The organism is Leclercia adecarboxylata, from assembly GCF_023639785.1.
Classification (GTDB): Bacteria; Pseudomonadota; Gammaproteobacteria; order Enterobacterales; family Enterobacteriaceae; genus Enterobacter; species Enterobacter adecarboxylatus_D.
The window spans coordinates 1944195-2001193 of record NZ_CP098325.1; the positions used below are offsets into that span (position 1 = coordinate 1944195).

General features: G+C 57.9%; 54 protein-coding genes, 2 tRNA genes and 1 other RNA gene (2 of these 57 cut by a window edge). 31 read left to right on the top strand and 26 right to left on the bottom strand.

The window, feature by feature from the left end; all coding sequences use genetic code 11:
• Positions 1–810, top strand: the 3' portion of a protein-coding gene (gene selO / locus NB069_RS09285) for a protein adenylyltransferase SelO (protein WP_250589072.1). 633 nt of this gene lie to the left of the window's left edge; only the last 810 of its 1443 coding nucleotides appear in the window; its start codon lies beyond the left edge, outside the window; it ends in the stop codon at positions 808–810.
• On the opposite strand, the gene NB069_RS09290 is transcribed toward selO, so the two are convergent.
• From NB069_RS09290 to ppsR, 8 genes are all read right to left on the bottom strand, one after another.
• On the bottom strand, positions 807–1586 hold the full coding sequence (locus tag NB069_RS09290; RefSeq protein ID WP_250589073.1) for a heme ABC transporter ATP-binding protein: 780 nt from the start codon (positions 1584–1586) through the stop codon (positions 807–809). The genes selO and NB069_RS09290 overlap by 4 nt on opposite strands.
• Positions 1579–2571 (bottom strand): FecCD family ABC transporter permease, encoded by a 993-nt coding sequence (locus NB069_RS09295; protein ID WP_250589074.1) that lies wholly within the window; start codon positions 2569–2571, stop codon positions 1579–1581. The genes NB069_RS09290 and NB069_RS09295 overlap by 8 nt, the downstream gene beginning before the upstream one ends.
• Complete coding sequence (locus tag NB069_RS09300; RefSeq protein ID WP_250589075.1) at positions 2571–3392, bottom strand: heme/hemin ABC transporter substrate-binding protein; 822 nt, start codon at positions 3390–3392, stop codon at positions 2571–2573. Before NB069_RS09300 ends, NB069_RS09295 begins: the two co-directional genes overlap by 1 nt.
• A complete protein-coding gene (gene chuS, locus NB069_RS09305; RefSeq protein WP_250589076.1) occupies positions 3389–4417 on the bottom strand; it encodes a hematinate-forming heme oxygenase ChuS in 1029 nt (342 codons plus the stop codon). The genes NB069_RS09300 and chuS overlap by 4 nt, the downstream gene beginning before the upstream one ends.
• A 45-nt stretch (positions 4418–4462) precedes the next feature.
• On the bottom strand, positions 4463–6448 hold the full coding sequence (locus NB069_RS09310; RefSeq protein ID WP_250589077.1) for a TonB-dependent hemoglobin/transferrin/lactoferrin family receptor: 1986 nt from the start codon (positions 6446–6448) through the stop codon (positions 4463–4465).
• A gap of 70 nt (positions 6449–6518) precedes the next feature.
• Positions 6519–6752, bottom strand: coding sequence for a hemin uptake protein HemP (gene hemP / locus NB069_RS09315; protein ID WP_250589078.1), 234 nt, complete (start codon positions 6750–6752; stop codon positions 6519–6521).
• Positions 6753–6926: 174 nt separating this feature from the next.
• On the bottom strand, positions 6927–7973 hold the full coding sequence (gene aroH / locus NB069_RS09320; protein ID WP_250589079.1) for a 3-deoxy-7-phosphoheptulonate synthase AroH: 1047 nt from the start codon (positions 7971–7973) through the stop codon (positions 6927–6929).
• A gap of 152 nt (positions 7974–8125) precedes the next feature.
• A complete protein-coding gene (ppsR, locus tag NB069_RS09325; RefSeq protein WP_250589080.1) occupies positions 8126–8959 on the bottom strand; it encodes a posphoenolpyruvate synthetase regulatory kinase/phosphorylase PpsR in 834 nt (277 codons plus the stop codon).
• Between the two features lie 337 nt (positions 8960–9296).
• Here ppsR and ppsA point away from each other — a divergent pair, with 337 nt between their 5' ends.
• A complete protein-coding gene (gene ppsA, locus NB069_RS09330; protein ID WP_250589081.1) occupies positions 9297–11675 on the top strand; it encodes a phosphoenolpyruvate synthase in 2379 nt (792 codons plus the stop codon).
• 111 nt (positions 11676–11786) lie between these two features.
• Here ppsA and rprA read toward each other — a convergent pair.
• Together rprA and ydiK are read right to left on the bottom strand one after the other, a co-directional pair.
• Positions 11787–11897: antisense sRNA RprA (rprA, locus tag NB069_RS09335), an RNA gene on the bottom strand.
• A gap of 188 nt (positions 11898–12085) precedes the next feature.
• The gene (gene ydiK / locus NB069_RS09340; RefSeq protein ID WP_250589082.1) at positions 12086–13198 is read right to left on the bottom strand and encodes an AI-2E family transporter YdiK; all 1113 of its coding nucleotides are present in this window, start codon (positions 13196–13198) and stop codon (positions 12086–12088) included.
• A 205-nt stretch (positions 13199–13403) separates the two neighbouring features.
• Here ydiK and ydiJ point away from each other — a divergent pair, with 205 nt between their 5' ends.
• Together ydiJ and menI are read left to right on the top strand one after the other, a co-directional pair.
• The gene (gene ydiJ, locus NB069_RS09345; RefSeq protein ID WP_250589083.1) at positions 13404–16460 is read left to right on the top strand and encodes a D-2-hydroxyglutarate dehydrogenase YdiJ; all 3057 of its coding nucleotides are present in this window, start codon (positions 13404–13406) and stop codon (positions 16458–16460) included.
• Entirely contained in the window at positions 16457–16867 is a 411-nt protein-coding gene (gene menI, locus NB069_RS09350; protein ID WP_250589084.1) for a 1,4-dihydroxy-2-naphthoyl-CoA hydrolase, read from the top strand. The genes ydiJ and menI overlap by 4 nt, the downstream gene beginning before the upstream one ends.
• 431 nt (positions 16868–17298) lie before the next feature.
• On the opposite strand, the gene NB069_RS09355 is transcribed toward menI, so the two are convergent.
• Positions 17299–17940, bottom strand: coding sequence for a winged helix-turn-helix transcriptional regulator (locus tag NB069_RS09355; protein ID WP_250589085.1), 642 nt, complete (start codon positions 17938–17940; stop codon positions 17299–17301).
• An 85-nt stretch (positions 17941–18025) separates the two neighbouring features.
• Positions 18026–18685: a helix-turn-helix domain-containing protein gene (locus NB069_RS09360; RefSeq protein WP_250589086.1), complete on the bottom strand. Its 660-nt coding sequence runs from the start codon at positions 18683–18685 to the stop codon at positions 18026–18028.
• A gap of 500 nt (positions 18686–19185) precedes the next feature.
• Between NB069_RS09360 and NB069_RS09365 the strand changes: the two genes are divergently transcribed.
• The 13 genes from NB069_RS09365 to ldtE all read left to right on the top strand — a co-directional run bounded on the left by NB069_RS09365 (position 19186) and on the right by ldtE (position 32241).
• Positions 19186–19716, top strand: coding sequence for a fimbrial protein (locus tag NB069_RS09365; protein WP_250589087.1), 531 nt, complete (start codon positions 19186–19188; stop codon positions 19714–19716).
• Positions 19717–19775: 59 nt separating this feature from the next.
• Positions 19776–20453 carry a fimbrial biogenesis chaperone gene (locus NB069_RS09370; RefSeq protein WP_250589088.1) on the top strand — a complete coding sequence of 226 codons (678 nt, stop codon included), beginning with the start codon at positions 19776–19778 and terminating at the stop codon, positions 20451–20453.
• A gap of 43 nt (positions 20454–20496) precedes the next feature.
• A complete protein-coding gene (locus NB069_RS09375; RefSeq protein ID WP_250589089.1) occupies positions 20497–23004 on the top strand; it encodes a fimbria/pilus outer membrane usher protein in 2508 nt (835 codons plus the stop codon).
• 24 nt (positions 23005–23028) lie between these two features.
• Complete coding sequence (locus tag NB069_RS09380) at positions 23029–24036, top strand: fimbrial protein (RefSeq protein ID WP_250589090.1); 1008 nt, start codon at positions 23029–23031, stop codon at positions 24034–24036.
• Between the two features lie 12 nt (positions 24037–24048).
• The gene (locus NB069_RS09385) at positions 24049–24561 is read left to right on the top strand and encodes a fimbrial protein (RefSeq protein WP_250589091.1); all 513 of its coding nucleotides are present in this window, start codon (positions 24049–24051) and stop codon (positions 24559–24561) included.
• Between the two features lie 44 nt (positions 24562–24605).
• Complete coding sequence (locus NB069_RS09390; RefSeq protein WP_250589092.1) at positions 24606–25244, top strand: LuxR C-terminal-related transcriptional regulator; 639 nt, start codon at positions 24606–24608, stop codon at positions 25242–25244.
• Positions 25245–25608: 364 nt separating this feature from the next.
• On the top strand, positions 25609–25977 hold the full coding sequence (gene sufA / locus NB069_RS09395; protein ID WP_250589093.1) for a Fe-S cluster assembly scaffold SufA: 369 nt from the start codon (positions 25609–25611) through the stop codon (positions 25975–25977).
• A gap of 8 nt (positions 25978–25985) precedes the next feature.
• Entirely contained in the window at positions 25986–27473 is a 1488-nt protein-coding gene (gene sufB, locus NB069_RS09400; RefSeq protein WP_250589094.1) for a Fe-S cluster assembly protein SufB, read from the top strand.
• Between the two features lie 16 nt (positions 27474–27489).
• Entirely contained in the window at positions 27490–28236 is a 747-nt protein-coding gene (sufC, locus tag NB069_RS09405) for a Fe-S cluster assembly ATPase SufC (protein ID WP_250589095.1), read from the top strand.
• Positions 28211–29482, top strand: coding sequence for a Fe-S cluster assembly protein SufD (gene sufD, locus NB069_RS09410; protein WP_250589096.1), 1272 nt, complete (start codon positions 28211–28213; stop codon positions 29480–29482). Before sufC ends, sufD begins: the two co-directional genes overlap by 26 nt.
• Entirely contained in the window at positions 29479–30699 is a 1221-nt protein-coding gene (gene sufS / locus NB069_RS09415) for a cysteine desulfurase SufS (protein WP_250589097.1), read from the top strand. Before sufD ends, sufS begins: the two co-directional genes overlap by 4 nt.
• Before the next feature lie 14 nt (positions 30700–30713).
• Positions 30714–31130: a cysteine desulfuration protein SufE gene (gene sufE, locus NB069_RS09420; RefSeq protein WP_250589098.1), complete on the top strand. Its 417-nt coding sequence runs from the start codon at positions 30714–30716 to the stop codon at positions 31128–31130.
• A gap of 97 nt (positions 31131–31227) precedes the next feature.
• The gene (gene ldtE, locus NB069_RS09425) at positions 31228–32241 is read left to right on the top strand and encodes a L,D-transpeptidase LdtE (protein WP_250589099.1); all 1014 of its coding nucleotides are present in this window, start codon (positions 31228–31230) and stop codon (positions 32239–32241) included.
• Positions 32242–32304: 63 nt separating this feature from the next.
• On the opposite strand, the gene lpp is transcribed toward ldtE, so the two are convergent.
• The 3 genes from lpp to ynhH all read right to left on the bottom strand — a co-directional run bounded on the left by lpp (position 32305) and on the right by ynhH (position 34577).
• On the bottom strand, positions 32305–32541 hold the full coding sequence (gene lpp, locus NB069_RS09430) for a murein lipoprotein Lpp (protein WP_001082307.1): 237 nt from the start codon (positions 32539–32541) through the stop codon (positions 32305–32307).
• A 310-nt stretch (positions 32542–32851) separates the two neighbouring features.
• Positions 32852–34273 carry a pyruvate kinase PykF gene (pykF, locus tag NB069_RS09435; RefSeq protein ID WP_250589100.1) on the bottom strand — a complete coding sequence of 474 codons (1422 nt, stop codon included), beginning with the start codon at positions 34271–34273 and terminating at the stop codon, positions 32852–32854.
• Positions 34274–34280: 7 nt separating this feature from the next.
• Complete coding sequence (ynhH, locus tag NB069_RS22605; RefSeq protein ID WP_434543610.1) at positions 34281–34577, bottom strand: protein YnhH; 297 nt, start codon at positions 34575–34577, stop codon at positions 34281–34283.
• Positions 34578–34856: 279 nt separating this feature from the next.
• Between ynhH and NB069_RS09440 the strand changes: the two genes are divergently transcribed.
• The 7 genes from NB069_RS09440 (at position 34857) to NB069_RS09470 (ending at position 40220) form a co-directional block, all read left to right on the top strand.
• Positions 34857–35879, top strand: coding sequence for a methionine ABC transporter ATP-binding protein (locus tag NB069_RS09440; protein ID WP_250589101.1), 1023 nt, complete (start codon positions 34857–34859; stop codon positions 35877–35879).
• Positions 35872–36540, top strand: coding sequence for a methionine ABC transporter permease (locus NB069_RS09445; RefSeq protein ID WP_250589102.1), 669 nt, complete (start codon positions 35872–35874; stop codon positions 36538–36540). The genes NB069_RS09440 and NB069_RS09445 overlap by 8 nt, the downstream gene beginning before the upstream one ends.
• A gap of 28 nt (positions 36541–36568) precedes the next feature.
• The gene (locus NB069_RS09450; RefSeq protein ID WP_039029111.1) at positions 36569–37381 is read left to right on the top strand and encodes a MetQ/NlpA family ABC transporter substrate-binding protein; all 813 of its coding nucleotides are present in this window, start codon (positions 36569–36571) and stop codon (positions 37379–37381) included.
• Between the two features lie 105 nt (positions 37382–37486).
• The gene (gene fumD, locus NB069_RS09455; protein WP_250589103.1) at positions 37487–37696 is read left to right on the top strand and encodes a fumarate hydratase FumD; all 210 of its coding nucleotides are present in this window, start codon (positions 37487–37489) and stop codon (positions 37694–37696) included.
• A 22-nt stretch (positions 37697–37718) separates the two neighbouring features.
• Positions 37719–39047 (top strand): sensor histidine kinase, encoded by a 1329-nt coding sequence (locus tag NB069_RS09460; protein ID WP_250589104.1) that lies wholly within the window; start codon positions 37719–37721, stop codon positions 39045–39047.
• Positions 39040–39651: a response regulator transcription factor gene (locus NB069_RS09465; protein ID WP_250589105.1), complete on the top strand. Its 612-nt coding sequence runs from the start codon at positions 39040–39042 to the stop codon at positions 39649–39651. Before NB069_RS09460 ends, NB069_RS09465 begins: the two co-directional genes overlap by 8 nt.
• An 89-nt stretch (positions 39652–39740) precedes the next feature.
• Positions 39741–40220, top strand: coding sequence for a GlcG/HbpS family heme-binding protein (locus NB069_RS09470; protein ID WP_250589106.1), 480 nt, complete (start codon positions 39741–39743; stop codon positions 40218–40220).
• Between the two features lie 82 nt (positions 40221–40302).
• Here the strand turns inward: NB069_RS09470 and NB069_RS09475 are convergent, their stop codons facing one another.
• Positions 40303–40443 (bottom strand): hypothetical protein, encoded by a 141-nt coding sequence (locus tag NB069_RS09475; protein ID WP_250589481.1) that lies wholly within the window; start codon positions 40441–40443, stop codon positions 40303–40305.
• Positions 40444–40571: 128 nt separating this feature from the next.
• Here NB069_RS09475 and NB069_RS09480 point away from each other — a divergent pair, with 128 nt between their 5' ends.
• Positions 40572–41390 (top strand): MBL fold metallo-hydrolase, encoded by an 819-nt coding sequence (locus NB069_RS09480; RefSeq protein WP_250589107.1) that lies wholly within the window; start codon positions 40572–40574, stop codon positions 41388–41390.
• A gap of 44 nt (positions 41391–41434) precedes the next feature.
• Positions 41435–42070 carry a carbonic anhydrase gene (locus NB069_RS09485; protein ID WP_250589108.1) on the top strand — a complete coding sequence of 212 codons (636 nt, stop codon included), beginning with the start codon at positions 41435–41437 and terminating at the stop codon, positions 42068–42070.
• Positions 42071–42110: 40 nt separating this feature from the next.
• On the opposite strand, the gene NB069_RS09490 is transcribed toward NB069_RS09485, so the two are convergent.
• The 6 genes from NB069_RS09490 to NB069_RS09515 all read right to left on the bottom strand — a co-directional run bounded on the left by NB069_RS09490 (position 42111) and on the right by NB069_RS09515 (position 48197).
• Entirely contained in the window at positions 42111–43277 is a 1167-nt protein-coding gene (locus NB069_RS09490; RefSeq protein ID WP_250589109.1) for a cupin, read from the bottom strand.
• 11 nt (positions 43278–43288) lie between these two features.
• Complete coding sequence (locus NB069_RS09495; RefSeq protein WP_250589110.1) at positions 43289–44077, bottom strand: HpcH/HpaI aldolase family protein; 789 nt, start codon at positions 44075–44077, stop codon at positions 43289–43291.
• Positions 44070–44786 carry an alpha/beta fold hydrolase gene (locus tag NB069_RS09500; protein ID WP_250589111.1) on the bottom strand — a complete coding sequence of 239 codons (717 nt, stop codon included), beginning with the start codon at positions 44784–44786 and terminating at the stop codon, positions 44070–44072. Before NB069_RS09500 ends, NB069_RS09495 begins: the two co-directional genes overlap by 8 nt.
• Before the next feature lie 8 nt (positions 44787–44794).
• A complete protein-coding gene (locus NB069_RS09505) occupies positions 44795–45559 on the bottom strand; it encodes an SDR family NAD(P)-dependent oxidoreductase (RefSeq protein WP_250589112.1) in 765 nt (254 codons plus the stop codon).
• A 3-nt stretch (positions 45560–45562) separates the two neighbouring features.
• Positions 45563–46885 (bottom strand): histidinol dehydrogenase, encoded by a 1323-nt coding sequence (hisD, locus tag NB069_RS09510; protein ID WP_350223411.1) that lies wholly within the window; start codon positions 46883–46885, stop codon positions 45563–45565.
• Between the two features lie 73 nt (positions 46886–46958).
• A complete protein-coding gene (locus tag NB069_RS09515; RefSeq protein ID WP_250589113.1) occupies positions 46959–48197 on the bottom strand; it encodes an MFS transporter in 1239 nt (412 codons plus the stop codon).
• Positions 48198–48526: 329 nt separating this feature from the next.
• On the opposite strand from NB069_RS09515, the gene NB069_RS09520 reads away from it, so the two are divergent.
• The 5 genes from NB069_RS09520 to NB069_RS09540 all read left to right on the top strand — a co-directional run bounded on the left by NB069_RS09520 (position 48527) and on the right by NB069_RS09540 (position 54516).
• Entirely contained in the window at positions 48527–49597 is a 1071-nt protein-coding gene (locus tag NB069_RS09520; RefSeq protein WP_250589114.1) for a LacI family DNA-binding transcriptional regulator, read from the top strand.
• The gene (locus tag NB069_RS09525; RefSeq protein ID WP_250589115.1) at positions 49594–50565 is read left to right on the top strand and encodes a nuclear transport factor 2 family protein; all 972 of its coding nucleotides are present in this window, start codon (positions 49594–49596) and stop codon (positions 50563–50565) included. The genes NB069_RS09520 and NB069_RS09525 overlap by 4 nt, the downstream gene beginning before the upstream one ends.
• 130 nt (positions 50566–50695) lie before the next feature.
• Entirely contained in the window at positions 50696–51835 is a 1140-nt protein-coding gene (locus tag NB069_RS09530; protein ID WP_250589116.1) for an ester cyclase, read from the top strand.
• Complete coding sequence (gene hisD, locus NB069_RS09535; protein WP_250589117.1) at positions 51835–53145, top strand: histidinol dehydrogenase; 1311 nt, start codon at positions 51835–51837, stop codon at positions 53143–53145. The genes NB069_RS09530 and hisD (NB069_RS09535) overlap by 1 nt, the downstream gene beginning before the upstream one ends.
• A 57-nt stretch (positions 53146–53202) precedes the next feature.
• Positions 53203–54516, top strand: coding sequence for an amidase family protein (locus NB069_RS09540; protein WP_250589118.1), 1314 nt, complete (start codon positions 53203–53205; stop codon positions 54514–54516).
• On the opposite strand, the gene NB069_RS09545 is transcribed toward NB069_RS09540, so the two are convergent.
• The 4 genes from NB069_RS09545 to mdtK form a co-directional block, all read right to left on the bottom strand.
• The gene (locus NB069_RS09545; RefSeq protein ID WP_250589119.1) at positions 54503–56113 is read right to left on the bottom strand and encodes an FAD-NAD(P)-binding protein; all 1611 of its coding nucleotides are present in this window, start codon (positions 56111–56113) and stop codon (positions 54503–54505) included. The genes NB069_RS09540 and NB069_RS09545 overlap by 14 nt on opposite strands.
• A 148-nt stretch (positions 56114–56261) precedes the next feature.
• Positions 56262–56338, bottom strand: a tRNA-Val gene (locus tag NB069_RS09550).
• A 4-nt stretch (positions 56339–56342) separates the two neighbouring features.
• Positions 56343–56419: transfer RNA gene (locus tag NB069_RS09555), tRNA-Val, on the bottom strand.
• A gap of 151 nt (positions 56420–56570) precedes the next feature.
• Positions 56571–56999 carry the end of an MdtK family multidrug efflux MATE transporter gene (mdtK, locus tag NB069_RS09560; RefSeq protein ID WP_250589120.1) on the bottom strand. 945 nt of this gene lie beyond the right edge of the window, so only the last 429 of its 1374 coding nucleotides appear in the window; its start codon lies off the right edge, out of view; the stop codon is at positions 56571–56573.

The following is a 56999-nucleotide window of genomic DNA, read 5'->3' on the forward strand; positions in this document are numbered from 1 at the left end:
GACGAGGCCGATAAGTACATCCTCTGGTTCCGCGACGTGGTAGCACGTACCGCATCGCTCATTGCCTGCTGGCAGACGGTGGGCTTTGCGCATGGCGTGATGAATACCGATAACATGTCGATCCTCGGCCTGACCATCGATTACGGCCCGTACGGTTTCCTTGATGACTATCAGCCGGGCTATATTTGCAACCACTCCGACTATCAGGGGCGTTACAGCTTTGATAACCAGCCTGCGGTGGGCCTGTGGAACCTGCAGCGCCTGGCGCAAGCGCTGTCACCCTTTATTGACGTGGATGCGCTGAACGACGCGCTGGACAGCTATCAGGAAGTATTGCTCCAGCAGTACGGTAAACTGATGCGCCGCAAGCTGGGGCTGATGACCCAGGAGAAGGGCGATAACGAGCTGCTGAACAACCTGTTTGCGCTGATGGCACGGGAAGGCAGCGACTACACCCGCACCATGCGCATGCTGGGACAAACCGAACAGCACAGCGCCGCCTCGCCGCTGCGGGACGAGTTTATCGATCGCCAGGCGTTTGATGACTGGTTTGCGACCTACCGCGCGCGTCTGCAGCAGGAGAACGTGGCGGACGAGGTGCGCCAGGCGGAGATGAACGCCGTCAATCCGGCAATGGTGTTGCGTAACTGGCTGGCGCAGCGGGCGATCGAGCAGGCTGAAAAAGGCGATTACGCCGAGCTTCACCGCTTACACGAGGCGCTGCGGACGCCGTTTGCCGACCGCAGCGATGACTATATCAGCCGTCCGCCGGACTGGGGCAAACGGCTGGAGGTGAGTTGTTCAAGCTAGGGGTTAAGAAAAACCTGCGGGCTGGTGTTAAGCGGATGCTGGCCCACATGAACCTCAGCGCGATACCAGCGGGAGAGGTTATCAGCGTGTAACACCTTCTTCGGTGTTCCCTGTGAGACAATCCTTCCCTCATGCAGGAGCACGATCCGGTCTGCCCATAAGGCGGCCAGATTGAGATCGTGCAGCACCACGCAGACGTGCAGTTTTCCCCCCTGAACGAGAACCTTCAGCAGACGCAGCAGATGCTGCTGGTGATAGAGATCCAGCGCCGATGTCGGTTCATCAAGAAATAACCACCCCCGGGGCGCACCCTCGCACCACAGCTGGGCCAGCGCCCGGGCCAGCTGAACGCGCTGTTGCTCTCCCCCCGACAGAGCTGCATACCGGCGGCCGGCCAGGGTCTGGCAGCCGGTAAGCTGCATCACCTCGCTGACGATCTGCGGCTCGGGCTGTTGCGTCCACGGCGAGCGGCCCATACCGATCACCCCCTCAACCGGCCAGTCAAAACCGAGCTGGGTTTGCTGGCGCATCACCGCCCGCAACCGGGATAAACGCTGCGTACTCCAGCCGTCCAGCGCTTTACCGGCCAGCAGGCAGCGCCCTGAATCCGGCTTGAGATAGCCGGTTAACAGGCGCAGCAGGGTGGATTTCCCTGCGCCGTTAGGGCCGATCAGCGCCACCAGTTCTCCCTGCGAAAGGGACAGGGAGACATCGTTTAGCACCGCCCGGCCTGCCAGGCTGTAGGTTAAGCCTTGGGCGATAAAAGAGTCAGCCATGCTGGCCTCCACGACGAAAAATAAGCCACAGGAACCAGGGGGCGCCAAGAATACTGGTCAGCAACCCCACCGGCATCTCCGCCGGGGCCACCAGCGTGCGCGCAGCGGTATCGGCGATCAGCAGCAAAAAGGCCCCCGCCAGCACCGAGCCGGGGATCACCGCCCGGTGATCTGACCCCAGCCACATGCGTACCAGGTGCGGTACCACCAGGCCAATAAAGCCGATTACGCCGCTGACGGCCACCGCGGCGGCCACCAGTAGGGCGCTGCATAACAGCAGAAGGCGCTGGACGATCCGCACATCGACACCCAGATAATGCGCCTCTTCCTCACCAAGCTGCAGCAGATTCAGAGCCGCCGCCAGCCGCCAGATAATCAGCACCGTCGGGATCATCAGCGAGGTGACCGCCAGCAGGGTGGACCACTGGGCCTGGCCGAGGCTGCCCATTCCCCACAGGGACAGCTGGCGCAACTGGGCGTCATTACTCACCCACGAGAGCACCCCCACCGCCGCGCCGCACAGGGCGTTAATGGCGATGCCCACCAGCAGCAGGCGCGAGAGCGAACTCTCCCGCTGCTGGCTGAGCAGGAAAATGACGACTGTTGCAGCCAGGGCGCCGAGAAAGGCCGCCAGCATCGGGGCATAGAGCATCAGCAGGGCGGGCAGGGTAACGGGCAGCACCACCCATAGCGCAACGGCGCAGGCGGCACCGCTGCTGATCCCCAGCAGGCCGGGGTCGGCGAGGGGGTTACGAAACAGTCCCTGCATCACGCAGCCCGCCAGCGCCAGGGCACCGCCAATTACCAGCGCCAGCAGCACGCGCGGCAGGCGAATGGTGAGCCAGATCTGGCGCAGCGCCTCGTCGGTGCCGCTCCAGAGCAGGCTCACCGGCAGACGCAACGCGCCAAACCCGGTGGCCAGCAGCGTCATCAGGGCCAGCATCAGCGCCAGTCCCCACAGCGAACAGTGTATACGGCGAGGCATCAGGGCAGTTGCTCGGCTTTATTGCGTAGCTGTCTAATCGCCTGCGGGGTACGCACGCTGAACCCCAACAGCGCCATGTCGTCAATCTGTAACACCTGCTTATTACGCCCGGCAGGGGTGTGCGCCAGACCTGGCAGCGTCCACAGATTCTCTTCTCCGCCCATCGCTTTCACGCCGTCCTGCGAAATCACCACCAGATCCGGCTGGCTGGCGATCACACCCTCCTGAGAGAGCGGCTGGTAACGGGAGAAGCCCTGCATGGCGTTGCGCAGACCCGCCGCGCGGATCGCCGCATCGGCCCCGGTATCCTGCCCGGCGGCCATGGCGGTCATCCCGCCGTGATTAAGAATGAACAGCACCCGCTTGTTAAGCGGGGAGGAGGGCATAGCGGCCAGCTCCTGCTTCAGACGCTGGCGCAGGGTTTCGCCTTCGGAGACGCGGTGCGTCGCCTGCGCCACCACGCGCACTTTCTCGTCGATAACGCTGAGCGCATTGCTGCCCGGCACCGTCACCACGTTGATGTTGCTTTGCCCGACCTGTTTGAGCGCCAGCGAAGGCTGCGCCTGGGCGCTGGCCAGCACCAGCGTCGGACGCATCGCCAGAATCCCCTCGGCATTAAGCTGGCGCAGATAGCCCACATCCGGCAGGGAGGTGGCCTGCGCCGGCCACTGGCTGGTGCTGTCGCGCGCCACCAGTGAATCTCCGGCACCCAGGGCGTAGACAATCTCCGTGACGTCCCCGCCAAGGGCCACGATCTTCTCCTGCGGCGCGGCAAAGGCGGCCAGCGGCAGCGCGGCAATCAGGGCAAGCAGTCTTCTCATGCGGCCAGCCCTTTCACCGTCAGGGCGTCAATCTGTGCACGCCACTGGCGCTGCTCAGGTTCGCCTTCCGTGCGTTGACCGTACAGCTGGGCGATCTGGGTCCCGTCGGCGGCAAACAGCTCAAGGCTGGTCACGTGGCCGTCGGCGGTCGGTTTACGCGTCACCCAGGTTTCGGCGATGGACTCTTCCAGCAGGTGCAGGGTAAAAGCCGGGTTAAAGATGTTGAGCCAGCCTTTCATCGGCACCACTTTCTCCACCACACCGGTGAATATCTGCACGCAGCCGCGGTTGCCGACGAAGATCATGATCTCGTTAGCGTCCTGACGGGCGGTATCCAGCAGCTGCGCCAGGGCACGGTTATCCACCTGACAGGCCAGATCGTCACCCACCAGACGGAACGCCTGCTGACGGGTCAGGCCGTGGCGCTTCAGCAGCCCAAAGAACTGGTGCACATCGGTCATGGCGCGCCACTCGCTGTCCACCGTCGCGGCGTCGGCGTTAGCCACCTCTGCGCTCACATTGGCAGCCTTCAGCGCCAGCGGCGGGTTATCGGCAAAGATAAAGCGGGTCAGCAGGTCGCCCCAGGCGGAGATATCGGTGTTGTCGGTGGTGTAGACCTTCAGCAGCGCATCCCCCTGATGGTCAAAAAACTGGATGCTCTGGCGCTCGCCGCGGGCGGTGGTTTCGCTGATATGAAACACGCTCGCCCACTGGTTGAGGAACAGGCGCAGATCCAGCGCGCGCGGGTTAAGCACCAGCCCGGCATGGCCGTTCAGGTGCTGATTCGTAAAGGTCCCCACCTGCTCATGCACCGCATATTCGTTGCGGCAGATGCATTTGGTTTCGCCCACGGCTTCCAGCGCGCCGAGGATCTCGCGGATGTCGCCATGCAGACGCCACGCATCGTAGCCCACCCGGGCATACGTCAGTTCAGCTTCACTGATGGCCATCAGCGCAGCGATATCACGCGCATATTTCCCCGGATTTTCTTCTTTTAATTCAAGCCAGCGTGTGTAGTGATTCATTGTCTCTTCCTTCCGGATAAATGCCCCGCAACCGGGGCAGGGGTATTACCACTGATAACTCACGAAAATCTTGCCGTTGCGGCCATCCTGAGGGATGCCCTGTGGAGACCAGTACTCTTTGTCGAAGGCGTTACCCAGCACCAGAGTGGTGGTCACACCCTTCAGCGCCTGCTGGCCCTGATAGCTGATATAGAAATCGTTCACCGCGTAGCCCGGCTGTTGGCTGTAGCTGCTGCTCACGTGGGTGGAACGATCGGCGAAGGTGCCAATCCAGCCCACGTTGAAGCCGCTCTGCGCCAGGGGGATGTCCAGCTTGCTGGAGACGGTATCCGGACTGATGCTGGAGATGTACTCCCCGGTATCGGTGTCTTTGCCCCGGGTACGGTTATAGGCCACGTCCAGGCTGAACAGGCTGGCGGAGTATTTCGCCATCATGTCCCAGCCCCAGATTTTGGCGTTCGGCACGTTGTACGACATGGTGGTCGCGGCGGCGAAGTCCACAGTGGTGGAGATGTAATCTTTGGCGTTGGTATCAAAGTAGCTGGCTTTGAACTCCAGTGCATCACTGGCAAGCATCAGATCGTCAAAGCGCAGGCCAACACCGTACTCCTGGGTTTCGTTGGTTTCCGGACGCAGATTTGGGTTCGGCACCCAGTAGTTGGTGTAGAACCGGCCAATGGAGAAGTGCTTCGCATCGTTGTACATCTCGCCCATCGTCGGGGCGCGGAAGGCCTGGGCATACGAGCCGAACATCATCAGCCAGTCGGTCGGGGAGACCGTGATCCCGGCGCGGGATGACCATTTATCGGCGTCTACGTCCTCGTAGCCGTCGCTGCTGCCGCTGTAGTTATCGTAGCGGGTGCCGCCCAGCAGGGTGACGGGCAGATCGCGCAGGGTGATCTCATCCTGCAGCCAGCCGGAGCTGAAGTCGATGCTCGCATCCGGGAAGCCGGTGGTGGCGCCAGAGGGGGACTGCTCCTGACGGTAATACTCGCCGCCGTAGGTCAGCAGGTGCGAGGCGAAAGAGTCGGCGAACAGGCGGGTGCGGTTTTCCACTTTGCCGCCTTTGGTTGTCTGCTCGCGATATTCCCCGGTGCCATCAATGTTTTGGGCGTTAATACGCGCTTCGGACCAGTAGATCCGGGCATCGGCGTTCAGCCAGTCATTACCCTCCGGGGCGATGTGATACCCCAGCTGCACGTCACGCTGGATGGTGGAGCGGTCGGTCATCGGGTTACTGCTGTCGTCCGCCTCGATGGTCTGCGGATTTTTGGGCTCCTGCGCCGCGTTGTTGTAGTAGCGCAACGACCCGCTCAGGGACTGGGCCTGATCCATCTGCCAGCTGCCTTTCGCCAGCATATTGTTGATTGATTCGTCATTCGGTGCGGTCTCACCGCCGCCCTGACGAATATCCCCGCGATCCCGGCTCGACCAGGCCACCAGGCCGTCGAGGGTATCGGTTCGGCCAAAGGCGCTGGCTCCCATACCAAGGCTGTGATCGCCGGTGGCGGCGGTGCCAAACACGCGGAAACCGCTGGTCTGGCCGGCCTGAAGCAGGTCTTTCGCATCGGCGGTGTCATAGGCGATTACCCCGCCCATTGCGCCGCTGCCGTACAGCAGGGCGGAGGGGCCGCGCACGATCTCAATACGTTTGATCAGCGCCGGGTCGAGAAAGGTGCTGTTCAGGTGGCCGGTATCGGTGCCCTGACGGACGCCGTCCACCAGTACCAGCACGCCGCGACGATCGTAGCCGCGCAGATTCACGTCCTGACCGTTGGTGCGTCCGGTGCCGTCAAGGGTCAGACCGGGAACATGGCGCAACAGGTCAGCGGCAGAGCTGGCGGTTTGATTCTCCGGGGCGGTGGCGTCAATGACGCTCACCATCATTGGCGCTTCAAAGGCGCTGCGGGAGTTTCCGGTGGCGGTTACCGTGATGTCGTCGGTGGCGGCAACGGCCATTCCCGGCAGAGCGGTGGTAATGGCCAGCGCCAGCAGCGACGGGCGTAAAGACGCGGTGTTCAGGTATGGCATGAGCCACTCTCCATTTAAAAGTGAAAAGCGCTGGCTGCCTGGGGGGAACCTGGGTGGCTGGCGAAGGTGCTTATTTTGTGAGGATTAATTTTCCGGCATGGGTCTGGCGCAACAGGTAGTGCTGGCCGTCATGCTCGATAATGACGCGTCCCTCTTCGCCCAACAGCTGTTTGCTGTCGATGCGGCGATCGGTTGCGCCCGGAGGCTGTGTTTTGTCTTCAGGACGAGTGAGCGTTGCTGCGGTGTTATCCATACGTGACATAATGTTTTTCAAAATAGCAATCAATGTAACAATGATAATCATTATCAACAAACTGCAAATCACGGCAAGTGTTTTGTGAAAAAAAGGTGACGGGAGTGGGGGTTAGGGGTTTGTGCGGCATGAAAAAAAGCCCGGTGGCGCTTCGCTTACCGGGCCTGCATATCGCGCTGTAGTTTGGCAGGCCGGGTAAAGCGTAGCAGCCACCCGGCGCAGAATTTAAAAACGGCTATCCACCGCCGCCGCCAGTTTATCCAGCAGCAGTTCGGTATCTTCCCAGCTCAGGCAGGGGTCGGTAATGGACTGACCGTAGGTTATCGGCTGGCCAACCACCACTTTTTGGGTGCCTTCGCGCAGGAAACTTTCGGCCATGATCCCGGCGATGGCGCTGGAGCCGTTGCGGATCTGCTGGCACACCTCATCGCAGACGTCCAGCTGGCGGCGGTGCTGCTTCTGGCAGTTGCCGTGGCTAAAATCGATCACCAGCTGCTCCGGCAGGTCGAACTCGCGCAGGGTGTCGCAGGCTTCGGCGATGTCCTGCGGATGATAGTTCGGCTGTTTACCGCCACGCATAATGATGTGGCCGTATGGGTTGCCGCTGGTTTGGTAGATGGTCATCTGGCCATTCTTGTCCGGGGACAGGAACATGTGGCTGGCGCGGGCCGCGCGGATGGCGTCCACCGCGATGCGGGTATTACCGTCAGTGCCATTTTTGAAGCCCACCGGGCAGGAGAGCGCCGAGGCCATTTCACGGTGGATCTGGCTTTCGGTGGTGCGCGCACCAATCGCCCCCCAGCTGATGAGGTCGGCGATAAACTGTCCGGTCACCATATCCAGGAATTCGGTGGCGGTGGGCACGCCAAGCTCGTTAACCTGCAGCAGCAGCTTGCGGGCCAGCTGAATGCCGTGATTGACCCGGTAACTGCCGTTCAAATCGGGATCGGAGATAAGCCCCTTCCAGCCGACCACGGTACGCGGCTTCTCGAAGTAGGTGCGCATCACGATCTCGAGGCGCGACTGGTGCTTATCCCGCAGCCCTTTCAGGCGCTGGGCGTAGTCCATAGCGGCATCAGTATCGTGGATGGAGCAAGGGCCTACGATCACCAGCAGGCGGCGATCTTCCCCATTGAGGATTTTTTCAACGCGTTTTCGTGACGTTGTCACGTGTTCGGCCACTGCCGCAGAAACAGGGTATCGCTGGGCCAGCTCTGCTGGCGTCACCAGGCTGTCGATACGCGCTGTGCGGAGTTCATCGGTTTTGTTCATGGTATTTCTCAGAATGTAGTGCTTCATCGGTAACTTACCGGGAAGTGATGGGCATCACCTTAAACCAATCCCCGCTGATTTCAAGAGCAGGGCACAAACGTGCCCTGTTGTGGGGGCGAGTATAAAGGATAATGAACCAATGTACTAGCCTGTTAGTACATGCGGCGATTCAGGCCCATAATATCGAGAATTTTGGTGGCAATCTCTTCTACCGAATAGTTAGTACTGTTCAGCCACGGAATGTTGTTCTTGCGATACAGGGCCTCAACCTCAGCCACTTCCATCCGGCACTGGCGCATCGACGCATAGCGGCTGTTTTCCCGGCGCTCCTCGCGGATGGCCGCCAGTCGTTCGGGGTTAATGGTCAGACCAAACAGCTTATGCTGGAGCGGTTTGAGCGCGGCCGGGAGGACAAGGTTATCCATATCGTCGGCTATAAAGGGGTAGTTGGCAGCGCGGATGCCGAACTGCATAGCCAGATAGAGGCTGGTAGGAGTCTTACCGCAGCGCGACACCCCAAGCAGAATGACCTGAGCCTGATCGAGGTTTCGCAGCGAGATACCATCGTCGTGGGCGAGGGTGTAGTCAATGGCAGCTATGCGGGCGTCGTATTTGGTGATATTCGCCGGGTTAAGGCCGTGGGTGCGGTGCGCCACCGGGGTGGGATCCAGCTTCATCTCCTGCTGGAGCGGGGCCACCAGCGCCTGCACGATGTCCTGACAAAAACCTTCGCTCTGCAAAATGATCTGACGGATTTCCGGGATCACAATCGAGTAGAACACCAGCGGACGCACGCCGGTCTGCTGGTAAATGGCATCAATTTGATCTTTCACCGCTCTGGCGCGGCTCTCGTTTTCCACAAACGGCAGGGTGATGCTGTTAATGGAAACCGGGAATTGCGACATCACCGCATGGCCCAGCACCTCGGCGGTGATCGCCGTACCATCGGAAATATAAAAAACGTGGCGATCGACAGCATTATCCATTTTGCACACTCGGTATATCAGATGTAATTGACTGAAAGCATAAATTAAAAAAGTAAAATACAACAGTCAACGCGCGGAGGAAATTAAAAATGAAACGCTATTTTTATTTTTAATGAAAGGGGTGTTTCATTTTTCAAAATCACCCAAAAGTCTGAGTTTTTTTGTGGGAATCCATAGGAATCATCGGGTTAGCATTTAAGGGGGAAGAGTCTTAAAAGCTAAAAAATAAAATTGCTTACACGATTCACCGTTTTTTTAGCGCGAATAAATATGACAGTATAAATACGCAGTAGGAGTTTCTTAAAACCCGTTCATATATCATAAAAGGATTGTTTCGATGTCCAACAATGGCTCGTCACCGCTGGTGCTTTGGTATAACCAACTCGGCATGAATGATGTAGACAGAGTTGGAGGCAAAAATGCCTCCCTGGGTGAAATGATTACAAATCTGTCCAGTATGGGTGTCTCCGTACCGAATGGATTTGCTACCACCGCCGATGCTTTTAACTATTTTCTGGATCAAAGCGGCGTAAACCAGCGCATTTACGAACTACTGGATAACACGGACATTGATGATGTCTCTGAGCTTGCAAAAGCCGGGACGCAAATCCGCCAGTGGATCATCGACACACCTTTCCAGCCTGAGCTGGAAAAAGCCATTCACGACGCCTATAACCAGCTCTCCGCTGATGATGCTCAGGCCTCCTTTGCCGTGCGCTCCTCCGCCACCGCTGAAGATATGCCGGATGCCTCCTTTGCCGGTCAGCAGGAGACCTTCCTTAACGTACAGGGCTACGACGCCGTGCTGGTGGCGGTAAAACATGTGTTTGCTTCCCTGTTTAACGACCGCGCCATCTCTTACCGCGTGCATCAGGGTTACGACCACCGCGGCGTTGCGCTGTCAGCGGGCGTGCAGCGCATGGTGCGTTCGGATCTGGCTTCATCAGGCGTGATGTTCTCTATTGATACCGAATCGGGTTTTGATCAGGTGGTCTTTATCACCTCCGCCTGGGGTCTGGGCGAGATGGTGGTGCAGGGGGCGGTCAACCCTGACGAATTCTATGTTCACAAGCCAACCCTGGCAGCGGATCGCCCGGCTATCGTGCGTCGCACCATGGGCTCGAAAAAAATCCGTATGATTTACGCCCCGACGCAGGAGCACGGCAAGCAGGTGCGCATTGAAGATGTGCCGCAGGAGCAGTGCGACCGCTTCTCGCTCACCGATGCCGAAGTGCAGGAGCTGGCGAAGCAGGCGGTGCAGATTGAGAAACACTACGGCCGTCCGATGGATATCGAATGGGCTAAAGACGGCAACACCGGCAAGCTGTTCATCGTTCAGGCACGTCCGGAAACCGTCCGCTCCCGCGGCCAGGTGATGGAGCGTTATACCCTGCATGCTCAGGGCAAAATCATCGCTGAAGGGCGTGCCATCGGCCACCGCATCGGCGCAGGCCCGGTGAAAGTGATCCACGACATCAGCGAAATGAACCGTATCCAGCCCGGCGACGTGCTGGTTACCGACATGACCGACCCGGACTGGGAACCGATCATGAAAAAGGCGGCAGCGATTGTTACCAACCGTGGCGGACGTACCTGTCATGCGGCGATCATCGCCCGTGAGCTGGGTATTCCGGCAGTTGTAGGCTGCGGTGATGCTACCGAACGCATGAAAGACGATGAGAACGTCACCGTCTCCTGCGCCGAAGGTGACACCGGTTACGTCTACGCCGAACTGCTGGACTTCAGCGTGAAGAGTTCAAGCGTTGATACCATGCCGGACCTGCCGCTGAAGATCATGATGAACGTCGGCAACCCTGACCGTGCCTTTGACTTCGCCTGTCTGCCAAACGAAGGCGTTGGCCTGGCGCGTCTGGAGTTCATCATCAACCGTATGATTGGGGTCCACCCGCGTGCGCTGCTGGAGTTCGACGATCAGACTCCGCAGCTGCAAAAAGAAATTCGCGAGATGATGAAGGGCTACGACTCGCCGAAAGAGTTCTACGTCGGCCGTCTGACCGAAGGGATTGCGACCCTGGGCGCTGCCTTCTTCCCGAAACGCGTGATCGTGCGTCTCTCCGACTTCAAATCTAACGAGTACGCCAACCTGGTGGGCGGCGAGCGTTACGAGCCGGAAGAAGAGAACCCGATGCTGGGCTTCCGTGGCGCCGGTCGTTATGTCTCTGACAGCTTCCGCGACTGCTTTGCCCTGGAGTGCGAGGCGGTGAAACGCGTGCGTAACGAGATGGGCCTGACCAACGTCGAGATCATGGTGCCGTTCGTGCGTACCGTGGATCAGGCGAAAGCGGTGGTTGACGAGCTGGCGCGTCAGGGGCTGAAGCGCGGCGAGAATGGGCTCAAAATCATCATGATGTGTGAGATCCCATCCAACGCCCTGCTGGCAGAACAGTTCCTTGAGCACTTCGACGGCTTCTCTATCGGTTCGAACGATATGACACAGCTGGCGCTGGGTCTGGATCGCGACTCCGGCGTGGTCTCCGCGCTGTTTGATGAGCGTAACGAGGCGGTGAAAGCGCTGCTGTCGATGGCCATCCGTGCCGCGAAGAAACAGGGCAAGTACGTCGGCATCTGTGGCCAGGGTCCGTCCGACCATGAAGACTTTGCCGCATGGCTGATGGAAGAGGGGATCGACAGCCTGTCCCTGAACCCGGACACCGTGGTGCAAACCTGGCTGAGCCTGGCCGAACTGAAGAAGTAATCCTCCCGGGCCCCTTCCACGCGGAAGGGGCTTTTTCCTGCCATCCCCCGCCGTCTTTATTTCTTTTTCAAAATCATCGCTGTATTGCTTAACGATTGTGCCAAAAAATGGATAAAAAAAAGCCCATCGTGGGAGATGGGCAAAGACTACACACAGCAATTCGTTGTTTCACTCAGGGGATTTCCATGCTTATAAATCAAGGTGTTGTTGATTCATAACCGTGACCTAATAGTAGGCATAGCCAATTTTTGCGTCGATCAGATTCGTCTCAATAGTTTAAAAAGCATGAAGAATTTATGAAGTAGATTGAAGTAATTAGCGGCAGGAAAGGCTTTAGTACTGCTTAAGGTAAAACCAATTGATAAGTGATGCTTAACATTCTGGTGGGCGAACCCACCAGAACGGAAGCGCTACTGTTTCGGCTCGTTTGTCTCGTTAAGCGTGGCAAGCAGGACATCGGGATCGGTTGGCGGCAGCGGGACTTCATGCACCCACGCGGAGAAGAGTCGCCAGGAGACGGCCAGCAGCACCGGACCGATAAACAGACCGATCATCCCAAAGGCAATCAAGCCGCCAATAACGCCGGAGAGGATCAGAATCAGCGGCAGGTCGGCACCCATGCGGATCAGTATCGGACGAATCACGTTATCCATCGTCCCCACCACGCAGCTCCAGACCAGCAGGAAAGTGCCCCAGGTGGTATCGCCGCTCCAGTAGAGCCAGATAATCGCCGGAACCAGCACCAGCAACGGCCCCAGCTGCATCAGGCAGGTTAACAGCATCAGCACCGTAAAGAGAGTGGCATAAGGCACGCCAGCGATTGCCAGCCCAATACCGCCCAGCACCGATTGCACCAGCGCTGTCACCACCACCCCTAACGCCACAGCACGCACCGCCTGCGCCGCCAGCAGCATCGCCGCGTCGCCGCGCGCCGAGGCCAGCCGGGTGGCGAAATGACGCACCCCAAGGGCGACCTGCTCGCCGCGCCAGTAGAGCAGGGCGCTGAACAGCAGCATCAGCACGCAGTGCACAACAAAGCGGCCAAGATGGGCCGCGGTACCAACAAACCAGGTGGTGGTGGCGCCAATATAGGGGCGCACTTTCGCCATAATGGCGCTGCCGCCCATATCCAGCAGGTTGTGCCAGCCGGCATAGAGCTTATCGCCAATCAGCGGGATGTCGTTTAGCCAGCCCAGCTCCGGCAACGTCATATCGCCGCTGGTGATGCTGGTGATGAGCGGGCCACTGCCGTCCACCAGGCTGTTCACCAGTAACGCGACCGGGATGACAAACAGCAGCACCAGCAGCAGGGTCATCACCAGTACCGCCAGCGTGCGGCGACCAAACAGCAAACGCTCCAGGCGAATGAACAGCGGCCAGGTCGCGATCACTACGGTTCCCGCCCATGCGAAGCCAAGAATAAAGGGTTGAACAATCCACAGACACGCAATAATCATGATTGCAAGGAACAGCACCGACAGCAAAATTTGTGCAACGTCCCTGGGCTGATGTCGATTGACCATAAATGAATTTCACCTTTTAAGAACACCGGCAGACCGGCGAGAATATGAAACCGCATCACAATAATCATTAGTGATTTCAGCGATTTTTAACAGGCAGATTCTGCCTGTAATTCTGTCGGGCGGATACGTTTAAAATGTGATAAAAATGTGAGACACAACGCAAACGATTATCTACAACTATTCAGATTGGGCAGGGTCGACAGTAATGATCCCACAAATTTCTCAGGCACCCGGCGTCGTTCAGCTGGTGCTGAATTTTTTGCAGGCACTGGAGCAACAGGGTTTTACCGGCGATACCGCCACACGTTATGCCGACAGGCTGACGATGGCGACCGACAACAGTATCTACCAGCTACTTCCCGATGCAGTCGTTTTTCCCCGTTCTACCGCTGATGTGGCGCTTCTTGCCCGTCTGGCGTCCCAGGAGCGTTTCGCTTCATTAATCTTTACTCCTCGCGGCGGCGGTACCGGCACCAACGGCCAGGCGCTGAACACGGGGATCGTTGTCGACATGTCCCGCTACATGAACCGCATCATTGAGATCAACCCGGAAGAGGGCTGGGTGCGGGTGGAAGCCGGCGTGATCAAGGATCAGCTGAACCAGTACCTGAAGCCCTACGGCTATTTTTTTGCCCCGGAGCTGTCGACCAGTAACCGCGCCACCCTCGGCGGGATGATCAATACCGACGCCTCCGGCCAGGGATCGCTGGTGTACGGTAAAACCTCCGATCACGTCCTTGGCGTGCGTGCTGTGCTGCTGGGGGGCGATATCCTCGATACCCAGCCGATGCCGGTTCAGCTTGCCGAAACGCTGGGGAAAGACAACACCACCACCGGGCGCATCTACCGCACCGTGCTGGAGCGCTGCCGCGACAACCGTCAGCTGATTATCGATAAATTCCCGAAACTGAACCGCTTCCTGACCGGCTACGATCTGCGTCATGTCTTTAATGACGATCTCAGCCAGTTCGATTTAACCCGCATCCTTACCGGCTCTGAAGGAACGCTGGCCTTTATCACCGAGGCGCGTCTCGACATCACCCGCCTGCCGAAAGTGCGCCGCCTGGTGAATGTGAAGTACAACTCCTTCGACTCCGCGCTGCGTAATGCGCCCTTTATGGTGGATGCCCGCGCGCTGTCGGTAGAAACCGTCGACTCCAAAGTCCTCAACCTGGCCCGGGAAGATATCGTCTGGCACTCGGTCAGCGAGCTGATCGCCGACGTGCCTGACAAAGAGATGCTCGGTCTGAACATCGTCGAGTTTGCCGGCGATGACGCCGAGCTTATCGAAAGCCAGGTTGAAAACCTCTGCCAGCGCCTCGACGAGCTTATCGCCCGGGGCGAGGGCGGAGTGATTGGCTGGCAGCTGTGTAACGATCTCGCTGGCATCGAGCGTATCTATGCCATGCGTAAAAAAGCGGTGGGTCTGCTGGGGAACGCCAAAGGGGCGGCCAAGCCGATTCCCTTTGCCGAAGATACCTGCGTGCCGCCGGAAAACCTGGCGGACTATATCGTTGAGTTCCGCGCGCTGCTGGACGGCCACGGGCTGAGCTACGGCATGTTCGGCCATGTCGACGCCGGGGTGCTGCACGTGCGCCCGGCGCTGGATATGTGCGATCCGCAGCAGGAGATCCTGATGAAGCAGATCTCCGACGAGGTGGTGGCGCTCACCGCGAAGTACGGCGGCCTGTTGTGGGGCGAGCACGGGAAGGGGTTCCGCGCGGAGTACAGTCCGGCCTTCTTTGGCGAGCAGCTGTACGGCGAGCTGCGCAAAATCAAAGCCGCTTTTGACCCGGACAACCGCCTCAACCCCGGTAAAATCTGCCCGCCGGAAGGCCTTGATACGCCGATGATGCAGGTGGATGCGGTCAAGCGCGGCACCTTCGATCGTCAGATCCCTATCGCCGTGCGCGCCTCCTGGCGCGGCGCCATGGAGTGTAACGGCAACGGCCTGTGTTTTAACTTCGATGCGAAAAGCCCGATGTGTCCGTCGATGAAAATCACCAGCAACCGTATTCACTCCCCGAAAGGGCGTGCGACCCTGGTACGCGAGTGGCTGCGTCTGCTGGCTGACCGTGGCGTGGATCCGCTGGCGCTGGAAAAAGAGCTGCCGGAAAAACGCGCCAGCCTGCGTACCCTGGTCGAACGCACCCGCAACAGCTGGCATGCGCGCAAAGGGGAATATGATTTCTCCCACGAGGTGAAGGAGGCGATGTCGGGCTGTCTGGCCTGTAAGGCCTGCTCCACCCAGTGCCCGATTAAGATCGACGTGCCGGAGTTTCGCTCGCGCTTCCTGCAGCTCTATCACAGCCGCTATCTGCGCCCGATGCGCGATCATCTGGTGGCAACGGTAGAGAGTTATGCCCCGCTGATGGCCCGCGCGCCGCGCACCTTTAACTTCTTTATCAACCAGCCGCTGGTGCGCAAACTTTCTGAGAAGCATATCGGCATGATCGACCTGCCGCTGCTCTCCACGCCGTCCCTGCAGCGTCAGATGGTCGGACACCGCTCCGCCAATCTGACGCTCGAGCAGCTGGAAGCCCTGAGCGACGAACAAAAAGCGAAAACCGTGCTGGTGGTGCAGGATCCGTTTACCAGCTATTACGATGCGCAGGTGGTGGCCGATTTTATCCGTCTGGCCGAGCGGCTGGGGTATCAGCCGGTGCTGCTGCCGTTCTCGCCCAACGGCAAAGCGCAGCACATTAAAGGCTTCCTTAACCGCTTTGCGAAAACGGCGCAAAAGACCTCGGACTTCCTTAGCCGGGTGGCGGAGTTGGGTATGCCGATGGTGGGCGTCGATCCGGCGCTGGTGCTCTGCTATCGCGACGAGTACAAACAGACTCTCGGCGACAAGCGCGGCGACTTCCACGTGATGCTGGTGCATGAGTGGCTGCCCTCCGTTGTCAGCACGCAAACCGTGCCGGAGACCAGCGGCGAGCCGTGGTATCTGTTCGGCCACTGCACCGAAGTGACCGCGCTGCCGGGGGCACCTGCGCAGTGGGCCGCGATCTTCGCCCGCTTCGGCGCGAAGCTGGAGAGCGTCAGCGTCGGCTGTTGTGGCATGGCCGGGACCTACGGGCACGAGGTGGTGAACCATGCGAACTCGCTCGGGATCTACGAGCTCTCCTGGCATCAGGCGATGCAGCGTCTGCCGCGAAACCGCTGTCTGGCGACCGGCTACTCCTGCCGCAGCCAGGTTAAACGCGTTGAGGGCAGCGGCGTCCGCCATCCACTGCAGGCCTTACTGGAGATTATGGGATGATCTGGAAACGTGCGGTCACGTTGCAGGCGTTAAACGCCATGGGCGACGGGAATATGGTGGGACTGCTGGACATCCAGTTTACCCGCATCGGCGAAGAGGAACTTGAAGCCACGATGCCGGTGGATAGCCGCACCCATCAGCCGTTTGGCCTGCTGCACGGCGGTGCCTCCGTGGTGCTGGCCGAAACCCTGGGCTCGGTGGCGGGCTATCTCTGCACCGAAGGGGAGCAGAAGGTGGTGGGGCTGGAGGTGAATGCCAACCACATTCGTGCCGTGCGCAGCGGCCGGGTGCGTGGCGTCTGTCGCGCGCTGCATACCGGCGGGCGTCATCAGGTGTGGCAGATTGATATCTTCGATGAACAGCAGCGACTGTGCTGCTCGTCGCGGCTCACCACCGCTGTCGTCTGAAAAAAAGGCCGCGAATGCGGCCTTTTTGCTTTTCCATCCCGTTGAAATACCGCTGCTTACCGACCGGCCGCAAGAAATGTTAATTCGCGCCCTGAGATCTATGAGACGATTCCTATGCTCCTTCAAGAGCTAAGCCATATTGAGTGCCGGAGATAAGCGCCGGATGGAGCAAGAAGCCCTTAAGATTACCCCTGGTAGTCTTAAGGGCTTTCTTTTTTGTACTCAGTAATCGTTGTGTATGTCCTGCATGGCAGACAGGATAACCAGACCGGTGGTGACGACGGCAACGACGGTGATGGTCACAAGTGCAATGAGCATTTCCCCTCCGTATGCTGCCCTTTTGCAGAAGCATAGCGCACCGGGAGGCGATCGCCTCAGTCATCCGACTGAGATTCGGAAAACGCTTACAACGGGATTGCACGCGGGTTTACTCAATATTTGGTGGGGAGTTTGTTGATTTTAATCAGTCGTCCCTCTTCCATTTCCACGTAACCCCCAGCTTTCAGATCGGCCAGAATACGCATTACACCGCTACGCGAAAGCTGCGTTTTATCCCGGATATACCTCTCTGCGGTGATCCTTTTGCGAAAACTTTCATCCTCGTTCATCAGTTCCAGCAGATGTTTTCGGATCAGCTCATAGGCCGTGGGCGTGCCCTCGGGCATGATGTGGTGGTAGAGCCGGTTATAGACAAACATCAGATGGCGGGACACTAATCCCCACAGATCCTGTTCTTTGCAGATCTCATTGACCTTATCGGCCGGAATAATGCCAATTTTGCACGGCTTAAGGGTTTTGAAATAGTCGTCAAAATAGATATCCGTCAGGTTCGCCAGGCCGAAAACCGCAGGGCTGGTGGCGGTCGACAGCAGCATATTGTTGCTACGGCGATAGAGTGCCACGCTCCCGTCAATTATCAGATAACAGATCCCCTGGCCCTTAATGCAGAAATCAAACCGCTCGCCGCGCTGAGCGTCGAGAAGGGTGGCGTAGGGTTGCAAATGGTTAATAAGTTCCTGTGACCAGGGGGAACCGCGCGGAACCGAACCGGGCGGCATTGTTGGCGATGACATAACACAACCTGTAAGCTGAAGGTGGCCTGATGACGATGATTATAGTGCCACTCGGCTTAAAGAAGCGCGTGTTACGCCCTCCGGATCAATATTTTTGTGGCAGATGGTGAATATCCAGCAGCACGCCTCGCTGCATGGTGATATACCCCCCCGTGCGTAACTCTGACAGGATGCGCATGATACCGCTTCGGGAAAGATAGGTACGACTTTTGATATACGCCGCCGCGGTGGTGTTGAGCCGGACTGAATCCGGTTCCTGTAACAGCTCAACCAGCTGCACCCGAATAATGTCATACGCGGACAATTGCGATATTTGCGAGCAGTGTTCATATATCCGGGAAACCGTATAGATCAGCAGCCGGGAAAAGTGCTCCCATAACCCGTCATTGGCCACGATTTGATTAAATAATGCCAGCGGCATACGCGCCGCTTCAGAATCTTCCAGTGCTCTGGCATATAAATGCTCCGAACAGAGCTGGCTGCTTACGCCCAGGATAAAGGGCGCGGATTCTGAATTAAGCACCACGCTATCGCCACGGCGATGCAGCGCCACGCTGCCGCGTAATAATAGCCAGCACTGCCGGACATCCGCTTCATAATAATGCACCACATCGCCTTTTTTAATCGCGATAGTCTCGGTAAAGGGACGAAGATGCGCTGTAAGTTTTTCTATGTCGGCAAAAGGTTTTAACGCCAGCGAAGATGTGTTGGGATCGGCCTTTACCGCCGTCATTCGGGTATTCATCAGGTGACCTCAATCTTAACAAATTGTCGATGCGTTATTACTGGGTAGGATTATCTTAAAAAGCATTGGCACAGGGAATATGAGGGTTTGGTCTAAAAATAGACCGGACATAAGCATCTGATTTTAACATGTTGATTGATATTTGTTTTTCCATCCAGTCTATTAATGGACCGGATAAGGACAGACAAGATTACATTCATCAGGATGAGATGACTTTCCTGGTATAGCGTTAAATACCCGCGGTGACGCCAACGAAAACAGCCTGCCCCAAAGTCTACAACTAGACTCAAAAACAATTTGAGTTTGGATAAATCTTAATTTAAATTGCCGCCATGTGAATAAAAAACAGGCAGGGTCTTTTATAAACAGACAGGGTTTTGTTTTTTTATTTGCACACAGGAACCAGCTAAACGGGCATACAAAAATAAAAGGTGATGCACACCTTGAGGATGCTTTTGCCCAAAAAATGGTGATGACAAATGATATTAAGGAAAAATATTATGAAAAAGAACATGATTATTATTGCGTTAACTGCTCTGGCTGCCGTTTCTTCCTCTTCCGTTTTCGCGGCAGCAGGCACGGTTAATTTTGCCGGAAATATTCTGGACTCGGCCTGTGAAGTCGCCGTTGCATCGCAAAACCAGACTGTGATCATTGGTGACTTCTATAAATCAGAATTCGCCGGGATGGGAGACAGAACAGCGGCAAAAGGCTTCGATATTATATTAAAAGATTGTCCCGTTACCGTCACCTCAGCGAAAGTCCGCTTTGACGGTACGCCAGACTTAACTAACCCGAGCCTGCTGGCAATTAACGCTTCGGTAGCGGGTGCAGCCACCGGTGTGGCGATTAATCTGATGTCGGCGGATAAAGCCGATCTGCCGCTGCACGGAGAGAATAATTATAACTACGTGCTGAGCAGTACCCAGGATAATACCCTGAAGTTTTATGCACAGTATATTTCTACGGCGTCAAGCGTGACGGCGGGGCCAGCAAACTCTGTCGCCAACTTCTCTGTCGACTATAACTAATTTCCTGACTGGACATCAGGAGGGGCCGGAAAACGGCCCCGTTGTTACTGAGGTATGTAATGAAATGTGTTCACAAAACCCTGCTCGCCAGTCTGCTTGTTGTGACCGGTATGTCTGCTGCACAGGCGGGTATCATTATTGGCGGAACACGCCTTGTATTTGATGGCAGTAAAAAAGAAGCGTCTATCAACGTCAATAATCCCGATCAATCACCGTATCTGGTTCAGTCGTGGATAGAGGCGGCCGGAAACAGCACGCAAAAGCCGCCTTTTATTATTACGCCGCCCCTTTACCGGCTGGATAAAGGGCAGCAAAACGTTGAGCGGGTGGTATTGACCGGGAAACTACCTCAGGATCGTGAAAGTCTGTTCTGGCTGAATATAAAATCAATACCCTCGGCAACCACTGTAGAGAACTCGCTGCAAATTGCCGTAAAAACGCGAATCAAATTAATTTATCGTCCGGCAGGACTTAAGCGCTCAACACCAGAGGAACAGGCCGATAAATTAACCTGGCGACGCAGGGGAGATAAAATAGAGATCGCCAACCCTACCGACTATGTCATGAATTTTAATGAAATTACCGTCGGGGGTAAAAAAGTGCCAGACGTCACCTGGATATTGCCGCGTTCACAAACGGTTATCAATCTGCCTGGCCAAATCACGACAGGGGCAGTGGTTTTTAAATTGATAAACGATTTCGGCAGCACAGGGGAAGCACATACGGCAAACCTGTAAACAATAACCGGGTAACAGGTAATATTCATGGAGCAGCGACAGGATGGACATTAGCGGATATAAAGTCACGTGGCTGGCATGGTTTATTACCCTTGCCCTGACGGGTGATTTAAATAAAGCTCAGGCGCGGGAATTTTTTAACCCAGATTTAATCGAGCTTGATAATCCTGGTATTGACAAGGCTGATTTACGGGGCTTTGAGACGGGTTCCCAGGCGGCAGGTATTTATCATGTTGATATCATTCTTGACGGTCAGCTGATGGATACCCAGGACATCACCTTTCAAAAGGTCGGCGACGATCGGGGCGAGACGCGGCTTGAGCCCTGTCTCAGCGTTGAAATGTTGAGCAAGTGGGGCGTTAAGACGGAGAATTTTCAGGATCTTAATCAACCCGGTACTCCCTGTGCGCGTCTGGATGCCATTCCCCAGGCCAGCACGGATTTTCAGTTTGCCAGCCAGCGTCTCGTTATCAGCGTTCCGCAGGCCGCGCTGTCGATGCAGGCCAGAGGCTATGTTCAACCCTCACTGTGGGATGAAGGGATCACCGCCGCGATGCTCAATTACCAGCTGAGCGGCGCAAACACGCTGAACAAAAACGGCGGCAATGACAGCAGCCAGTATGCAAACCTGCGACCGGGCCTCAATGTTGGACCCTGGCGACTGCGTAACTACCTCACCTGGTCACGTGATAACGATGGCCAGACCCAGTGGGATAACGTTTATACCTATGCCCGGCGGGCCATTATCCCGTTGAAAGCGCAGCTGACGCTGGGGGACAGTTCGGCTCCGGCAGATGTCTTCGACAGCATGCCTTTTCGCGGCGGGCAGCTGGCCTCGGATGAGGAGATGCTGCCAGACTCGCTTCGGGGATACGCTCCGGTGGTGCGCGGCATTGCCAGAACCAATGCCCAGGTGATTATCCGCCAGAACGGCTATCAGATTTACCAGAACTATGTTGCACCCGGGGCATTTGAAATCACCGATATGTACCCGACCGGCGGCGCAGGGGATCTCGACGTCACCATTAACGAGGCCGACGGCAGCGTGCAGCACTTTATCGTGCCGTTTGCTTCCCTGCCTGTCCTACAGCGGGAAGGGCAACTGAAGTACGCTCTCACCGCAGGCCAGTACCGCTCGTGGGACAGTCGCGTCGATAAAACACCGTTCAGCCAGCTGACCGGGATCTACGGCCTTCCCTATGGCCTGACCCTATACGGCGGTTTTCAGGGCGCGAGCAAATACCAGTCGCTGGCTGTCGGGATGGGGAAAAATCTGGGCGATTTTGGCGCCTTCTCCGCAGATGTCACTCAGGGCTGGTCCACGCCGAAAGATGAGCGAAAATCGAACGGTCAGGCATGGCGGGCACGCTACAGCAAGAATTTTGTGGGCAGCGGGACCAACTTTGCCATCGCCGGTTATCGCTACGCCACCCGGGGTTTTTACGGGATGCAGGAGGTGCTGGACTCTTATGGCAGCGACGGCGCTGACACCGAAAGGCGTCGCAACCGTGCCGAGATAACCCTGAGCCAGACCCTGGGCAACAATCTGGGCTCACTGATGTTAAGTGCCATGAGGGAAGATTACTGGAGCGCCGGTCAGTCGAAGAGCGCCTGGAGCCTGGGCTACAACAACGTCTGGCGTAGCGTCAGCTACGGACTGACCTACACCTCAAGTCAGGACGGGCACAGCGGCGACAGCCGTTATGCCAGAGATGAAGTGGTCTCTTTTAATATCAGCGTTCCGCTGGCGGCCCTTCTGCCGCAGGCCTGGGTGAACTACAGCCTTACCGCCAGTAAAAACGGCGGCACCACGCACATCCTGGGGATCAACGGCACGGCGCTGGAAAATAACGCCCTCAGCTGGAACCTGCAGCAGGGTTACGGCACGAATAACGTCGGCTATACCGGCAACGTTAACGGGGATTACAAGGGCACCTACGGAGAAGTGACTGCCGGCTACAGTTACGATCGGCACAGCGACCGTCTGAATTATGGCCTGCAGGGTGGGGTGGTTGCCCACGCAGACGGCATCACCTTTTCCCAGGCGCTGGGTGAAACCAATGTGCTGATAAAAGCGCCCGGTGCTGCCGGGGTAGGCGTGCAAAACCAGTCAGGGGCCAGAACGGATTACCGCGGTTATACCCTGAGCGGCAATGTGACGCCTTATCGCAAAAACGAGGTCTCGTTAATGACCGAAACCTTGCCCGGCGACGTCGAACTGGAACAGACGGTACAGACCGTGGTGCCGACCCGGGGCGCGATTGTGCGGGCCAGTTATGTTGCCAGCATCGGGCTGCGAATACTGATGACGCTCACCCGGCAAAATGGCCAACCCGTTCCGTTCGGGGCAATTGCCACGGTGAACGGGGCGCAGAATTCAGGATTTATTGTCGGGGATAGCGGGCAGGTTTATTTAACCGGTTTGCAGCCGGATACGACATTAACGGTGACGTGGGGCGAAGGCGAACAGCAGCGTTGCCAGGCTCATTACACCCTTAATAACCCACAACCCGTCAGCGATATTATTCACGCTGATGTTGTGTGCCGCTAAATGAATTAATGTGGATTAATCGAAATGTCTATTATCAGACGTCTGATCATCGTGCTGGGGATCGTATTTCCGCTGTACGGCTACGGGTGTAATTACACCACTGTCGGCGCGCCTTATTCCGTCAATTACGGGAATATTATCGTGCAGCGTGATGTTGCTGTCGGCCAGGCAATAAGCAATGAAATTTATGGTTCAATGGCGCTGGCCTATAGCTGTACGGCTACCGGCAATGAAGGCTCGACTGCCGGGATGAAAAGCGGGGTATTACCCTATGCGTTTACCTCCGCTAATGGTCGCCGTGTTTATCAAACCGGCTTGCCGGGGGTCGGGGTGTCGGTGGGATACTACGAGAAATCCACCGCCGGCCCAAGATCGTTCAGTGGGTACACCTGGCTCGGGGCCGATATCTTCACGGCTTCATGGTCATCGAACCCGAATGATGTCGACACCAGTAATTTCCAGCCGATTATCCAGTTCTGGAAAACCGGCAATATCACCTCGGGTTCCGTAACCGGCCAACTGGCGTCGTTCGTGGCCTGGACCGAGCAATACCGGGGCGGCACAGCGGCACCGGAAATCCCGGTCTATGCGGGAACCGGTTCGATTACCCAGGTGGCCTGCGACATTACGACGCCAAATCTGGTGTTCCCCCTTGGCGACATCCCGGCAGGCAATTTTGGCGACACCGTTGGCACCATCCCTAATCGCGGGCAGAACACGCAGAACCTCGGCCTGAACTGCGACAGTGGAGCGAATATTAACGTCACGCTGAGCGGGATTCAGTACCCGGACCTGGGTGATAACAGCGTGCTGGCGCTATCCGGTCAGGACTCTCCGGGCGTGGCGGACGGTGTGGGTGTGCAGCTCCTGTATAACGGCACGCCGCTGGTACTGAACAGCACCATTGCACTGAAACAGACCGCGGGGGGGCAGGAGAGTTTGCCCATCACCGCCCGTTACTATCAAACCAAAACCGCGGTAAACACCGGAACCGCAAATGCCAGTGCCACCCTTATCCTCACCTACCAATAAAAGGAAAGGCCGATGACGCTCAATATCATCGCAGTCGCGTTCGCCTGCCTGTTTACCGCCGGGGCGGCAGCAATGGATGCGGTCAATATCGCCGTGAAAGGCAACATTGTGGCCTCACCCTGCGTATTTAACGGCGGCAACGCGGTTGTGAACGTCAGTCTGGGAAATATGCAGGCAAACAATATGGCGACACCGGCCTCTTCATCCACGCCTGTTCCCTTCAGTCTGACTTTTACCGACTGCCCGGCAGCAACCCAGAGCGTGACGGCCACCTTTAACGGTACCGCCGATCCTGCTGCCGGATCGAATTATTTCAAAAACAGCGGGACAGCGAGAAATATCGCGCTGGGCATTATCGACACCCGGTCAGGGCGCTTAATAGGTTCGGGTAGCAGCGTTACTCAAAATATTGGCATCGATCGCACCGCCACCATGAATATGCAGGCCATTGCGTATTCCAGTGCCGGCGGCGTGACGCCGGGCACCCTCGGCGTCGCGGTGATCCTGACCCTGGAATACAACTAGTTGTAAATGGCAGAAAGACGATAAACAGGAAGTGGAGGAGAGACATGACCGTCAACGTGCTTATTAAAGAGACAGATACACTTTACTGTTATGCGCTGAAAAATTTCATTGGCGATCTATTCAGAACAGAGTTCCTGAGTGAGATTCACTTTATTACGGAATTTACCCGGGAGAGTATTCGCGATGCCGATATCATTGTGCTGTCACTTTGCCGTGGCGAGCCATTTATCTGTACACCCGAATTACTGGCCCGGGATAAAGGGGTGATGATTGGTCTCATCAACGGCGAACAGTACGTAAAAGAGACCTTACCGGGCTGTTTTAAAGAGATGGCGTTCATCTCGCGGGATGCTCCCCTGAGCGATTTTTATCAGATTTTCCGGGCGGCCTGGCAACACCTGCAGAGTGGCGAGCAGAAGTGTGAAAGCCACTCCTGTGCTGATTGCCATCACCGGACGTTATCGCCCCGGCAAACCGTGATTATGGCAAGCCTGTACCAGGGACTGTCGACGCCAGAAATTGCCAAAAAACTGCATATTGATTACAAAACGGTGTATGCGCACAAGTATGACGTTATGCAGAAATTTCAGCTGACCAGCGATCACGACCTGCAGGTGCTGTTGTCCAGAATGCGTGAAAAAACCATGCAGATAAATTTATTGCGCGAATGCCTGAGAAGCTGACCACGGGCAGAGGGTAACCGAGCAGCCCGCCCGCCTGGGCGGGCTGTCCATGCTGGGGTCATAGTGTACAAACGCTAAAGCAGCCGGGCGGGCGTATAAAACAGCTATCCCAAAAATAGGCATTTTCTATACATATTTTCGCTTTTGACCGTTTCCGTCGATTTCCTCGAGTATTTCCTCTTAATATCAATCAATTAAACATTACTGTTCAGGTCTGATAAGCCCGTCAGCAGGGTCTATGCTTAATGAAAGTAAGCAAAAAGGGCGATTAAGCCGAATGTCCCTGCAACTGAGGGGTTGAAGTGATAATCATTATCACTAACATGGTGTTATGCCCTGGGGGCGCAATACATGAGGTGGACTTATGGAACAGCATTCAGAAACGTTTGATCCGACAGATTTTGCGTGGCGTGGACTAACGCTAACGCCTGCCGCAGCGGCGCACATTCGCGAGCTGGTCAGCAAACAGGCAGGCATGCTTGGCGTGCGGTTAGGGGTGAAGCAGACGGGCTGCGCCGGTTTCGGCTATGTCCTGACGACCGTCAGCCAGCCGGAGAAAGACGATCTGGTCTTTGAACATGACGGCGCCCGACTCTATGTGCCACTCCAGGCTATGCCGTTTATTGACGGTACGGAAGTGGATTACGTGCGCGAAGGCTTAAACCAGTTATTCAAATTCAATAACCCGAAAGCCCAGAACGAATGCGGCTGCGGCGAAAGTTTTGGGGTATAGGCGGTATTATGTCTCGACATACTGAAGCAACTGACGATGTCAACACCTGGTCCGGTGGCCATATTAATTACAAAGAGGGCTTCTTCACCCAATTGCAGACCGACGAGATGGCAAAAGGGATCAACGAAGAGGTTGTGCGTGCCATTTCCGCCAGGCGTAACGAACCCGACTGGATGCTGGAGTTCCGCCTGAATGCGTATAAGGCATGGCTGGAGATGGAAGAGCCGCACTGGCTGAAAGCGCACTACGACAAGCTGAACTATCAGGATTACAGCTACTACTCTGCGCCGTCCTGCGGTAACTGCGATGACACTTGTGCCTCAGAGCCCGGCGCGGTACAGCAGACCGGGGCCAACGCCTTTTTAAGTAAAGAGGTGGAAGAGGCCTTCGAACAGCTCGGCGTGCCGGTACGCGAAGGGCGTGAGGTGGCGGTTGACGCCATCTTCGACTCCGTTTCTGTCGCCACCACCTACCGGGAAAAGCTGGGCGAACAGGGGATCATCTTCTGCTCCTTCGGCGAAGCGATCCACGATCACCCTGAGCTGGTGAAGAAGTACATCGGCACCGTGGTGCCCAGCAACGACAACTTCTTTGCGGCGCTGAACGCGGCGGTGGCCTCTGACGGCACCTTTATCTACGTGCCGAAGGGCGTGCGCTGTCCGATGGAGCTCTCCACCTATTTCCGCATCAACGCTGAGAAAACCGGCCAGTTTGAACGCACCATCCTCGTCGCCGACGAGGGCAGCTACGTCAGCTATATTGAAGGCTGTTCCGCTCCGGTGCGCGACAGCTACCAGCTGCACGCTGCGGTAGTAGAAGTGATCATCCATAAAGACGCGGAAGTGAAGTACTCCACGGTGCAGAACTGGTTCCCGGGGGACAACAACACCGGCGGCATCCTGAACTTCGTTACCAAACGCGCCCTGTGCGAAGGTGAGAACAGCAAGATGTCATGGACCCAGTCGGAAACCGGCTCCGCCATCACCTGGAAATACCCGAGCTGCATTCTGCGCGGGGATAACTCCATCGGCGAGTTCTACTCCGTGGCGCTGACCAGCGGGCATCAGCAGGCCGACACCGGCACCAAGATGATCCACATCGGCAAAAACACCAAATCGACCATCATCTCGAAAGGGATCTCGGCGGGTAAAAGCCAGAACAGCTACCGGGGCCTGGTCAAAATCATGCCGACGGCGACCAACGCCCGTAACTTCACCCAGTGCGACTCGATGCTGATTGGCCCGGACTGCGGGGCCCACACCTTCCCGTACGTCGAGTGCCGCAACAACAGCGCCCAGCTGGAGCACGAAGCCACGACCTCGCGGATTGGCGAAGACCAGCTCTTCTACTGCCTGCAGCGCGGCATTAGCGAAGAGGACGCCATCTCGATGATTGTGAACGGCTTCTGTAAGGACGTGTTCTCAGAACTGCCGCTGGAGTTTGCCGTGGAAGCACAGAAATTACTGGCGATCAGCCTTGAACACAGCGTCGGTTAAGGATTAAGGAAAGCACATGTTAAGCATTAAAGATTTACAGGTCAGTGTGGAAGATAACGCGATCCTGCGCGGCCTGAGCCTTGAGGTTCGCCCGGGCGAAGTGCATGCCATTATGGGGCCGAACGGTTCCGGGAAAAGTACCCTCTCTGCAACCCTGGCCGGGCGCGAAGATTACGACGTGGTTGGCGGATCGGTGGAGTTTAAGGGCAAAGATCTGCTGGAACTGTCGCCGGAAGAGAGAGCCGGGGAGGGCATCTTTATGGCCTTCCAGTATCCGGTGGAGATCCCCGGCGTCAGCAACCAGTTCTTCCTGCAGACTGCGCTGAATGCGGTGCGCAAATACCGCAGTGAAGAGGAGCTGGATCGCTTTGATTTCCAGGATCTGATGGAAGAGAAAATTGAGCTGCTGAAGATGCCGCAGGATCTGCTCACCCGCTCGGTCAACGTCGGTTTTTCCGGCGGGGAGAAGAAGCGTAACGACATCCTGCAGATGGCGGTGCTCGAGCCGGAGCTGTGCATCCTCGATGAAACCGACTCCGGTCTGGATATCGACGCCCTGAAGATCGTCGCCGACGGCGTTAATTCCCTGCGCGACGGCAAGCGGTCGTTCATCATTGTCACCCACTATCAGCGCATCCTGGACTACATCAAGCCTGACTATGTGCATGTGCTCTATCAGGGGCGGATTGTGAAATCCGGTGATTTCACGCTGGTCAAACAGCTGGAGGAGCAGGGCTATGGCTGGCTTAGCGAACAGCAGTAACGCGCTGCAGCAGTGGCACCGTCTGTTTGAAGCGCAAGGCAACACGCGCTCGGAACAGGCGCAACAGCACCTGCAGCAGATGCTGCGCCTCGGGCTGCCGACGCGTAAGCACGAAAACTGGAAATACACTCCGCTGGAAGGGCTGCTCAACGGCGAGTTCGTGGCGCGGCGCGCAAGCGTTGCTCCCAGTGACCTCGATGCACTGGCGCTGACCCTCGACGCCACGCGGCTGGTGTTTGTCGACGGGCGCTTTACCCCGGAGCTCAGCGACAGCACCGACGGCAGCGGGTTTGAGGTGGTGATTAACGACGAGCGCCAGAGCCTGCCGGCCCCCGTGCAGCCGGAACTGTTCCTGCATCTGACCGAAAGCCTGGCCCAGAGCGTGACCCATATCAGCGTGAAGCGTAACGCCCGCCCGGCGAAGCCGCTGCTTTTGCTGCATATCACTCAGGGGCTGGCAGGAGAGGAGTTCAACACGGCTCACTATCGCCACCATCTGTCGCTGGCCGAGGGGGCTGAAGCAACCATCGTTGAACATTACGTCAGTCTCAACGAGATGCGGCATTTCACCGGCGCACGCCTGACCATGAACGTGGCGGCCAACGCCCAGCTGCACCATATCAAACTGGCATTTGAGAATGCCGCAAGCCACCATTTTGCCCATAACGATCTGCAGATTGCCGCCGATGCGTCAGCCTTCAGCCACAGTTTCCTGCTGGGCGGCGCGGTGCTGCGTCATAACACCAGCACCCAGCTGAACGGGGAGAACACCACCCTGCGCATCAACAGCCTGGCGATGCCGGTGAAAACCGAGGTATGCGACACCCGTACCTGGCTTGAGCACAACAAGGGTTACTGCAACAGCCGTCAGCTGCACAAAACCATCGTCAGCGACAAGGGGCGGGCGGTGTTCAACGGGCTGATCAACGTGGCGCAGCACGCCATTAAAACCGACGGGCAGATGACCAACAACAATCTGTTGATGGGGCGCCTGGCGGAAGTGGACACCAAACCGCAGCTGGAAATCTACGCCGATGACGTGAAGTGCAGCCACGGGGCTACCGTGGGCCGGATCGACGATGAGCAGATGTTCTATCTGCGATCCCGCGGGATCGACAAGCAGGCGGCAGAGAAGATGATCATCTACGCCTTTGCTGCCGAACTGACCGAAGCCCTCGGGGATGAAACATTAAGACAGCAGGTGCTGGCGCGAATCGGCCAGCGTCTGCCTGGAGGTGTGGCATGAATTACCCTGTAGAGAAAGTGCGGGCGGATTTTCCCATCCTGACCCGTGAAGTAAACGGTCTGCCGCTTGCCTATCTCGACAGCGCCGCCAGCGCGCAAAAGCCTGCCCAGGTGATCGAGGCCGAAGCGGCGTTCTACCGCCACGGTTATGCGGCGGTGCACCGGGGGATCCACACCCTCAGCGCCGAAGCGACCCAGCGGATGGAAAACGTCCGCACCCGGGCGGCGGCGTTTCTGAACGCCCGCTTGCCAGAGGAGCTGGTTTTTGTACGCGGCACCACCGAGGGGATCAACCTGGTGGCAAACAGCTGGGGCAGCGCGGAGGTGCATGGGGGCGATAACATTATCATCAGCCAGATGGAGCACCACGCCAATATTGTTCCCTGGCAGATGCTGTGCGAGCGCGTCGGGGCCGAACTGCGGGTGATCCCGCTCAACGAGGACGGTACCTTACAGCTTGAACTGCTGGATAGCCTGCTGGATGAACGCACCCGGCTGGTGGCCATCACTCAAATCTCTAACGTGCTGGGCACCGAAAACCCGGTGGCGGAGATTATCGCCAAAGCTCATCAGGCCGGGGCGAAAGTGCTGGTCGACGGCGCGCAGGCGGTGATGCACCATACCGTGGACGTGCAGGCGCTGGACTGCGATTTCTACGTTTTTTCCGGGCACAAGCTCTACGGGCCAACCGGCATCGGCGTCCTGTACGTCAAGGACGAGATATTGCAGGCCATGCCGCCGTGGGAAGGGGGCGGATCGATGATCGCTACCGTCAGCCTGAGCGAAGGCACGACCTACGCCCGCGCGCCGTGGCGCTTTGAGGCGGGCACGCCCAACACCGGGGGCATTATCGGGCTGGGCGCGGCGATGGAGTATGTGTCTGAGATTGGCCTGGATGCCATCGCCGAATATGAGCAAATGCTGATGCGCTATGCGCTGGCCGAGCTGGCCAGCGTGCCGGATCTAACGCTCTACGGGCCGGCAGATCGCCAGGGCGTTATCGCCTTTAATCTTGGCAAACACCACGCCTATGACGTCGGCAGTTTTCTTGATAATTATGGGGTGGCGGTACGCACCGGGCACCACTGCGCCATGCCGCTGATGGCGTTCTATGAGGTACCGGCGATGTGCCGCGCGTCGCTGGTCATGTACAACACAATGGAAGAGGTCGACAGACTGGTGGCAGGGCTGAAGCGTATCCACCGTCTGCTGGGCTGACATGAGGGGAAGAGATGGCTGCACTGCCAGACAGAGATAAATTACTGCGCAACTTTACGCGTTGCGCAAACTGGGAAGAGAAGTACCTCTACATTATTGAGCTGGGGCAGCGTCTGCCTGCCCTCAGCGAAAGCGAGCATATCCCGGAAAATAGTATTCAGGGCTGTCAGAGCCAGGTGTGGATAATAATGCACCAGAATGAAGCCGGGAGGATTGAATTAGCGGGTGACAGTGATGCGGCAATAGTGAAAGGCCTTATTGCCGTCGTGTTTATTTTATATCAGCAGATGTCCGCCCAGGATATTGTCGCCTTTGACGTCCGCCCGTGGTTTGAAAAAATGGCGCTCACCCAGCATTTAACGCCCTCCCGTTCGCAGGGGCTTGAGGCGATGATCCGCGCAATCCGCGCCAAAGCCGCCAACATTAGCTAAACTATCAGGACAGCCCTCATTCTGTTCCGCGAGACGGCTCCCGCCTCGCGGATTTTTCAGCTTTCTGACGCTCCGTCAGTGAATAAGGAATCTCAGTATGAAGCGCGCGTCTCTATTAACTCTCATTCTCTTAGGTTCGTTCAGCGCGCTTAATAGCGCCTGGGCGGTGGATTACCCTTTGCCACCGGCTGGCAGCCGGCTTATCGGGCAAAACCAGACGTATATTGTCCAGGAAGGTGATAATAACCTGCAGGCAATAGCGCGTCGGTTTAATACCGCTGCGCATTTAATACTCGAAACCAATAATACTATCGCCCCGGTCTATCCGGCACCGGGTACGGTCATCACCATTCCTTCACAGATGCTGTTGCCGGATACCCCCCGGGAAGGGATTGTGGTGAACCTGGCGGAGCTTCGGCTCTATTACTATCCGCCGGGTGAAAACAGCGTGCAGGTCTACCCCCTGGGTATTGGTCAGCTGGGGCTGGACACGCCCGTGACCACCACCCAAATCAGCCAGAAGATCCCGAATCCGACCTGGACGCCAACGGCGGGCATCAGAGCGCGCTCACTGGCGCAGGGCATCAAACTGCCCCCGGTGGTACCCGCAGGGCCAAATAACCCGTTAGGACGATTTGCGCTGCGTCTGGGCATAGGTAACGGTGAATACCTGATTCATGGCACCAGCGCACCGGACAGCGTAGGGTTGCGCGTCAGTTCCGGATGTATGCGCATGAACGCCCCGGATATCAAAGCGCTGTTCGCCCAGACCCGGGTCGGCACGCGGGTGCAGATCATCAATGAGCCGGTGAAGTTCTCGGTGGAGCCGGACGGTAAGCGCTACGTTGAGGTGCACCGTCCGCTGGCGACGGCGGAGGGAGAAAACCCGCAGACGTTGGCGATTACCCAAACCGGCGCCTTTACGTCATTTGTTTCGCAGGGCGATAGCGATAAGCTGCTGGTGAATAAAGCGTTGTCGCGTCGGGCGGGGATCCCGGTCGTGGTATCAACAGGTGCCGGGCAAAATGTGACCAGTACAGGTCTCTCGGCGCAGAATACGCGCTTACCGGTTGAGGCGTCGCAGGGTGGGCAGGAACAGGCTATTCAGTAAAGCAAAATGCGGAGTAAAAAAAAATGGCGCACAATGTGCGCCATTTTATTAACACAGGTACTATTACTTACGGTATTTAGTAGCCTGGTTGTCCAGACGCTGGTTAGCGCGTGCTGCGTCATCTTTAGCAGCCTGAACGTCGGAACGCATTGCGTTCACGTCGTTGCTCAGCTGGTCAACTTTAGCGTTCAGAGTCTGAACGTCAGAAGACAGCTGATCGATTTTAGCATTGCTGGAGCAACCTGCCAGCAGAGTAGAACCCAGGATTACCGCGCCCAGTACCAGTTTAGTACGATTCATTATTAATACCCTCTAGATTGAGTTAATCTCCATGTAGCGTTACAAGTATTACACAAAGTTTTTTAGGTTGAGAATATTTTTTTGATGGGAATATGCCTATTTTTGATCGTTCGCTCAAAGAAACACCTGTTTTGACTATTTCGTGAAAAATATTGTGTTAAAACAGACAATTTTCATCGGATTCATCTTAGAAAACGACCCCGTTAAATAGAAAAGCCCGATTTGCTTTTTTAATAATTTTGGCTGATAGCGGAAATAAAAAAAGCGCCCCGAAGGACGCTTTTTTAACAAATTAATTCGTTCGAAATTATTACAGCACGTGAACAGATGCGGTATTCGTGGTGCCGCTTGGAACCAGTGCACCGGAAACCATCACCACCACGTCGCCTTTCTGCGCCAGGCCACGCTCAACCAGCTGCAGGGCCACTTCTTTACCCAGACGGTAGAAATCGTCAGTAGAGGCGATCTCTTTCACCAGATGTGGAACGACGCCTTTGCTCAGCACCAGCTGACGCGCAGTCACTTCGTTAGTGGTCAGGGCCAGAATGGTCGCGTTCGGGAAGTATTTACGCACGGCTTTCGCAGATTTACCGCCCTGGGTTGCCACAACGATCAGTGGGGCTTCCAGTTTCTCGGCAGTTTCTACCGCACCACGGCACACGGCTTCGGTGATGCGCAGTTTACGGCTGTCGTTGTTGTTATCCAGACGGCTCTGCATCACGCGATCGGTACGTTCGCAGATGGTTGCCATGATGGATACGGCTTCCAGCGGGTATTTACCCTTCGCGGATTCACCGGACAGCATAACGGCATCGGTACCGTCGAGGATGGCGTTGGCCACGTCGCCGGCTTCAGCGCGGGTTGGACGTGGGTTTTTGATCATGGAGTCCAGCATCTGGGTCGCGGTGATAACCACTTTACGTGCGCGGACACACTTCTCGATCATCATCTTCTGCGCGAAGATAACTTCTTCAACCGGGATCTCAACGCCCAGGTCACCACGTGCAACCATGATGCCGTCAGAGGCTTCGAGGATCTCGTCGAAGTTGTTCAGGCCTTCCTGGTTTTCGATTTTGGAGATGATCTGGATGTTTTCGCCGCCGTGGGCTTTCAGGTGCTCACGGATTTCAACGACGTCAGAACGTTTACGGATAAAGGAAGCCGCAACGAAGTCAACGCCTTGCTCGCAACCGAAGATCAGGTCCTGCTTGTCTTTCTCGGCCAGCGCTGGCAGTGCGATGGACACGCCCGGCAGGTTAACGCCTTTGTTTTCGCCCAGGTCGCCGTTGTTCAGTACTTTACAAACAACGTTTTTGCCTTCGATAGCGGTGACTTCCATACCGATCAGGCCGTCATCCACCAGAACGGTGTTGCCGACGGACAGATCGCTGGTGAAGCCTTCATAGGTCACAGCAACGATTTCGCTGTTGCCGACAACAGACTTGTCTGTGGTGAACGTGAAGGTCTGGCCCGCTTTCAGAGAAACGTCGTTGCCGCCTTCCAGTTTAATGGTACGAATTTCTGGACCTTTGGTATCCAGCAGGATTGCTGCTTTTTTACCGGTCTTGCTCATCACGTTGCGCAAGTTCTGGATGCGCTGGCCGTGTTCAGCATAGTCACCGTGAGAGAAGTTCAGACGCATCACGTTCATGCCGGCGTCCAGCATTTTGGTCAGCATCTCTTCAGATTCGGTTTTCGGGCCGATGGTGCAAACAATTTTCGTCTTTTTCATGACAGTCTTAGTCTTTAAGTTGAGAAGGATATGGAAATCTCGCTCCGGGGGCGCAGGGCCTCAGAGTCAAACCTGTGTTGCGAAATTTTTTATGACACGCAGTAAGGATAGGTGACATCAATTGAGCGTGCAGAAGAATGTGTGCCTGTGTTTCAGCCCAGGAAGAGAGGGTAAGTTGTGTGCGTTGTTTTTTGTAGTCCAAGCGCTGAAACCATTCATCAGGAGTTTGGCGCGCATTATACGCCGAAAGATGCGCAAAAGGAAAATAAAAACAGCGTTTCAAAAATTTTATATGCACTTTCACAACGGATTGTTATCAAGGCGTTAAGGTTCGCAGCATGGATGTTGCGTCAGAGAAAAACCTTAAGGCAAATGCCCCATTTTTGTGGCGCTTACCCATTGCCACTCCTCGACTATCGATAGCTGAAAATGAGCAATAAGCCTTTTCCCGCGTGCCATGCGGCATATTCTTCCAGGTTATAAGATATTCCTTTTCATTCATTTAAAAGCTAATAACGCCTGTTTACTATCATTTGGACATCCATACTGCTAAACCGCCACAGGCGAACGGATCACCCGAATAATGATTGTACTCAGGAATATTTCGAAGATTTTTGATAACGGAAAAGTGGCGCTGACAGCCGTTGATAACGTGAACCTGGCGATAGAGCAGGGACAGATTTATGGAATTATTGGCTACAGCGGCGCAGGTAAAAGCACCCTAATCCGCCTGCTGAATGGCCTGGAAAAACCGACCACCGGCAGCGTGACCATTAACGGCCAGGCGATCTCGGCGGCGAAAGGCGAAGCCCTGCGCCAGGCGCGGCTGAAAATCAGTATGGTGTTTCAGCACTTCAACCTGCTGTGGTCGCGCACCGTGAGCGAGAACATCGCCTTCTCTATGCAGATTGCCGGGGTGCCAAAGGCCAAAATTAAAGCCCGCGTGGCGGAGCTGGTTGAGCTGGTGGGCCTGAAAGGCCGCGAGCAGGCCTATCCGTCCCAGCTTAGCGGCGGACAAAAGCAGCGCGTCGGCATTGCCCGTGCGCTGGCGAATAACCCGGACGTACTGCTCTGCGATGAGGCCACCTCGGCGCTGGATCCGCAGACCACCGATCAGATCCTCGATCTGCTCCTCGACATTAACCGTCGTTTTAAGCTGACCATTGTGCTTATCACCCATGAGATGCACGTGGTGCGCAAAATCTGTGACCGCGTGGCGGTGATGGAAAACGGCAAGGTGGTGGAAGAGGGCGAGGTGCTGCAGGTCTTTACCCATCCACAGCAGCCGATTACGCAACAGTTTGTCCGCCAGGTGAGCCAGTACGCTGAAGAAGAGACCTTCAATACGGAGCTGGCGAATGTGCTGGAAGGCACCGTCATCAAGCTGACCTTTACCGGACACAGCACCCATCAACCCGTGGTGGGGGAACTGACGCTGCGCTACGGCCTGCCGTTTAACATCCTGCACGGCAAAATGACGCAAACCGCCCACGGCGTGTTCGGCCAGCTCTGGCTGCACGTGTTGGCAACGGAAGAACAACTGAACAATATCCTCGCCGATTTGCAGCACAGTGATATTGAAGGTGAGGTAATTAAACATGGCTGAGACTCTCTTCCCGCACCTGAAATGGGACCAGCTCTGGGCGGCTACCCTGGAAACGCTCTACATGACCGCACTCTCCGGCGTCGCCACCTTTATGCTGGGCCTGGTCCTCGGCCTGGCGCTGTTTTTAACCGCCCGGGGTGGCATGTTCCACAATCGCACGGTCTACAGCGTGATTTCCATTGTGGTGAACGTGTTCCGCTCTATCCCGTTCATTATTTTGATTGTGCTGCTGATCCCTTTCACCAAAACCGTGGTGGGGACCATCCTCGGGGCGAACGCCGCGCTGCCCGCCCTGATTGTCGGGGCCGCGCCGTTCTATGCCCGTCTGGTGGAGATTGCCCTGCGTGAAGTGGACAAAGGGGTGATCGAAGCGACGCGCTCGATGGGGGCCCGTCTGAGCACCTTAATTTTTCGGGTTTTACTGCCGGAATCCTCACCCGCCCTGGTCTCCGGGATCACGGTGACGCTGATTGCCCTGGTAAGTTACAGCGCCATGGCGGGGGTGATTGGTGCCGGTGGTCTGGGAAATCTGGCTTATCTGGAAGGATTCCAGCGCAACCATGGTGACGTCACGCTGGTGGCCACGGTGACCATTTTGATCATCGTTTTCATTATCCAGTTCTGCGGCGACATCATTACTTCACTGTTAGACAAAAGATAAACACTAATAACACACAGGAACCATCATCATGAAAAAGACACTGACGTTGATCGCCGCAGCAACCCTGAGCGCCCTGAGCTTTGCCTCCTGGGCTGACACCCTGACCGTGGGTGCGTCCAACACCCCGCACGCCGAAATTCTGGAGCAGGCGAAGCCAATCCTGGCGAAACAGGGTATCGATCTCGAGATCAAACCCTTCCAGGACTACATCCTGCCGAACACCGCCCTGGCGGGTCGCGACATCGACGCCAACTACTTCCAGCACATTCCTTATCTGAACAGCGTGCTGAAAGATCACGCCGGGGACAAAGAGTACGATTTCGTCAGCGCCGGGGCGATCCACATCGAGCCGATCGGTATCTACTCTAAAAAATACAAGTCGCTGAAAGATCTGCCGGAAGGCGGGAAAATCATCATGCGTGATGCGGTCTCTGAAGAGGGACGTATCCTCTCTATCTTCGAGAAAGAGGGCGTCATCAAGCTGAAGCCGGGCATCGACAAAGTGACCGCGCGCATCAGCGATATCGTTGAGAACCCGAAGAAGCTGCAGTTCACCCCGAACGTTGAAGCCTCTCTGCTGCCGCAGATGTACAACAACGATGAAGGCGCTGCGGTCGTCATCAACGCCAACTACGCCATCGATGCAGGCCTGGATCCGGTTCACGACCCGATCGCGGTAGAGAGCGGTGAAAACAACCCGTACGCCAATATCATCACCGTTCACCGCGGCGATGAGAAGAAAAAGGACATCGTGGCCCTGGTCGACGTCCTGCACTCCAAAGAGATCCAGGACTGGATCCGCACCAAGTATAAAGGCGCGGTGATCCCGGTTAACAACTGATTTATCCGTTTGATTTCAAAGCCTGGCGGGTCTCTCGCCGGGCTTTTTTTGTATACGGACGATGAATGAATTAAGCTGGCGTTTTAAGGCAACGGAGTGAAAGTCATGGGCAATGTAACCAAAGACGAAGCGCTGTATCAGGAGATGTGTCGCGTGGTAGGCAAGGTCGTGCTTGAAATGCGGGATTTAGGGCAGGAGCCAAAGCATATTGTTATCGCCGGGGTCCTGCGCACCTCGCTGGCGAACCAGCGGGTGAAACGCAGTGAACTGACTACCCGGGCGATGGAAACCGTGGTTAAGGCCCTGGCCGGCTGACCTGCCTGCGCCCGTTCATCGCATGAGCCGCACAACATTTTTACAGCGGGGGATCCTGGTCTGGCTTACGCTCTGCCTGCTCAGCAGCGTGCTGCTGTATGCCGAACAGATCCGCCGCCAGTTCTGGGAACTCGACCGTGAATTCGCCACGGCGTTTACCGAAATTGGCGCGGTGCTCACCCAGAATGAGTCGGTGCTGCCGCTGTTGAATGGCGATGAAGATCTGGCGGCGCTGCGCAAAAAATTCCCGCAAATACGTGACCTGCAAAAGACTCAGGGACGTGCGCTCGACGCCGCCCGGGTTGAACCCGTTTCCGGCACGCAGTACTGGCTCTACAACCCCTGGCGACAGATTCGGGTGCTGATCGACCCCGCGCCGGTCATCAACGCCTGGCCCCGGTTTACCCGCATCTCCCTTGATCTTACCGGCGATATGCCGCCGCCGCCCGCGGACGCCTTCTGGCACTGGCAACGGCCGTTTTCCCAACATACCCAACCCTTTGTTCTGCAGGCCGATGCCCGACCGGCGTGGCTGAACGTGACGCTGCTGCCGTTTTTCCTGCTGTTTACCGGCTGGGCTATCCTGGTGGCGGCAGGGGGGCTGATTTTCTGGCAGCGTAAGCAGCGCCAGAATGCGGACCAGCGCGCCTGGTACTACCAACACGCCCGGCTCAATACCCTGGGGGAGATCACCGCGGGCATCGTGCACGAGATCAACCAGCCCCTGACCGCGGTTCAGACCTGGATCCAGGGGGCGCAACGCCAGCTGAGCCAGGATAACCCCGCAGCGGTGTCTCAGGCCCTGGGGTCGGCGCTGGTGCAGACCCAGCGGATTGGCGAGCTGCTGGCCCGCTTTCGCGAGCATGTCACCCAGGATGCCGTTACCCTGGGCGAAGTGGATCTCGCCGAGTGCTGGCAGCACGTCGCCAACCTGCTGGAACACGAGCGCACCGCCAGGCCTGTTCGCCTTACCCATGACTTTGCCCCCGATGCCCGAACCCTCTGCGCCGACCGGCTGTGGCTGGAGCAGGTGCTGCATAACCTTCTCAGCAACGCCATTCAGGCCCAGCAGGCCAGGGCGGCGGGCTGGGTGCATATCCGCAGCCGCCGCGAGGGCGAACGCGTTCAGGTGGAGATTGTCGACGGCGGCCCGGGCTTTACCCCGGAAGCACTCCACAACGCCCTGATGCCTTTTTACAGCGGGCGGGAGGGCGGTACGGGGCTGGGGATGACCCTGACGGAGTCACTGGTCACCCGCATGAATGGCACGCTGGTTCTGGACAACGCCCCGGAAGGCGGAGCCAGGATCAGATTACAGTTTGCTCACCACGGGAGTCAGTCAGATGGATAACGTCATCTGGTTAATTGATGATGATGCGTCAGTCAGGGAGTCGCTGGTATTTCTGCTTAACGGAATGAACTGGCGCGTGGAGCCTTTTGAGAGTATTGCCGCTTTTACTGCCGCCCAGGGAGCAGATAAAGCGCTGGCCGGCTGCCTGCTGCTGGACATGCGCATGCCGGGTAAAGGCGGGCTGGCCTGGCTGGAAGAGGGGAAATGGCCGTGGCCGCTGCTGCCGGTGATCCTGATGACCGGTCACGGCACCATTGATGCCTGCCGCCGCGCGTTTCATAACGGGGTGTTTGAGTTTTTCACCAAGCCGCTGGACGCCGACAAGCTGATTGAGTCCATCACCGCCGCCCTCGCCGAAAGCCAGCGGCGCGTGGGGGCATGGCAGGAGGCGAAACGGGTCAGAGCGCGGTTTGAACAGCTCACCTCCCGGGAGCATGAAGTGCTGCTGGCGTTAATGGAAGGCAGCAGTAATAAAGAGGTCGCCGCCCGGCTTAACCTTTCGCCCCGGACGGTAGAAGCGCACCGGGCGGCGGTATTCCTCAAGCTGGGAGTCGCAAGCCTGGTGCAGGCCATACGGGAATACGACAAATTGCAATCCGTATAACTACCAGGATCGCCCCGTAATCAACCGGATAACATTTCATCGCCCGCTTCGATAGGCTGCATCTGTTTCCACTTACCAGAGGATGTGCGATGAAAAAGTTAATGATGGCAGTGTGTGTAGCAGGAATGGTCGGCGTATCGGCGCATGCTCAGTCCGTGGCGCAAAAGAGTCTCTCCCTGACCCAGGCAAACGCGTTAGCCAGCGCGGCGATCCAGGCCTGCACGGCCAAAAATTATCAGGTCAGCGTTACGGTGGTGGATCGTGCCGGGGTGGTGAAAGCGGTACAGCGCACCGATAATGCCGGTCCGCACACCCTGAAAGCCAGCGAAATGAAAGCCTTTACCGCGCTCAGCACCAAAAACGCGTCGGGGAAAGTGATGGAGTCCGCCCAGAGCAACGCGGGCGCGCAAAACCTGCGTGATATCCCTGGCCTGCTGCTGCTGGCGGGAGGATTACCGGTCAGGGAAGGGGATGAGGTGATTGGCGCCATCGGAATTGGCGGCGCGCCGGGTGGACATCTGGATGAGGCCTGCGCTCAGCAGGCGATTGAAAGCCTGACGAAGTCGTAGTAAATCGCCCGGCGGCGCTTCGCTTGCGCGGGCCTACGGTTGTATGCCGGGTAAGGCGGTAGCCGCCACCCGGCTTTTTACATCAGATCTTGCAGGCGTCGCCGCAATCATCGTCCGCGACAATCGCCTGCGCTTTTTTATCCGCATCGTCAAGGCGTTCAGCGTTACGTTCTTCGGCTTCATCCAGCCCGTCAAATACCAGATTGTTGAGATCAATTTCCATCATTTACCTGCCCGGTTCGGTTTTTGTTCCAGGTCGTATTATAGAGCAAATGAATGGGATGAGGCACCCCAGCGCACATAAGGATAATCCTTGCCATACTGATGACTCACCCGCGCTCAGGAGGAGTGATGATCGTCTTATGTAAAACCTGCGGCACGTCCTATGACGCCCCGCGCGAACCCCAACGCTGCGCCATCTGCGACGATGAACGCCAGTACGTGCCCGCGACGGGCCAGGCGTGGGTGGATTTCACCACCCTGACCACCAGCCATACCAATAAGTGGCAACAGCTCGAACCCAACCTGCTAACGATCAAAACCGTGCCCGCGTTTGCCATTAGCCAGCGCGCGATCCTGCTGCGCACCCCGCAGGGGAACGTGCTGTGGGACTGCATCGCCAATCTCGATCCCGCCACCCAGGCGCTGATAACCGCGCTCGGCGGGATCGACGCCATCGCCATCTCGCACCCACACTACTACACCACCATGCAGGACTGGGCGGAGGCCTTTAACGCCCCGGTTTACCTCCACGCCAGCGATCGCGAGTGGGTAATGAGAAACAGCCCGGCGCTGCGCTTCTGGGAAGGGGACTCACTTGAGATCGTCCCGGACGTGACGCTGCACAGGCTGGGGGGCCATTTTGCCGGGGGAACGGTGCTGCACTGGAACCGCGATGGAGGCACCCTGCTGGCGGGCGATATCCTGCAGGTGACCCCCGGTAAAGACGCGGTGTCGTTTATGTGGAGCTACCCGAACATGCTCCCGTTACCGGCAGGTAAGGTGGCTGGCATTGCCGCACGGCTGGAAAACGTCGCCTTCGAACGCCTCTACGGCGCCTTTGAAGGGCAGGACATTGCAGCCCGTGCCCGGGAGATTGTCATGGGGTCGGTCCAGAAATATATTGCTTGTCTGAACTCGGGGCCGGTGGGTAAACTCAAAAAACCGTGATCTCGATCATGCCTGTAACAATCACAAAAAAATGAGACATTGCTATGCAACATATCATTGAAGGTTTTCTCAGCTTTCAAAAAGAAATTTTTCCGCAACGTAAAGACCTGTTCCGCAGCCTGGCGTCCAGCCAGAATCCCAAAGCGCTGTTCATCTCCTGTTCTGACAGCCGCCTGGTGCCGGAATTAGTCACCCAGCAGGAGCCGGGACAGCTCTTTGTTATTCGTAACGCTGGCAACATCGTGCCACCGTTCGGGCCAGAGCCGGGCGGTGTGTCCGCCACTATCGAATACGCGGTTGTGGCGCTGGGCGTTACCGACATCGTGATCTGCGGCCACTCTAACTGCGGCGCGATGAAGGCCATTGCCGATAACGCTAACCTCGAGCCGATGCCTGCCGTATCACACTGGCTGCGCTACTCCGATGCGGCGAAAGCGGTCGTGGAAAACAAAACCTGGGACAACGCGACGGATAAAGTCAACGCGATGGTGCAGGAGAACGTCTTCGCCCAGCTGAGCAACATCAAAACCCACCCTTCCGTCGCGGTCGGCCTGCGTAACAACGCCATTCGCCTGCACGGCTGGGTATACGATATCGAAAGCGGCGACATCCGCGCCCTGGATAAAGAGACCAAAACCTTTATCTCTCTGTCCGAAAACCCTGGCGTTTACTTCGAGTAACGCGCCGAAATCAGGGCGGGCGATCCCGCCCTGATTTCTTTTACGGCAGCGCCTCGAGCTTCAGCCCCGCGCGCTTCGCCGTTGCCGGCAGCAGATCCGCCGCCGTCACGTACCCGTCCGGGTCAAGACAGCGGTTTGCCGCTCTTGCCTGCTGCAGTATCTCCTCGTCCCAGTAAATGCGTTTACGCTGATCGCCTTCGGTGGTCAGAATGCACTCCACATCGCCCTCCAGGGCGCGGTAACGGCGCCAGCTGTTGGCCGGGACCGAAATAACGGAACGTTCAGGGGCGACAATGCTCACCTCTTCGCCTTTCTCATTCCATGTCACCTCCAGGGTGCCTTTAAAGACCATGATCACCTGCACGTCCGGGCAGAGATGGCGGCCCACCTGGTGGTCTGCGGCCAGGCGCAGCCACTCAACGGAAAAACCGTGCGGGTTAACGATAGCCGGTGCCGCGTGTTTATCCTGGCTGATGCCAAAGCCGATTACCGGGGCGATCTCGCCGCCGTGGCCCGGCAGAACCGAATCGAGTAACCCTGCCGCAGACCAGCGGCGATCCTCCCCGGTTACCGCCCGCTGGCGCATCTCCTTCACGGAATAGTGGCGCAGGGCGGCAATCTCATGTTCCGGCAGCGGGGCCAGCAGCCCCTCCGGTTCCGGCAGGGTATCGCCGGCATTCACGTCGAGCAGCATATTCTCTTTGCTCAGGTAGAGACCGTACTCGCTGGCCGCCGCCAGAATCGACGGATGCCAGATGATCCCCCCGGTGTTATTCCCGCCCAGCACCGTATAGACCATGCCGCAGGTCTCTTCTTTACTGACGTTGGTAAAGCCGCGGAAGATCCAGGTCGGAATGGAGAGGATGGCCGGGGCGCTGAACTCGGCTTCGTTTTCGCCGTTGGCGCCCCAGCGAAAGCGCCAGGTCCCCTCGTGAATCAGAAACACTTCGGCGGTGAAGTGCAGGTGCAGGTTATTGGTCACCCCTTTTGGCATCGCCGCCGCGCCAATGTTAAAGCCGTGCGGTTCCGGGATATTCACCACCTGGGCGGACGACTGGGTGACGCCCGGACCAATAAAGGAGTAGTTCTGTTTCAGGTGCGAGCCGGGGAGCTTGCAGTCGATAAACGCCAGGTTGCAGGACACCATATCTTCAGGGGCAACCAGACGGCTGCGGGCCAGTTCCGGGGTAATGTGACGAGCTTTCATAGTTTCTCCTGTTAATAGCCTGATGCGCCGGTCGTGGGGATCGCGTTGCCGCGCGCCAGGGCGATGGCTTCGCGTGAGGCGCGGCCAAGTTGCATGACATCGTTCGCCGGGGTGACAAACTGAAAACCTTCGCTGATGCGCCGGGCGGCGGCGTCGCCGGAAGTACAAAAGATCCCGGCGATTTTCTGCCACTGACGACACCGGCTGACCACCTGCTCAATGGCGGCCAGCATCTCAGGGTGCTGCGATTCGGCGCTGGCGCTGCCGGTCAGGGTTAACGAGAGATCGTTCGGGCCGATAAACACCCCGTCCAGCCCCTCGGTGGCCAGGATCGCGTCCAGGTTCGCCAGCCCATCCCGGGTTTCAATCATCGCCAGGGTCAGAATTTCATCGTTGGCGTGCTGCGGATAATCGGCCCCGCCGTAGAGCAGGCCGCGAGCCGGACCAAAGGAGCGGTTGCCCAGCGGCGGATAGCGGCAGGCGGCCACAAAGCGCCGGGCCTGTTCCGGGGTGGAGATCATCGGGCAGATAATGCCGTAGGCACCGGCATCCAGCATGCGCATGATCTGTGCCGGGTCGTTATCGGATACCCTCACCAGCGGCACCGCCGGGGTGGCGGAGAGCGCCTGCAGCATCGACAGCGCACTGGCAAAATCGATCATGCCGTGCTGGAGATCGACGGTGACCGCGTCGAAGCCCTGATGGCCGACGATCTCGGCGCTGTACCCCGAGGGGATCGCCAGCCAGCCGTTGATAATGGCGCTGCCGTCCGGCATTGCCCTGAGTCTGTTCTTACGCATGTAAACACTCCTGGATCCAGTGACGTAGCGGGAGGGCAACCTCATCGGGCGCCTCAAGCAGGGTAAAATGCCCGGCGGTGGCGACGGTGACGTGCTTCACCTGAGGCGCGCTCTGCACAACCCGCTGGTGGTGATGAGGCGTGCAGAGGGGATCGTGCAGGCCGTTGATAACGAGGATGGGGCAGGTGAGGGCGGCCAGCGCCGTGCGATTGTCCTGCCGGGTAATGGCAATTTCGGTCTGGGTGGCGAACGTATCCAGGCCACTCTCCTCTGCCATCAGACAAATAAGATCGTGCAGGGCCTGGTCATCCACCCGCGATGGCGCAACGTATTTCGGCCACAGGCTGGCGGTGAGCCAGTGGGTAAGCCCCTGCTGCCGGGCCGCGCGTACCGCCTCGCGACGCAATGCGGCATTTTCTGGCGCATCAGCCAGAGGGTTAACCGACAGCAGCGCCAGCCCGGCAATGCGTCCGGGCGCGTCGGCGACTATCTGCAGCGCCACAATGGCCCCCAGCGAAAAGCCCGCCAGCATAAAGCGCGGCGGCAGTTCGCTCAGCAGCGTGCGGGAGGCTTGCGCCGCCGAGCTGGCGTCCGCCAGCGTAATACACACCACCTCAGAGACATTGAGCTGGTCGAGCACCGGCTGCCAGAGACGCGCGTTGCAGAGCGTGCCGCCAATCAGCACCAGCGGCAGGGGGTGATTATCCATCTGTTTCCTCATGTTGCGGTCCAGCCGCCGTCGACCATCAGCGCGCTGCCGGTGATCATCCCCGCGGCGCCGGAGGCAAGAAACACCACCGGCCCCATCACGTCTTCCACCGTGCCGGTGCGTCCGAGCTTGATGTTCTCCAGCACGTAGCGGCGAAAGGCGGGGTCGGCCAGCGACGGCGCGGTCAACGCCGTCTCAATAAAGGTCGGGCAAAGGGTGTTGACCCGGATCCCGTCCTCGCCGAGCTCAAGCGCCATGGCTTTGGTTAACCCCTCCAGCGCAAATTTTGACGCGCAGTAGACGCTGCGCTTCGGGCCACCGACATGGCCCATCTGGGAGGAGATGTGAATGATCGACCCCGCAATGCACGCCCCGCGCATCCGCGCCGCCACCCGTTGGCTGACAAAAAAGGTGGCCCGCAGGTTGATCGCCATGACCGCGTCGAAGTTCGCCTCGCTCACCGCCAGAAACGGCTCGTGGCGTGCCAGTCCGGCGCTGTTCACCAGAATGTCGAACGCGGGCAGCGCATCGGTGACTGCCGCAACCTGGGCGACATCGGTGATATCCAGCACCACCGGATGCAGGCGCAGATCGCGTTCGGCGGCAAGGGTCGCCGCCGCGTCCAGCGTCTGGCGATCCCGGGCGGCGATCCACACCTCCGCTCCGGCATGGGCCAGCGCGACGGCGCAGGCGAACCCCAGCCCTCTGGAGCCGCCCGTCACCAGGGCACGCTTGCCGTGCAGGCTAAAAGAGGGCATCTGAGGAAAGGTCATGGCTTACACCTTCTCTCTGACCGGCGCAGGGGTGGCGTAAGGCACCTCTACCTGACCGTAGCGGCGCACGCGGATGTTGGCCTGCTCGGCGTGACCGGCAAAACCTTCCAGCAGGGACAGGCGCGAGCAGTAGCTGCCGATCTCGGCGGTGGCCTCGTCGCTGAGCACTTTCTGCCAGGTGCAGGTTTTCATGAATTTGCCCACCCACAGGCCGCCGGTATAGCGCGCCGCTTTTTGCGTCGGCAGAGTGTGGTTGGTGCCAATCACCTTGTCGCCGTAGGCAACGTTGGTGCGCGGGCCAAGGAACAGCGCGCCGAAGTTGGTCATGTTGGCCAGAAACCAGTCATCGCGGCGGGTCATCACCTGTACGTGCTCGGAAGCGATACGGTCGGCTTCGGCGAGCATTTCGTCGTAGCTGTCGCAGACAATGATCTCCCCGTAGTCGTGCCAGGCCTGACGGGCGATGTCGGCGGTGGGCAGTTTTTCCAGCAGGCGCGCGATCTCGCGCAGCGTCTCTTTGGCCAGCGCCAGCGAGTTGGTCAGCAGAATGGCGGGGGTCGTCACCCCGTGCTCGGCCTGCCCCAGCAGGTCGGTCGCACATATTTCGGCATCCACGCTGTCGTCGGCAATCACCAGCGTCTCCGTCGGGCCGGCAAAGAGATCGATCCCCACCCGGCCAAACAGCTGACGTTTGGCCTCTGCCACAAAGGCGTTGCCGGGGCCGACCAGCATATCCACCGGGGCCAGGGAATCGGTGCCCAGCGCCATCGCGCCGATGGCCTGGATACCGCCTAAGGCGTAGATCTCCGTGGCTCCGGCCATTTTTTGCGCCGCCACGATCGCAGGCGCAGGCTCGCCGCCGAACGGCGGGGCGCAGCTTAGGATGCGGGAGCAGCCCGCCACGTTGGCAGTGATAATCGACATATGGGCCGACGCCAGCAGGGGATATTTCCCGCCAGGGACATAACACCCCACCGCGTTAATGGGAATATTTTTATGCCCGAGAATAACCCCCGGACGGGTTTCAACTTCCAGATCCAGCAGACAGGCTTTTTGCGCCCGGGCAAAATTAAAGACCTGCTCCTGCGCAAATTCGATATCGTGAATATCCTGGCGGCTCAGTTTATTGATACAGGCATTAATTTCCGCATCGCTCAGGCGATAATCCTGACGGTCGTAGCGGTCGAATTTAACGGACAGTTCACGAATGGCTTTATTTCCGCGTTTTTCAATATCCGCCAGAATAAGTTCCACCGTTTCTCTTATTTGTCGCTGCGCATCCTGACGTTCCTGAACCGGTTTACTGGTTTTAAGCATATAAGCCACAATAACTTCCTCGCATAATTAAGGTGATGACTATCCTCCCGGCAGGCCGGGATAAATGTCTGGGTGATAAAAATTACTGGTCGCGCGCGGGCGCGAGTGGGCCGTTAATGGATAATTCCGCAGACGCAGGCATTTTCCGGTTATTTACCCAGCGCACGGAGAGCGGGGTGACAATCGCCGCGACAACCGACAGGCCCGCAATAAACAGATAGCCGGACGAGAGGTTAATGTGCTGCATCATCACCCCCATGATCACCGGCCCGGCAAACATCCCGCAGGAGTAGATGGTCTGGAACAGTCCCATGCGCGTGGACTGCTCATCGGAAGTGGTGTTAACCACGCTCAGGGACATAAAGGCCGCAAATGCCATCCCGAAGGAGAAGCCCGCCAGCGCCTGCAACAGATAGATGACATACATATTGCTGGTGAAGGGGATGCCTAAGGTCGACACTACCTGCAGGACAATGCCCAGCACCGCCGTCTTCATCAGCCCAAGGCGCTGGTAAAAGACGCTGCTGCACAGGGCGATGGCGAGGGCGTAGAAAATCAGATGGATGTTGCTCAGCAGGGTTAAGATCCCGGCGCGCCCGCCTAACTGCTCGGCATAGATCGGCGTCAGCGTATCGCGGGTAGCAAAAGGCACCAGGATGACGAGAGTCGCCAGAATACCAATCAGCCACACCGAACGGTCGGCCAGCTGCAGTCGGGCACCGGCGATACAGGCTTTCAGCGTCGGGGCTTTGACCGGATCATGCACATCGCGGATGCGGGTGGTGAGGAACAGCGCCACCAGCGCCGAGACGCAGGAGACGAAAAATGCGATGTTGTTCTCAAAATAGTGAATCAACAGGCCGCCGATGCAGTTGCCGAGGAACACCCCAAGCGGCCCCGCCAGCGCCAGAAAGGCCACCGCGGCCGGGGCATCCTGGCGGTCAAAGTAGCGGATAAACAGGATGTTGTAGAGCACCCAGGTGGCGGCAGTCACGCCGTCAGCGGCTTTGGCCAGATAGAGAGTGATAGCGTTCGGCTCCAGCCAGGCCAGCGGCCAGGCGATGATCGGCAGCACCAGCGCGCCCTGGATAAAGATTTTTCGACTCTTCACCACGTCGGAAATAATCCCCAGCGGGAAGCGGATCAGCAGGGTGGCGAGGCCGCTGGCCCCCATGATGATCCCCATCACCTGCGGCTCCATCCCCTGATTGATCATCATCGGGGCCAGAAACGCATCAATGCTGTGAATACAGATAAAAAACAACACGCTGATGATAAAAAACAGCCGGGCTTCAGGACGGCGTAACAGTGCTCGAAACATGGTTGTGAACCTCTTAAAAATTAATGGGTTGTAACCAGCCAAGTACAACGTTTACCGGCTCAATCCTTTTGGATACTGACCAGGTTGCCCGGTACAATTGACGGTGTGAAAACTGCGCTGCATACGTATTCAAAAATTGAAGTTACGAAAAGGTTTCAAATTTGTAAAGGTCGTTTGTCACCATTGTGAAAAAAATAATTTAGGCTGTTGCATACGCATGCAAACATGGTGTAAGTATAAAAAGTACCCGCTTCCTGCGGCGTGGTGACAGGGGAATGACCTGCCACAAATGTCGGTTCGGGAAGCGTCAGGGATAAGGAACACGGGTAATGAAACGTAAGACTTTTACAGCGGTGACCTCTCAGCAGGTGGCGCAGCTGGCGGGAGTATCACAATCGGCGGTGTCCCGCACCTTCACGCCGGGGGCCAGCATCTCACCGGCAACGCGTGAGAAGGTGCTGAAGGCTGCGCGTGAGCTGGGCTACCGGCCAAACGCCATCGCCCGCTCGCTCAACACGGCCCGCTCGCGGATCATCGGCGTGGTGATCTCCTATTTTGATAACCAGTTTTACCCGCAGGTGCTTGAGGCGCTGGCGCAAAAACTGGACACCCTCAACTATCACCTGCTGCTGTTCGTGGGCGATCGTGACGGGAACGTGGATCGCATTTTCGACCAGATCATGCAGTACCGGGTGGACGGCATCGTGCTGGCTTCGGTCACGCTGTCGCTGGATCTCTCCCAGGAGTGCCTGGCCGCCGGGATCCCGGTGGTGCTGTTTAACCGCAGCGAAGAGAGCGGCATGGCCTCGAGCGTCAACAGCAATAACGAAGCGGCGTCACGGCAGATTGCCGAGTTTTTACTGGCGGCAGGGCATAAGCGCTTTGCCTACGTGGGCGGGGTAGCGGACTCGTCCGTCAACATTGCCCGCCAGCGCGGGTACCAGCAGGCTCTGCTGGAACAGGGAATTGACGATATCCGGGTGGTTAATGGCAACTACGATGCCCGGGAAACCGCCCGCGCGGCCTACGCGCTCTTCTCCACATCCCCTGTGCCGGACGCCATTTTTGTCGCCAACGACCATATGGCGGTGATCGTCATGGACGTGGCGCGCTACGAGTTTGGCCTGCGCATCCCGGAAGATGTCTCTGTGGTGGGATACGACGATATCGGCCCGTCCGGCTGGGCGTCGTACGCCTTAACCTCCGCGTCGCAGCCGGTTGAAGAGATGGTCAGCGCCACGGTGGAGTTACTGATGAAGCAGATCGACAGCGGCACTATCGAACCTGAACAAATTACCGTGCCGGGCAAGCTGGTGGTACGCCACTCTGCGCGCCGACCGCATGCAGGCGCCAGCGACGCAGAGGGTTATGACATGTTCCAGACGCAGGAGGACAAATGAGCAGATTGCCGGGCTTCAGCCCCCAGTTCGATTCCATTCAACAGTTTATTCTCACCCTGACTCATGTGGTCTGGGAGCAAAAGGATATCGGCCAGCTTGCCGACTTTTACGCCTCGCCGGTGGTCTTTATCACCCCGGAAAAACAGCTGACCGACCTGCAGCAGTTTATGCGCCTCACTCTGGAGGCGATGCACAGCTTCCCCCAGCGCACCGTGCTGACGGAGGACATTCTGGCCACCGAAAACCCCGGGAATGAGTACTACGCCGCCCAGCGCACTATCGCCTGCATCCGCCATATGGGCGAAGGCTTCTTTGGCGCCCCCAGCGGCAAAACGCTCTGGGTGCGCACCTGGGCCGACCGCATCTGCGCCGACGGCGCGGTGCGCCAGGAGTGGCTCCTGCAGGACAGAGCGGCGATTGTGGCCCAGCTTGGGTTAAACGTGCAGGAGTTCGCCCGCAATCTGGCGGGGATGCAGGAGCAGCTCGGCATTGCCCCCGCAACGGCTGAAACGCTCGATGCCCGCTGGGCGGGCGGCCCGGAGGGGGATGACGTTGAGGGGCCCGTCGCCGGGGTGGTGGAGCGCTACCTGACCATGTGGGCCGGGGGCAACAGCGGCACCGTGCCGGGGCTGTACCACCCGGCCGCCACGCTTTACGCTCCGGGCCACTGCAGCGGCACGGGCGAGCAGGAGATTGCCGCACTGCTGTCGGGCTACCGGGCCTCTTTTGCCGACAGCGAAGTGCAGCTGCACCACCTGATCGTGCGTCGGGATCCCGGTGAGCCGGTACGCATTTCCCTGCGCTGGTCGCTCCTGACCTGGCACGACGGCTACGGAAAATTTGGCGTGCCGACCCGTAAACCAGTGTCGATTACCGGTATCAGCCAGCTTGAACTGCGCGATGGATTAATTATTCGCGAATATCTGGGTATTGATGAATTAGCCATCTGGTCGCAAATCGTGAATTAAGCGGAGGTTCGCCTCCGGTATATTTTTCTCTTAACGCTTTTTAAATCCGCCGCAATAAATATTGCGGCGCCATTCTCCATCCATTCCGGGTGCGGGATCGTATTGTCTGAAAACAGAAGCAGGGGTTCATATGTCTTCCACCGAAGCAACAAATAAAGCACCAGCCGTACCTGAAAAAAACAATAAGCCCACCCGTGATGAACCGGTATTACAGGTTGAGCGTCGCGACTTTATTGATTTAGTGCCGGAGAAACGTCCCCGGGTGCAATCATTACGCGGGTTCGATGAGTGTTATACCGATATTGTCGATTATATTGTTCGCTGCACCCATAAAATATGGGATGAGCGCGACGTGGGATTAATTTATACCCACTATACGCACAACTGCGTTTTATATAACGCCCTGGGCACCCTCTATACCCGCGAGCAGGTGGTGCAGGATACGCTCCAGCGTCTGGTGGCCTTCCCGGAGCGTCGCGGCATGGCAACCCAGGTGATCTGGAACGGTAACGACGTGGACGGTTTTTATACCTCACACCTGGTCACCGGCAGCGGGCGTCACACCCAGTTCAGCCACCTGGGCAAACCGACCAACCGCACCTTTGTCACCCGTACCGTAGCCGACTGCATGATCCACGAGAACAAGATCTACCGTGAGTGGGTGGTGAGCGACAACATGTCCCTGATGAAGCAACTGGGGCTGAACACCGACGAAATCGCCTTCAACATGGCGAAAGAGCAGTTCGACAAGGGCTTTCGCGTCACCGACATCGGTGAAAACGGCCGCATGCTGGGGCAGTATCCGCCGGAGATGGTCTGCGATGTCTCCATTGCCCATACCGACACCGAAGAGCAGTGCCTGCGCTGGATGCACGAAATCTATAACCGCCGCATGCTCGGTAAGATCAAAGAGGTGTATGCCCCGAACGTCCAGTGGCACGGCCCGCTGATGAAAGAGCTGTACGGCACGGCGTCGGTCACGCACCAGACGCTGGCCCTGATCGGCATGATCCCCGATGGCGCCTGGCTGCCGCAGCATATCTGCTCTAATCCATGTGAGGAAGGCGGCACCAAGGTGGCGATTCGCTGGATCATCGAGGGGCACCACCTGGGCTACGGCGAGCTGGGTAAACCCACCGGGGAACGTCTGTTCGTGATGGGCATGTCCCACTACCACATTATCAACGGCAAAATTGTCGACGAGTGGGTGATCTACGATCACCTGGCGCTGCTGGCACAAATCAAACTGGGTCAAATGGAGGAAGCATAATGTCTGTACAGTCAATCGTGGATCAGGTGAGCTGGATCAAACGTCCCCAGGGGCAGGACGCCCAGGCCGACAAATCATTAACCGACAAGGTCAGCGCCATTATTGCCCGCGTGAAGGATGAGGGCGATGCGGCCCTGAGAGACTTCTCGCAGCAGTTTGATAAGGTGGTGCCGGCGCAGTTCGAAGTCACCCCTGAGGAGATTGAAACCGCGCTGCGCGACATGGATCCGCAGACCCGCCGCGACAGCGAGTTTGCCATCGCCCAGGTGCGTCGCTTTGCCGAGGCCCAGCTTGCCACCATGCAGCCTCTGGAGGTGGAAACCCTGCCTGGCGTCCATCTGGGGCACCGGATTATCCCGGTGCAGACGGTGGGCTGTTACGTGCCGGGCGGGCGCTACCCGATCCTCTCCGCCCCGGTAATGTCCATCGTGCCCGCCACGGTGGCCGGTTGCGAACAGATCGTTGCCTGCCTGCCGCCCGCGGCGCACCCGTCGATGATTGCGGTCTGTCACCTTGCTGGGGCCCATCGCATCTTTAAAATCGGCGGCGCCCAGGCGGTTGCGGCGATGGCCTGGGGTACTGAGAGCGTGCCGGCGGTGGATAAAATTGTCGGGCCGGGCAACGCCTTTGTGAACGAGGCCAAGCGCCAGGTGTTCGGCAAAGTGGGGATTGACGCCCTGGCGGGGCCGAGCGAGATCTTCACCATCGCCGACGACAGCGCCGATGCGCGCATTATTGCCGCCGACCTGCTGGCGCAGGCCGAGCATGACGTTCATACCCGCGTCGGGCTGGCAACCACCAGCCGGGCGATTGCCGAGGGAACGCTGGCAGAAATCGAACGCCAGCTGATGACGCTGCCGACCGCCGCGACGGCGGGTGAAGCCTGGCGTCGTCAGGGTGAGATCGTGGTGTGCGACAGCGAAGAGCAGCTTATCGCCTTCGCCGATTACATGGCGACCGAGCATCTGCAGGTGCATACCCGGGATCCGCACGGCACCGCAGCGAAAATCCGCAATTACGGCTCGCTGTTTATCGGCCAGAACGCCAGCGTGGTGTTCTCGGATAAATGTTGCGGCACCAACCACACGCTGCCAACCATGGCCGCGGCGCGCTATACCGGCGGGCTGTGGGTAGGGGCGTACGTTAAAATCTGCACCCATCAGTGGATCGACGAGCAGGGCATCGCCGCCATTGCGGAACCGGCGATCCGCCAGAGCCGTACCGAGGGGATGCAGGGCCACCGTCGTGCAGCGGAGATCCGTCTGCGCCCGGAAGCGCTGGACGCCATTACCTCCGGTCTGCGCGACTAACTGCGACGGGAGGCCAGACGTGGCTCTGGCCTCCGGCATAAGTGTAACGAGGACACTATGCAAAATATGCGGCTGATCCCTCCTGAGGATGCGCCCGAAGAGATAGCCCGACGGCTGGCCATTATCGCCGCCAGGCCGCAGCTGAATGCCATTCTTGGTATCAACCCGGACGCGCAGGCCCAGGCGGAACAGTGCCAGGCGCTGCGCCGTCGCGGTGATCTGCTGGGGCCCCTGCACGGCGTACCGCTGATCGTCAAAGATAACATCGCCTGCGCCGGGCTACCGCTCACGACCGGGTGTCAGGCGCTGGCCGCGCTTCGGCCCGCCACCGACGCGCTGGTGGTGCGACGGCTGCGCGCCGCCGGGGCGATTATTCTGGCCCGGGCCAACATGTCTGAATTTGCTTTTGACGTTCGCTCCCGCAGTTCACTCGGCGGGGACGTGCATCACCCGCTGTTTCCGGGCATCACCGCGGGCGGCTCCAGCGGGGGCAGCGCGGCGGCGGTCGCGGCCGGGATGGCGGAGGGGGCGCTGGGCACCGATACCGGCGGCTCGATCCGCATCCCGTGCAGCTACACCGGGCTGGTGGGGTTAAGACCCCGCGTGCGCCGGGCCCAGATGGAGGGCATCGCGCCGCTCTCCCTGAGTAAAGATACGGTGGGGCCGATGGTGCACAGCGTGCAGGATGCCGCTTTGCTGCACGGGATCCTCCACGGCCACGCGCCACGCGCCGTTGAACCCCTGTCGCTGAAAGGGGTGCGCTTTGGGGTGATCCGCGCCCTGGAGGGCAGTGATGCTCAGCAGCAGGAGGTGTGGCACGCCGCTCTTGCGCGGCTGACGCGTGCGGGTGCCTTCCTTGTGGAGACTGACCTGCCGATACGGGGGGAGATTGAGAGGGCGACCTGCCTGAGTCTGTATGAGTTTCGGGTGGGGTTTGAGGCCTGGCTAAAACAGCATCCGGGCGCCCCGGCAGATCTTCAGGGCATTGTCGCTTCCGGGCGATTTTTGCCGGAGTTTACGCCGCTGCTGAACCTGATGCTCGCCAGCGACAGGTTAAAAACCCCGGCATGGCGCGCCGGACGGCAGCTGCAGCGTTGGCTGCGTCAGGAACTGGCGCAAATCGCGGAGCACCAGCGTCTTGACGGGTTTCTTTATCCGACGGTGAGCCGGATCCCGGACAGTCTGGATAAAATGCCGCCCGGCTGCGCGCCCGAACTTGCGGCTATCAGCGGTTTCGCCGCCATTACGCTGCCGTGCGGCAGCACGCGGAGCGGCTTTCCCGTGGGGCTGGAGATCCTCTCGCTGGCAGCGGATGAGGCCCCGCTGCTGGCGCTGGCCGCCGCCTGCGAAACCGCGTTTATTCGGCGGTAAAATCCAGCCGTCTGCGCACCCGCGAGGCGGGCTGGACGGCGGCTTTCGCCATCGCCTCGCCGATTTCGGCGCACACCACCAGACCCTGAACAAAGGGACGATCGTGCATCAGATACGGCAGAGCGCCGAATGCGATGCGCCCGCGCAGGTAGTCTGGTGCCAGCAGGGTATAGTCGTCCCCAACGTCAGGAATGTCCTCCCCGGCGGATTCCAGCTGGTGGCGGAGCACCGGAAACGGCAGGTCTTTGGTCTTGAGGGGTTTCTGTCCGCGGGCATCGATAAAGACATCGAAGTAAGCGGCTTCGCCCCGGGCGTGGATCACCGTCCGGTCCTCTTTTACCGCCATTTCATAATCGTCACCGAGCGTCAGGATGCTGATAATGCCCGCCTCGCGCAGGGCCAGCAGTCGACGGATAGACTGAGAGGGTATCGCCGCGTAGTTGTCGATAAAAACGCGCGCCAGCCCGACCTTAAAGCGCTCCCGATCTTTTTTAGTCAGGTGGGGCACAATCTTCTCGACGGCCTCGTGCAGGCGCAGGATCGTATAGCGCCACGGCACCGTGCGTTTATCGCGCTTGTTGCGCTCCACTTCATTGAGGTTAGACACCGCCCAACGGAAGGGGCCATGTTTCTCCCGGTCGGCAAACCAGGCCTCGCGAATGCTGTCCGCCGTCAAGGTAGACAACGCGACCGCGTCACTCCACTGCGGATCGGCCTGCTGGAGTTCGGCAACGACAAGCTCAAAGATGCGGTCGAGCAGGCCCTCTGCTCCCTGCGCGATCGCCGCGTCAATCGCCTCTTCCGTGGCGATGGTTAACGGTTCATAGGGGATCGGGCAATAAAAATCGGCTTCGGGAAGGATCCCCGAGCGGGACATGAGCACGATCTTCAGCGCCTCGCTGCCCTCATCCAGCCGGAATTGAATCTCTTCATCATCGCGCTCAATGAATTTGCCATGCTGAATGGCCACGGCCATTGCCGCGTCCAGCCCGCTTAACGAGGTGCCCAAAATGCCCACGCTACAGGCCGGGATTTTGGCCTCCATCAGCCCGGACCAGGGGCTCGGGAAGAAGGTGCGCGAGGCGGCATCTTCGTCAGGCCAGACGTGTCCGGTGGCGATAACGGCCAGGTCGAACGGCTCTGGCTCCGGTTCACCCTCGGCCCACAGATTGACCCCATGAGGGGTGGCCTCCACGTCGGTCACCTGACAGGACTCCCTGACGTTGACCTCAAAACCCTGTGTTCTCGCCTGCCCGATAAGCGCCAGGAACTGGTCGCGGAAATACTGGCCCAGCAGAATACGCGGCAGGAACTGGCGGTCGTGGAGGGCGGATTTTTCCACGCCGTAGCGCGCCAGATGGGCGTCACTCCGGGTGCGCAGCCACTCAAGGTAGGTCGAGAACAGGGGCGGGATTTCGATGCTGGCGATGTTAGCCAGCATCATGCGTAAGTTATCTTCATCGCTGTAAGGCATGCCGACGCCTGCCTCTTCAGCCTGCTCATAGACGGTGACACAGAGCGGTATGTTCAGTTTCAGAAGCGAGAAAAGGGTATAAATACCGGTGGGGCCAGCCCCGACAATGGCGATCTTTTTCATTATGTCCACCTGCTGTTTTTTACCGAATCCATGGGATAAATGCCATGCAGGATAAGTGTGGTAGAAAACCGGTGATGAGCAACTCAGAAACAGGGATGGAAGCGATAAATCAGATAAGAAGAGGAGTTGCACCATTTCAGGACTGAAATGGTGCGTCCGAGTGGACTCGAACCACCGACCCCCACCATGTCAAGGTGGTGCTCTAACCAACTGAGCTACGGACGCAGAATGGTGCGTTCAATTGGACTCGAACCAACGACCCCCACCATGTCAAGGTGGTGCTCTAACCAACTGAGCTATGAACGCAATGTTGTGTGTGACAACGGGGACGGATATTAGCGGCAGTGGCCGCACGAGGCAAGAGGCAAACTGCAATTTTCTTTCAGATTTCACGCGATTGCTGTATTCCCGCGCAAAATGAAGAGAAAGTAGCCGCCCGCAGGCGGCTGGTGGGTCATTAACGCGCGGCGCGTTGCAAAATCACGCTGGAGGGCTGGCGCTGTAAATAACGCATACGCAGCATCATCATCACGGCGGCGGAGGTCAGGCCGATAATAAAGCCCATCCAGAAACCGGCCGGGCCCATGCGATCCACGACCAGATCGGTGAGCGCGAGGATATAACCGCTCGGCAGACCCAGCACCCAGTAGGCGATAAAAGTAATAAAGAAGATCGAACGCGTATCTTTATAACCACGCAGCACGCCGCTGCCGATCACCTGGATGGAGTCGGAGAGCTGATACACCGCCGCCAGCATCATCAGCTGGGAGGCAAGAAGCACCACTTCCGGATTGTCATTATAGAGCAGGGCGATCTGCTCCCGCAGCGTGACGGTAAACAGCGCGGTGCAGAACGCCATGCATATGCCGACGCCAATGCCGGTGCG

Bases quoted from the DNA above. Each gene is read 5' to 3' on its own strand.
- NB069_RS09460 (WP_250589104.1), top strand. From the start codon at position 37,719: ATGAGCCGCACAACATTTTTACAGCGGGGGATCCTGGTCTGGCTTACG.
- NB069_RS09385 (WP_250589091.1), top strand. From the start codon at position 24,049: ATGACGCTCAATATCATCGCAGTCGCGTTCGCCTGCCTGTTTACCGCC.
- NB069_RS09505 (WP_250589112.1), bottom strand. From the start codon at position 45,559: ATGACCTTTCCTCAGATGCCCTCTTTTAGCCTGCACGGCAAGCGTGCC.
- sufA (WP_250589093.1), top strand. From the start codon at position 25,609: ATGGAACAGCATTCAGAAACGTTTGATCCGACAGATTTTGCGTGGCGT.
- fumD (WP_250589103.1), top strand. From the start codon at position 37,487: ATGGGCAATGTAACCAAAGACGAAGCGCTGTATCAGGAGATGTGTCGC.
- NB069_RS09310 (WP_250589077.1), bottom strand. From the start codon at position 6,448: ATGCCATACCTGAACACCGCGTCTTTACGCCCGTCGCTGCTGGCGCTG.
- sufS (WP_250589097.1), top strand. From the start codon at position 29,479: ATGAATTACCCTGTAGAGAAAGTGCGGGCGGATTTTCCCATCCTGACC.
- NB069_RS09375 (WP_250589089.1), top strand. From the start codon at position 20,497: ATGGACATTAGCGGATATAAAGTCACGTGGCTGGCATGGTTTATTACC.
- NB069_RS09465 (WP_250589105.1), top strand. From the start codon at position 39,040: ATGGATAACGTCATCTGGTTAATTGATGATGATGCGTCAGTCAGGGAG.
- NB069_RS09500 (WP_250589111.1), bottom strand. From the start codon at position 44,786: ATGGATAATCACCCCCTGCCGCTGGTGCTGATTGGCGGCACGCTCTGC.
- pykF (WP_250589100.1), bottom strand. From the start codon at position 34,273: ATGAAAAAGACGAAAATTGTTTGCACCATCGGCCCGAAAACCGAATCT.
- NB069_RS09490 (WP_250589109.1), bottom strand. From the start codon at position 43,277: ATGAAAGCTCGTCACATTACCCCGGAACTGGCCCGCAGCCGTCTGGTT.
- sufD (WP_250589096.1), top strand. From the start codon at position 28,211: ATGGCTGGCTTAGCGAACAGCAGTAACGCGCTGCAGCAGTGGCACCGT.
- NB069_RS09355 (WP_250589085.1), bottom strand. From the start codon at position 17,940: ATGTCATCGCCAACAATGCCGCCCGGTTCGGTTCCGCGCGGTTCCCCC.
- aroH (WP_250589079.1), bottom strand. From the start codon at position 7,973: ATGAACAAAACCGATGAACTCCGCACAGCGCGTATCGACAGCCTGGTG.
- ydiK (WP_250589082.1), bottom strand. From the start codon at position 13,198: ATGGTCAATCGACATCAGCCCAGGGACGTTGCACAAATTTTGCTGTCG.
- NB069_RS09290 (WP_250589073.1), bottom strand. From the start codon at position 1,586: ATGGCTGACTCTTTTATCGCCCAAGGCTTAACCTACAGCCTGGCAGGC.
- ydiJ (WP_250589083.1), top strand. From the start codon at position 13,404: ATGATCCCACAAATTTCTCAGGCACCCGGCGTCGTTCAGCTGGTGCTG.
- NB069_RS09480 (WP_250589107.1), top strand. From the start codon at position 40,572: ATGATCGTCTTATGTAAAACCTGCGGCACGTCCTATGACGCCCCGCGC.
- NB069_RS09360 (WP_250589086.1), bottom strand. From the start codon at position 18,685: ATGAATACCCGAATGACGGCGGTAAAGGCCGATCCCAACACATCTTCG.
- sufB (WP_250589094.1), top strand. From the start codon at position 25,986: ATGTCTCGACATACTGAAGCAACTGACGATGTCAACACCTGGTCCGGT.
- hisD (WP_250589117.1), top strand. From the start codon at position 51,835: ATGTCTGTACAGTCAATCGTGGATCAGGTGAGCTGGATCAAACGTCCC.
- NB069_RS09390 (WP_250589092.1), top strand. From the start codon at position 24,606: ATGACCGTCAACGTGCTTATTAAAGAGACAGATACACTTTACTGTTAT.
- NB069_RS09520 (WP_250589114.1), top strand. From the start codon at position 48,527: ATGAAACGTAAGACTTTTACAGCGGTGACCTCTCAGCAGGTGGCGCAG.
- hemP (WP_250589078.1), bottom strand. From the start codon at position 6,752: ATGATTATCATTGTTACATTGATTGCTATTTTGAAAAACATTATGTCA.
- NB069_RS09300 (WP_250589075.1), bottom strand. From the start codon at position 3,392: ATGAGAAGACTGCTTGCCCTGATTGCCGCGCTGCCGCTGGCCGCCTTT.
- NB069_RS09445 (WP_250589102.1), top strand. From the start codon at position 35,872: ATGGCTGAGACTCTCTTCCCGCACCTGAAATGGGACCAGCTCTGGGCG.
- NB069_RS09370 (WP_250589088.1), top strand. From the start codon at position 19,776: ATGAAATGTGTTCACAAAACCCTGCTCGCCAGTCTGCTTGTTGTGACC.
- NB069_RS09365 (WP_250589087.1), top strand. From the start codon at position 19,186: ATGAAAAAGAACATGATTATTATTGCGTTAACTGCTCTGGCTGCCGTT.
- menI (WP_250589084.1), top strand. From the start codon at position 16,457: ATGATCTGGAAACGTGCGGTCACGTTGCAGGCGTTAAACGCCATGGGC.
- NB069_RS09485 (WP_250589108.1), top strand. From the start codon at position 41,435: ATGCAACATATCATTGAAGGTTTTCTCAGCTTTCAAAAAGAAATTTTT.
- NB069_RS09545 (WP_250589119.1), bottom strand. From the start codon at position 56,113: ATGAAAAAGATCGCCATTGTCGGGGCTGGCCCCACCGGTATTTATACC.
- NB069_RS09475 (WP_250589481.1), bottom strand. From the start codon at position 40,443: ATGGAAATTGATCTCAACAATCTGGTATTTGACGGGCTGGATGAAGCC.
- ppsR (WP_250589080.1), bottom strand. From the start codon at position 8,959: ATGGATAATGCTGTCGATCGCCACGTTTTTTATATTTCCGATGGTACG.
- NB069_RS09380 (WP_250589090.1), top strand. From the start codon at position 23,029: ATGTCTATTATCAGACGTCTGATCATCGTGCTGGGGATCGTATTTCCG.
- NB069_RS09440 (WP_250589101.1), top strand. From the start codon at position 34,857: ATGATTGTACTCAGGAATATTTCGAAGATTTTTGATAACGGAAAAGTG.
- chuS (WP_250589076.1), bottom strand. From the start codon at position 4,417: ATGAATCACTACACACGCTGGCTTGAATTAAAAGAAGAAAATCCGGGG.
- NB069_RS09525 (WP_250589115.1), top strand. From the start codon at position 49,594: ATGAGCAGATTGCCGGGCTTCAGCCCCCAGTTCGATTCCATTCAACAG.
- NB069_RS09295 (WP_250589074.1), bottom strand. From the start codon at position 2,571: ATGCCTCGCCGTATACACTGTTCGCTGTGGGGACTGGCGCTGATGCTG.
- NB069_RS09540 (WP_250589118.1), top strand. From the start codon at position 53,203: ATGCAAAATATGCGGCTGATCCCTCCTGAGGATGCGCCCGAAGAGATA.
- ldtE (WP_250589099.1), top strand. From the start codon at position 31,228: ATGAAGCGCGCGTCTCTATTAACTCTCATTCTCTTAGGTTCGTTCAGC.
- NB069_RS09450 (WP_039029111.1), top strand. From the start codon at position 36,569: ATGAAAAAGACACTGACGTTGATCGCCGCAGCAACCCTGAGCGCCCTG.
- NB069_RS09515 (WP_250589113.1), bottom strand. From the start codon at position 48,197: ATGTTTCGAGCACTGTTACGCCGTCCTGAAGCCCGGCTGTTTTTTATC.
- NB069_RS09495 (WP_250589110.1), bottom strand. From the start codon at position 44,077: ATGCGTAAGAACAGACTCAGGGCAATGCCGGACGGCAGCGCCATTATC.
- NB069_RS09530 (WP_250589116.1), top strand. From the start codon at position 50,696: ATGTCTTCCACCGAAGCAACAAATAAAGCACCAGCCGTACCTGAAAAA.
- NB069_RS09470 (WP_250589106.1), top strand. From the start codon at position 39,741: ATGAAAAAGTTAATGATGGCAGTGTGTGTAGCAGGAATGGTCGGCGTA.
- lpp (WP_001082307.1), bottom strand. From the start codon at position 32,541: ATGAATCGTACTAAACTGGTACTGGGCGCGGTAATCCTGGGTTCTACT.
- sufE (WP_250589098.1), top strand. From the start codon at position 30,714: ATGGCTGCACTGCCAGACAGAGATAAATTACTGCGCAACTTTACGCGT.
- ppsA (WP_250589081.1), top strand. From the start codon at position 9,297: ATGTCCAACAATGGCTCGTCACCGCTGGTGCTTTGGTATAACCAACTC.
- sufC (WP_250589095.1), top strand. From the start codon at position 27,490: ATGTTAAGCATTAAAGATTTACAGGTCAGTGTGGAAGATAACGCGATC.